This window comes from Amycolatopsis sp. FU40, from assembly GCF_021903635.1.
GTDB classification, from domain to species: Bacteria; Actinomycetota; Actinomycetes; order Mycobacteriales; family Pseudonocardiaceae; genus Amycolatopsis; species Amycolatopsis dendrobii.
Map to the genome: position 1 here is coordinate 9880782 of NZ_CP091381.1, position 57671 is coordinate 9938452.

The window sequence follows — 57671 nt, forward strand, 5'->3', positions numbered from 1 at the left end:
TCGACGCGATCGGCGTGCCGCTGCAGATCAGCTCCGGCCTGTACTTCTCGGCCGCGATCTACCTCGTGTTCGCCGCGCTGGTGATCCACGGCTGGGTCACCTGGAACCGGTCGGCGCGCACCGCGGTCGCCGGCGAGAAGACCGTCGCCGCGGCGCGCTGACCTCACGCGCCGAGCGCGAGCTGCCCGTCCGGGGTCAGTTCGGCCCGCGTCCACTGGCCGACCGCGCCGCCCAGCGCGGACACCGGGCGGACCAGGCCTTCCCGGACCAGGTCGTGCGCGGTCGTCTGGTCACAGCAGGGCAGGCCGTCGACCCTCAGGTCCGGTTCGCAGCTGCGGGTGAGTTCGGCTCGGCCTGCGGCGATCGCGCGCAGCATCGCCAGCGCGCGGCGGTTCAGCGTGACGGACATGGTCTTCTCCCTCGGATGATCCGAAGGCAGGAGACGTGATGTCGGTCACTGGATACCGGATTACGCCGACTGCGCCGAACTTGGCACTGAATGTCCGTGCAGGGCCCCTTGAGGGAATCTCTCAAGGGGCCCTGCACGGTTGAGGCTCAGCGGAGCGTCGCGTGGGTGGGGCGGAGGTCGTCGACCCGCCGGACCCCGAGCAGCTGCATCGTGCGGATCATCTCGGTGCGCAGGATGTCCACGCAGCGCTGCACGCCGCGTTCGCCGCCCGCCATCAGGCCGTACAGGAACGCGCGGCCGATCAGCACCGCGTTCGCGCCGCGGGCGAGCGCGGCCACGATGTCGCCGCCGGACAGGATGCCGGTGTCGACCCAGACCTCGGCGCTGTCCTGGATCTCGTCCAGCGTCGCGGGCAACAGCTCGATCGGCGTCGGCGCGCGGTCGAGCTGACGGCCGCCGTGGTTGGAGAGCAGGACCGCGTCGGCGCCGTGTTTCACCACGTCACGGGCGTCGTCGACGTTCTGCACGCCCTTGATCACGAGTTTCCCCGGCCAGGTCTGGCGCACCCAGTCGAGGTCGTCGAAGTTCAGCGTCGGGTCGAAGAGCTTGTCCAGCAGTTCCGCGACGGTGCCGCCGAAGTGGTTGAGCGACGCGAAGTTCAGCGGCTCGGTGGTCAGCATGTTGAACCACCACGCCGGGTGCATCGCGCCGTCCACGAACGTCTTCAGCGTGATCGCGGGCGGGATGGTGAGGCCGTTGCGGACGTCGCGCAGCCGCTGGCCCGCGACCGGGGTGTCGACGGTCAGCAGGAGCGTGTCGTAGCCGCTCTCCCACGCGCGATTCATCAGATCTTCGCCCGCGCCGTGGTCGCGCCACACGTACAGCTGGAACCACTTGCGCGCGTCCGGCGCGGCCGCCGCGAGGTCCTCGATCGACGTGGTGCCCATCGTCGAAAGCGCCATCGGCATGTTGTTGCGCTGGGCCACCCTGGCCACCGCGCGCTCGCCCTCGGTCTGCATCATCCGCGTGAACCCGGTGGGCGCGAACGCGAACGGCAGCGCCGAGCGCTTGCCCAGAATCTCCCTGGTGGTGTCCACATCGGACACGCCGCGCAGCACGTTGGGCTGGAATTCCACGCGGCGGTAGGCCTGCCGGGCGCGGCGGAGGCTGTCCTCGAGTTCGGCCGCGCCGTCGGTGTAGTCGAACGCCGCCCGCGGGGTGCGTTTGCGCGCGAGCATCCGCAGATCGGCGATCGTGTGCGCGCCGGCGAGGCGCCGATCGGTCGGGTTCAGCACGATCGGCTTCGGCCGCAGGATCTCTTTGAGCTCGCTGGGCCGGGGCAGGCGACGCTGGGTCACGCTCGACCACCTTTCGTCAGGCATCCGGATACATCCGATGTCTACCTTAAAGCAGGGACCCCTCCAGGACACTGTCCCGGAGGGGTCCCCGAATCAAGCAGCGGTCACGCGTTGCCGGAGTCGGACGTCTGCGGCCCGGCGGCCGCCACGTCGTCGAGCCGGTAGCGGCGCGCCGCCTCGGCGACCTTCGCCTGGTCGAACTCGCCGCGCTTGGCGAGCGCGGACAGCGCGCCGACGGTGATCGACTCGGCGTCCACCAGGAACTTGCGCCGCGCGGCCGGGCGGGTGTCGGAGAAGCCGAACCCGTCGGTGCCGAGCGTGAGCATGTCGGTGGGCACCCACGGGCGGATCATGTCCGGCACCGCGCGCATCCAGTCCGACACCGCCACGACCGGGCCGGAAACCTCCGACAGCTTCTGCGTGACGTACGGAACCCGCGGCGTCTGGTCCGGGTGCAGCAGGTTCTCGTGGTCGATCTCGACCGCTTCGCGGCGCAGTTCGCCCCACGACGTCGCCGACCACACCGCGGCCCGCACGCCCCACTCCTCGGCCAGCATCTTCTGCGCCTTGAGCGCGTCCGGCATCGTGACGCCGGAAACCAGCACCTGGACCTCCGGGCCGTCGCCCGCGGGCGCGTCGGCGTACCGGTAGAGGCCCTTCAGGACGCCGTCGACGTCCAGGTTCTCCGGTTCGGCCGGCTGCTGGTACGGCTCGTTGTAGATGGTGATGTAGTAGAAGATGTTCTCGCCGTTGCCGTCCGGGCCGGTCTCGCCGTACATCCGGCGCAGGCCGTCCTTGACGATGTGGGCGATCTCGAACGAGTACGCCGGGTCGTACGCCACGACGGCCGGGTTGGTCGCCGCCAGCAGCAGCGAGTGCCCGTCCGCGTGCTGCAGGCCCTCACCGGTCAGCGTGGTGCGGCCGGCGGTGGCACCGAGCACGAAGCCGCGGGCCATCTGGTCCGCCGCCGCGTACAGGCCGTCGCCGGTGCGCTGGAACCCGAACATCGAATAGAAGATGTAGATCGGGATCATCGGCTCGCCGTGTGTCGCGTACGACGTGCCGACGGCGGTGAACGACGCGGTGGAACCCGCCTCGTTGATGCCCTCGTGCAGCAGCTGGCCCTTCTCGGACTCCTTGTACGCCAGCATCAGGCTCGCGTCGACCGAGGTGTAGGTCTGGCCGTGCGGGTTGTAGATCTTGGCGGTCGGGAACATCGAGTCGAGGCCGAACGTGCGCGCCTCGTCCGGGATGATCGGGACGATCCGCTTGCCGATCTCCGAGTCCTTCGCCAGCTCGCGGATGAGCCGGACGATCGCCATCGTGGTGGCGACCTCCTGCTTGCCCGAGCCCTTGCGGACGCCCTCGTAGACCTTGTCGCCGGGCAGCACGAGCGCCTTGGCGGTCTTCGGGCGGCGCTCCGGCAGGTACCCGCCCAGCGCCTTGCGGCGGCCGCGCATGTACTCGATCTCCGGCGAATCCGGACCGGGGTGGAAGTACGGCGGCAGCTTCGGGTTCTTCTCGAGCTCCTCGTCGCTGATCGGGATCCGCTGCGCGTCCCGGAACAGCTTCAGGTCGTCGAGGGTGAGCTTCTTCATCTGGTGCGTGGCGTTGCGGCCCTCGAACGACGGGCCGAGACCGTAGCCCTTGATCGTGTGGGCCAGGATCACCGTCGGCTGGCCGTGGTGCTCCATGGCCGCCTTGTACGCCGCGTACACCTTGCGGTAGTCGTGGCCGCCGCGCTTGAGGTTCCAGACGTCGGCGTCGGACAGGTCCTTGACCAGTTCCTTCGTCCGCGGGTCGCGGCCGAAGAAGTGCTCGCGGACGAAGGCCCCGTCGTTGGCCTTGTACGTCTGGTAGTCGCCGTCCGGCGTGACGTTCATCAGGTTGACCAGCGCGCCGTCGCGGTCGGCCGAGAGCAGCGCGTCCCATTCGCGGCCCCAGATGACCTTGATCACGTTCCAGCCCGCGCCGCGGAAGTAGGACTCCAGCTCCTGGATGATCTTGCCGTTGCCGCGCACCGGGCCGTCGAGCCGCTGCAGGTTGCAGTTGATCACGAAGGTCAGGTTGTCCAGGCCCTCGCCCGCGGCCACGTGGATCAGGCCGCGCGATTCGGCCTCGTCCATCTCGCCGTCGCCGAGGAACGCCCAGACGTGCTGGTCGGAGGTGTCCTTGATGCCGCGGTCGTGCAGGTAGCGGTTGAACCGCGCCTGGTAGATCGCGTTCATCGGGCCGAGGCCCATCGACACCGTCGGGTTCTCCCAGAACTCCGGCATCAGCCGCGGGTGCGGATACGACGGCAGGCCGCCGCCCTCGCCCGCGTGGCTGTACTCCTGGCGGAACCCGTCGAGCTGCTGCTCGGTGAGGCGGCCCTCGAGGAACGCGCGGGCGTACATGCCGGGGGAGGCGTGGCCCTGGAAGAAGACCTGGTCGCCGCCGCCGGAGTGGTCCTTGCCGCGGAAGAAGTGGTTGAAGCCGACCTCGTACAGCGCCGCCGAAGAGGCGTAGGTGGAGATGTGGCCGCCGACGCCGACGCCCGGCCGCTGCGCGCGGTGCACCATGATCGCCGCGTTCCAGCGGATGTAGCGGCGGTAGCGGCGCTCGATCTCCTCGTCGCCCGGGAACCACGGCTCGTTCTCGGTGGGGATCGTGTTCACGTAGTCGGTCGACGTGAGCGCCGGGACGCCGACGTTGCGCTCCCGGGCGCGCTCGAGGATGCGCAGCATCAGGTACCTGGCCCGCTGCTGGCCCCCTCGCGCCAGCGCCTCGTCGAAGGAGTCCAGCCATTCGCTGGTCTCTTCCGGGTCGATGTCGGGAAGGTGCGCCGCGAGTCCGTCACGGATGACGCGTACGCGAGCCGGGGTCTCCTTGCCGGAGGCGCCGTCGTTCTGCGGGGCCAAGGGGTCTCCTTGTAGCTGGTTGTAGCCGTTGTAGCTGGTGGGCGGGAGTGCTCGCCGACGTCCATGGTCGTCCCGGTTGGGGTTCCCGTCACCTGTACTGCCCGGTAACATCGGCCGCCCGAGTGTCGCCACTCCCCGCGCACGGTGTATCGCGCGCGCGTTTTCTCTCCTCCACCCTAAAGGAGGCTCCCGGGGAGACCTTCGCAGTGGTGGGGTACTGAGTGCCACCCGGAGTCAGGCAAGGGGGCGGCGGGCCCCTACTCTGCAGACACGACTTGCCAAAGATCCGGTGTGGACGGTTGCGCGCAGCGCCGCGTCAGTGTTCGCTGTTCGACAACCGTGTATCCGAGTGCGGCGGACCGACCGCCGCGCTCCGTCGTAGTTGGAGGAGTGGAAGCAGTGGTCGCCGCGGGAGACGCAGGCAACGCCGGCGTCGCCGAGAGCCTTGGCATCAAGCCGGACATGGTGGTCCAGGAGATCGGCTGGGACGAGGACGTCGACGACGACGTCCGCGCGGCGATCGAGGAAACCATCGGCGGTGAGCTCCTCGACGAAGACGCGCAGGAGGTCATCGACGTTGTGCTGCTGTGGTGGCGCGACAACGACGGAGACCTCGGGGACGCGCTGGTCGACGCGCGAGGTCCGCTGGACGAGAACGGCGTGATCTGGGTGCTGACCCCGAAGACCGGGCAGCCCGGGCACGTCGAGCCCAGCGACATCGCCGAGGCGGTGCCCCAGGTCGGGCTCGCCCAGACTGCCAACATCAGCGTGGGCCCCGGCTGGCTGGGCACCCGCCTGGTGTCGCCGAAGTCCTCGAAGGCCAAGCAGCGCTGAGGCCGCGATAGGGTGGGCGGCACGCTCGTGTTCGCTCTGGAGAGGAATCGCCGGTATGGCCGTCGAGGTCGGTTCGCAGGCCCCTGACTTCACGCTCAACGACTACAACAAGCAGCCGGTCACGCTGTCGCAGTTCAAGGGCGACAAGCCGGTACTGCTGGTGTTCTACCCGTTCGCCTTCAGCGGGATCTGCACCGGCGAACTGTGCCAGCTGCGCGACGAGTTCGGCGACTACGACGGCAAGGGCGTCCAGGTGCTGGGCGTCTCGGTCGACACGCCGTTCTCGCTCAAGGCGTGGGCCGAGGTCGAGGGCTACCAGTTCCCGCTGCTGTCGGACTTCTGGCCGCACGGCGAGGTGGCCCAGAAGTACGGCGTCTTCAACGACCAGGCAGGGCTCGCCGTCCGCGGCACCTTCCTGATCGACACCGAAGGCGTGGTCCGCTTCGCCGAGGTCAACGCGCCGGGCGAGGCGCGCGACCAGGCTGGGTGGAAGAAGGCGGTCGAGGAACTGACCGCCTGATCGGTTTCGTTTCGCCGGGGCGGGGTTTCCCGCTCCGGCGTGCGGGCGCATAGCTCAGCGGGAGAGCACTCGGTTTACACCCGAGCGGTCGCAGGTTCGATCCCTGCTGCGCCCACCGTTGTCCGGCCGACCCCATCCGGTGAAAGCTTCACCGGATGGGGTCGGCTTGTTTTCGCCGCACGGTCGGAACCTGGCTCCGCCTGAGCGTTTTAAACAATCCGCCGAGACTGCTCAGGAATTGCTGCCGATATCCGAAAACCGTGGACCGGGCAGTTGTAACAAGCCGTTTCGCCGTGCCGACTCTGGACGTGCTGATGTCGATTCGCGCGTCAGTGAAACCGTCACGCGATGCTGGAGGTTCTCATGCCTTACACCCCGCCGCCGGACTACGGCCACCATCGGCAGGCCGATGCCGAAGCGGCGAAGCGGGTCCAGCGGCAGCAGAAGGAGTTCGCGGACAAGCAGAAGCGCGAAGAGGCTGAACGGAAGCGCCGCCGCCAGGAGGAGCTGGCCGCCGAGAGCCGCCGTCGTGCGGGGGAGACGCGGCAGGGGCGGTGAGCCGGGCGCGTCACGGTTCGGTCTCTGTCGGCGAATTCGGGTACCAGCTATTCGGTTCATGCCGACTTGTGCGTCGCGGGTTCCGCAATTCACCGGAAATTGTCGACCAGAACGGGTTGAGAGATGCCAAGTGACGTCATTCAGGCGAGATCGTCTTTGTCCGCGGGAGAGATCGCGCGGGTTTTCCAGAACGCACTGGGCGGCAGGCGCGTCGTCTTCGGCAAGATCGACCAGGACGACGATCCGTTCGCGGACGTGCTGCGCCAGCCGGTCTTCAGCGCGGTCGCCTCGCACGACAAGAACATCGGCAGCTGGGCGGTGCAGATCTACGTCTACGACGAGGACGACAGCCGCCTGGTCGAAGTGCACGCCGTGTACCACTCGGGCTTCAGCCGGGCGATGAGCGGGACGAAGAACACCTATTCGAAGGCGGCGAGCGTCAAGAACGCCCGTGCGGTGGTCGAGGCGCTGCGCGACTCCGATCCGTCGGCGGCGCTGGTCTAGGCACAAGAGAAGGCCCCCTGGGCCGGGTTCCCCCATCAATCCCGGCCCAGGAGGCCTTCCCTTTCCTCCCCCTGCCCCGTCGGGCCTGCCCCCTCGACAGGCCCGGCCGCAGCGCACTCCGCGGGTGTACGCGAGACAAGAGGCGGCTTCGGCGGTGCTGGATACTGCGTCAAACGGGTGATCTCCAGCTACCGTGTGAGTGCGGCGACCTCCCCGGTCAACCGGTCGATTTCCTCCTCCGTGTTGTAGTAGTGCACCGACGCGCGGACCAGGTCCGGCAGGTCGCGGGCGGTGAAGTCGTACTGCGCCGACGACGGATGCGCGACGCTCGTGTTGATCTTCGCCGCGTTCAGGCGGTCCTTGATCTCGTCCGCGGGCAGTCCGTCGACGCTGAAGGTCACGAGGCCGCATTTGCGCGCGCCGGCGTCGTGCACGGTGACTCGGTCCAGCTCGGCCAGGCGGGAGCGCAGGGTCGCGGCCAGGGCGGTGACGCGTTCTTCGATCGCGGGCAGGCCCCATTCGAGCGCGTAGTCCACAGCCGCGCCGAGGCCGAGTACGGCGGCGTAATCGCGTTCCCACACCTCGAATCGCTTTGCGGTCGGATCGACGACGTACTCGGCGGGGGAGGTCCACTTGGCCGAGTGCAGGTCGAGCATCGCCGGTTCGAGGCGGTCGCGCAGGCGCGGGCGCACGTACAGAAAGCCGGTGCCGCGCGGGCCGCGCAGGTACTTCCGGCCGGTGGTGGTCAGGGCGTCGCAGCCGATGCGTTCGACGTCGAGGTCCAGCTGGCCGGCCGACTGGCACGCGTCGAGCAGGAACGGGACGCCTGCCTCGCGGGCGACGGCTCCGATTTCCTCCGCGGGGTTCACCAGGCCGCCCTGCGTGGGGACGTGGGTCACCGCGATGAGCTTGACGTCGGAGTCGATGCGGCGGCGCAGGTCGTCGACGTCGAGCTGGCCGGTTTCGTCGTTGTCCACGACCTCGACGGTCGCTCCGGTCCGCCGCGCGATCTGGAGGTAGGCGATGGCGTTGCTGGCGTATTCGGCGCTCGCGGTGAGGATCCGGTCGCCCGGTCCGAAGGGCAGCGCGTAGAAGATCGCCTGCCACGAGCGCGTCGCGTTGTCGCTGAGCGCGATGTCGTCCGGGGCGGCGTTGAGCAGCCGCGCGATCGAGGTGTACACGCCGTCGAGGCGGTCCTTGGCCTGCTCGGCCGCTTCGTAGCCGCCGAGCAGGGATTCGGTGCGCAAATAGTCGATCACGGTGTCGGTGACGCGCGCGGGAGGAAGGGCGGAGCCGGCGTTGTTGAAGTGCGTGACTCCGACGCACCCCGGCGTTTCGTACCGTGCGCGGTCGACATCGAAAGAGCTGGCCATATGAACTGAATACAGTACGAGCAAACTGTGTGCAATACTCATCACATGGTCAAGAGACTCCTGCGCGGTGAACTTATCGAGGAGATCACCGCGCGTGTCCTCGACGGACGGTTTCCCGCCGACACCCGGATCAACGAGGTGCACCTGGCGAACGAGCTGGGTGTCTCCCGGACGCCGTTGCGCGAGGCGTTGATCGGACTGGCCGACCGCGGGCTGCTCATCGCCGCGCCGGGCCGCGGGTTCCTGGTCGCGCCGTTCGACCCGCAGGAAGCACGTCGGCTCTACCCGCTGGTCGCCGAACTGGAAGCGCTCGCGTTGCGCTGGACCTCGCCGCTCGAACTCGCCTCGCTCCCGGACGCGCTCGACCGGATTTCCGACGAGATAGCCGATTCCTGCGATCTCCCCGCGGCGGACGACCGCTGGCACGCGCTGCTCACGTCCCGCTGCGACAACCCGCATCTGCTGCGCTTGATCGAGCAGACAAAACCGTTGCTCAAACGCTACGAGACGGCATACTTCGGCGGGCGGGACCGAGTGGCGGAGAGCGTGGCCGAACACCGCGAGATCGCGGCGGCCCTGCGGGCGGACGACCTGCCCGGCGCGTCCGCGCTGCTCGTCCGGAACTGGGTGAAAGCGTTGACGTACTTGAAAGGGAGCTGATCCGGTGCGGGTTTTCGCGCATCTCTCCGACATCCACCTCGACGGCAGCGAGCGCGCCGACGCACGGGCCGCCGCGGTGGCGCGGTACCTGCGAAACCTCGAAAAGCCGGTCGACGCCGTGTTCGCCACCGGCGACATCGCCGATCACGGCCTGCCCAAGGAGTACCGTCGCGCGGCCGAACTGCTGGACCTCCCGGCGCCGGTGGTGGTCTGCCCCGGAAACCACGATGTCCGCGCGCAGTTTCGTGAGGTGCTGCTCGGCGAACTCGCCAGCGACGCACCGGTGAACTCCGCGACCAAGGTGGCCGATGTGCTGCTCGTGTCGTGCGATTCGACGATCCCGGGCAAGGGCGCCGGCTACCTCGCCGACGAGACGCTCGCCTGGCTGGACGACACGCTCGCCGGTCACGACGGTCCGTCGCTGGTCGCGTTCCACCACCCGCCGCTCGACGTCGGGGTGCCGCTGGTGGACGCGATCCGCCAGACCGGCGAAGAGCGCCTCGCCGCCGTGCTGAAGCGGCATCCCGGCGTCGCGGCGCTGCTGTGCGGGCACGTCCACACCGGCGCGGCGACGGAGTTCGCGGGCGTGCCGGTGCGGATCGCGCCGGGCGTGGTGTCCGGATCACTGCTGCCGGTGGAACCCGGCTCGGGCCGCGGCTGGGACGAGGGCGGGCCGCTGGACTTCGACAGCCCGCCGTCGCTCCTGCTGCATGTGCTGCACGACGACGGCAGGCTGACGACGCATCAGCGCGCGGTCATTCAGTAATGGTCACCGAGTAAAGACCGGCAGCGTGACCCGCGACGGCCGGGTGGCGTCGTGGAACACCTCGAACCGGTTCGGCGTGCCGCGCACCGCGGACGAAACCCGTTCTCCCGTACCGTGATTGCGCGCGAACCGGGGGAACGCGCCGCCCGCGACCTGAACGCGCAACCGGTGCCCGCGGCGGAAGCGGTACGCGGTCGGGTCGAGTTCCACCTCGGCCCGCACCACGCCGTCGGCGTCGGCTTCCGGAGCACCGGGACGCAGCCGCAGGATTCTGTCGGTGACGTTGCGCGAGATGCCTCCTGGGTCGACGTCGCACAGCCGCACGTACACGTCCGCGTCGGCCAATTCGGTCCGCACGAACACGGTGGCGGACACATCGCCGATCACGTCGACGTCGTGCACCAGCGGTTCGCCGGTGAACACCAGCACGTCGTCGCGCGCCTCGACCTCGGAATTGTCGCGTTGCTTGGTCTTTCCCATCAGCAACGGCCCGCCGACGGCCGGGGTCGGATCCGCCGGGTCGTAGGTGAAGGGCGTGGGCAGCGCCTCGCCCGGCACCGTTTCGCCGAGGCCGCCGACCGGGCGCAGATGCGCGTGCGTGGGCTCGGAAGCGGGCGGCCACTGGTCGAAATCGAGCCAGGCCGACGCCTGCTGAAGGAAGATCCGCACGGGGGAGCGCTGCAACTGGGTGCGGTCGTCGGCGAGGTGCGCGCGCAGGAAGCCGAGCTGGTCCTGGATCAGCACGCGGAAGCTCGCCGGTTCGCCGTGCGACCACGGGCCGACGGTGATCCGCGGCGACCGCCCGGCGTCCTGCAGCGTGCGGAAGTCCCGCATCTGCGCGCGGATGAACAGGTCGTACCAGCCGGTGACCATGCTGACCGGCACGTCGAGCTTCGCGACTTCGGCGCTGTGGTCCGACATCTGCCAGAAGTCGTCGTCCGGGTCCGCGTGCTCGGTGACGTCCTGGAGGAACCGCACCGGCTTGCCGATCGCCGCCACGTCCGCGCCCGCGATCGGCAGATACGCCATCGCGTTGCGCGTGCGCCGCGTCTGCAGCGGGTTCGGCAGCGCGGCGAACCGCTCCTCCTGCTTCCCGATCATGGCCGACCAGGACACCATGTTGTCCGCCGCGAGCACCCCGCCCGGATAGAACGTGCTGACGAATTCCGACGCGGTGATCCCGAGGCACATGGCTTCGAGCGGCGGATCGAGGTACGGGCCGACTGCCCACTGGGTGTGGCCGAGGTAGCTCGCGCCCGCCATGGCGATCCGCCCGTCGCACCAGGGCTGGGCGCGCAGCCATTCGGCGGTGGCGATCCCGTCCTCGCGTTCGGTGTGGAACGGGCGGAACTCGCCTTCGGAGCCGAAGGTGCCGCGGGTGCTTTGCAGGACTGTCTGCAGACCGTGGCGCGCGAAGGTTTCGCCGAAGAGTTTGGCGAGGGGGCCGGTGCGGCCGTAGGGGGTGCGGATCAGGACGACTGGGCCGGTCGTCAGGCCGGACGGGGCGTAGCGGTCGGCTAGGAGGTGCGCGCCGTCGTGCATCGGGACGCGGAGGCCCTTGACGGCGGTGGGGGCCGGGTCCTCGGCGGCGGGGAGACCGAGCAGCCGGTCGACGATTCGGTTCAGCACGTAATCGAACGTACGCGAGTCGCTACTGTTCCGCTCCTGCTGAGAAGCGGCTCGCGTGGGCTGGGTGCCTCGACAGCCGGGTGCGTCGGCTGAGGTTTGCGAGTGGTGGGTCCGGTGGACGGCCGTGAGGGGAACCTGAAGAAAAATCAGAGTCAATGAGGATTCCCCTCACGGACCTAGGCGGCGAGTGCGTCCGTCACCCGCAGGGCGGGGTCGCTGAATGGGGCGAGTAGTTCTGGGTCGACGTCTGCTCGCGCCAACGCCGCGGCGAGTACCGCGGGCCGCGCCCGGTCGCCGCCGTCCGCGATCTTCAGCGCCACGGCGGTTCCGTTCGGCAATGCGGCGAGCTGGACCGCCTCGAAACCGTCCTTCGCGATCAGCCCTGGCACAGCCTGCATGAGCCGGGTGACGTCGCGCCGGGTTCCTGCCACCAGGTCTGGACGCTGCCGGATTCCGTTGGCCACCAGCGATTCCGGCGAACCATCCGGCGCGGTCGCGATCCGCGACGCGGCCCTCGCCAAGCCCCGAAGGGAGAGTGCGAACAGGGGCGCGCCGCAACCGTCCGTGGCTACGCGCGGCACGGTTTGCCCGGTCAGCTCCTCGACGGTTTCCCGGATCGCGCGCTGCAACGGATGTGCCGGATCGAGGTAGCCGCCGACGTCCCATCGCTGCTCTTGGCAGACCGCCAGCATCGCGGCGTGCTTGCCGGAGCAGTTGTGGGCGAGCCGCGACGGTTGCCGTCCGCCGGCGATCCAGGCGTCTCGCTCGACCGGGTCGTACGGCAGGTCGGCGGGGTTGCCCAGATCGGTTTCGGTGAAGCCGCGGCTTTCCAGCACGGCAGCCGCCGCTTCGAGGTGCCGCGGTTCGCCGGAGTGGCTGGCCGCGGCGATCGCGAAACCGGACGGGCCGAGGCGCAGTCCGAGACGGGCCATCGCGGCGGCCTGCAAGGGTTTCGCGGTCGAGCGCGGGTATATCGCGACGTCCGGGTCGCCTGCCTCGAACAGCGTCGAACCGTCCGGAGCGAGCACGACGACCGAACCGTGGTGGACGCCTTCGACCATGCCGTCGCGCAGAAGGTGGACCAGCGGGACGTGCCGCGGTTCGCGTTCCTGCGGGATCACGACGCTTCTGCCTTGTCGAACGCGCTCATGTCGATCCGCTTGCGCACGACGAACCAGCCCACCACCAGCGCGACGACGATCACCGGCAACGCCATCAGGGTGATCCGGCCGGTCTTGTCGAAGCCCATCAGGACGACGACGGCGGCGAGGAACGCGAGCGTCGCGATTTCGGTGTAGGGCGAGAACGGCAGCCGGAAGTGCGGCCGGGTCACCTCGCCGCGCTTGGCCTTCCGCACGAACAGCAGGTGGCTGAGCACGATGATCGCCCAGGTGCCGAGGATGCCGACGGCGGCGAAGTTCAGCACGATCTCGAACGCGTCCTTCGGCACCACGTAGTTCAGCCCGACGCCGACCACGCACACCGACGACGTCAGCAGGATCCCGCCGTAGGGCACCTGGTTGCGGTTCATCACGCCGGTGAACTTCGGCGCGGACCCGGCCAGCGACATCGAGCGCAGGATCCGCCCGGTCGAGTAGAGCCCGGAGTTGAGGCTCGACAGCGCGGCGGTCAGCACGACCAGGTTCATGATGCTGTCCGCGCCGGGCACGCCCAGTTTCGCGAGCACCGTCACGAACGGGCTCTGGCCGGCCGAGTAGGCGTCCCACGGCAGCAGCATCGCCAGCAGCACGACCGAGCCGACGTAGAACAGCGCGATCCGCCACATGATCGAGTTGATCGCCTTGGGCACGATCTTCTTCGGGTTCTCCGTTTCGCCCGCCGCGACGCCGACGAGTTCGCACGAGGCGTAGGCGAACACGACGCCCTGCACGATCAGGATCATCGGCAGGATGCCCGCGGGGAACACGCCGCCGTGGTCGGAGATCAGCTGCGGACCGGGCACGTGGCCGTCGATCGGATGCTGCGTCACCAGCAGGACGACGCCGACGATCAGGAACAGCACCAGCGCGGCGACCTTGACGATCGAGAACCAGAATTCCATCTCGCCGAACAGCTTCACCGACACGAGGTTCAGCGACAGCACGACCGCCAGCGCGATCAGCGCCAGCACCCACTGCGGGATCGGCGTGAAGAACGACCAGAAGTGCGCGTACAGCGCGATGGCGGTGATGTCCGCGATGCCGGTCGTCGACCAGTTGAGGAAGTGCATCCAGCCCGCGATGTACGCGCCCTTCTCGCCCATGAACTCGCGCGCGTAGGACACGAACGCGCCGGACGACGGCCGGTGCAGGATCAGTTCGCCGAGCGAGCGCACCACGAAGAACGCGAAGAGCCCGCACACCGCATACACGATCGCGAGCGCCGGGCCGGCCTGCGCGAGCCGTCCGCCCGCTCCGAGGAACAGACCGGTGCCGATCGCGCCGCCGATGGCGATCATGTTGATGTGCCGGGATTTCAGCGCCTTGCGGTATCCGGCGTCGCCCGCGTCGGCGGTGTCCGCCGCGGCAGTCGCGGGCAGGGTTTCTTCAGTCACGCGGTGGTACCTGTTTCTGCTTCGCCGGCGCGCGCCGGTCGGACGATCGTGGTCAGGGTCTTCTCGACGTGATCGAGATGCTCGGTCATCGCGGCCGCCGCCGCGTCTTCCTCGCCTTCGGCGATCGCCGTGACGATGCGCCGGTGCTCGACGTTCGACTGGGCGCGCCGTCCGCCGAGCTGGTTCAGGAACGCCGACTGGCGGGCCAGTGCGTCGCGGATCTCCTCGATCACCTTCGCGAACACCGGATTGCCTGATGCCCGTGCGATCGTGACGTGAAACTGCGAATCGAGCGCGACCCACGCGGCGTCGGCGGTCTCGGCGTCCATCCGGTCGACGAGATCGGCGAGGCGGGCGAGCTGGTCGGCGTCGCGGCGGCGCGCGGCGTAGGCGGCCACCGGAACCTCGACGTGCCTGCGCACTTCGACCAGGTCGCGGGCCGAGTAATCGCCGAACGTAGGGTTCTCCGGCGGGCCGCTCGCGGTGACGAACGTGCCGCGGCCGGTGCGCGACACGGTCAGCCCGAGTGCCTGCAGTCCGCGCAGCGCCTCGCGCACGACCGAGCGGCTGACCTCGAACTCCCTGCTCAGCGCGGCCTCCGACGGCAGTTGGTCGCCGACCGCGTACTCGCCGTGCTCGATCGCCTGCCGCAGATGGCCGAGGACGGCTTCCATCGCGCTGACGCGCCGGGGGAGCGGTCCGGCTGCCCGGCTGTCAGACAGGTTCACGCGACGGATCGTCGGTTCCGGCCCGTCCGCTGTCAAGCGGTGCCATGGCCCCTTGCTCGGCGGTTGTGGGCTGGTTCACGCTCCCGGGTGACTCTGGGCGGCCGGGCTCTCGACGGCCCCGGTTTTGTCGGTGCCGGGTGCGACCGTGTCCGGGTACTCGAGGGGCGCACCGGCGATCACCACGCCGAACGCGTCCCGGCGCGTCGCGGGCGCGCTCGGCCCACGGAAGAGAGAGGATCCAGACGGAACGGCCGGACCGCGGCGGACTAGGGTGGGCAGCCCGGGCCCGCCGCGTCGACCGGAGCCGGGAAGCCGTCTGCCTAGGGGAGGTTTTCGCTGGTGTCGAACGATTCTTTCGTCCACCTGCACGTCCACACTGAGTACTCGATGCTGGACGGTGCGGCGAAGATCGGTCCTCTTTTCGCGGAGGCGGCCCGGTTGGGGATGCCTGCGGTGGGGATGACCGATCACGGGAACATGTACGGCGGGGACGAGTTTTATCAGACGTCGAAGAAGCACGGGATCAAGCCGATCATCGGGATCGAGGCGTATGTCGCGCCGGAAAGCCGGTTTCACAAGAAGCCGGTGTTCTGGGGGCAGGCGTCGCAGCGGGGGTCGGACGAGTTCGGCGAGGGCGGCGATGTGTCGGGCGGCGGTGCGTATACGCACATGACGATGGTGGCGGGGAACGCGACGGGGTTGCGGAATCTGTTCAAGCTGTCGTCGCTGGCGTCGATTCAGGGGTATTACCGCAAGCCGCGGATGGATCGTGAGCTGATCGCGGAGAACGCGGAGGGGATCATCGCGACGACGGGGTGTCCGTCGGGCGAGGTGCAGACCCGGTTGCGGCTGGGGCAGCGGGAGGCGGCGATCCAGGCGGCTTCGGATTACAAGGACATTTTCGGGGCGGGGAATTTTTTCCTGGAGTTGATGGATCACGGTTTGCCGATCGAGCGGTCGGTGCGGGAGGGGCTGCTGGAGATCGGGAAGCTGCTGGACCTGCCGCCGCTGGCGACGAATGATTCGCATTATGTGACGAAGGACCAGGCGGACACGCATTCGGCGTTGTTGTGCGTGCAGGCCGGGAAGACGTTGAACGATCCGACGCGGTTCAAGTTCGACGGGGACGGCTATTTCCTGAAGTCGGCGGAGGAGATGCGGGAGTACTGGGACAAGGAGGTCCCGGGGGCGGCGGACAACACGCTGCTGATCGCGGAGCGGGTCGAGTCGTACGAGGACGTGTACACGCACAAGGACCGGATGCCGGTCTTCGACGTCCCCGAAGGCCACACCGACGCTTCGTGGCTGCGCCATCAGGTAGCCGAGGGTCTCAAGTGGCGGTTCCCCGAAGGCGTCCCGGACGGCTACGAGGAACGCTGCGATTACGAACTCGGCGTCATCGAGGGCAAGGGCTTCCCGTCCTACTTCCTCATCACCGCCGACCTCATCCAGCACGCGCGGGAGGTCGGCATCCTGGTCGGCCCCGGCCGTGGTTCCGCCGCGGGCGCGCTCGTCGCGTACGCGCTCGGCATCACCAACCTCGACCCGATCCCGCAGAAGCTGCTGTTCGAGCGGTTCCTGAACCCGGAGCGCATGTCGATGCCCGATATCGACATCGACTTCGACGACCGCCGCCGCGGCGAGATGATCCGGTACGCCACCGACAAGTACGGCTCGGACCGGGTCGCGCAGGTGATCACCTTCGGCACGATTAAGACCAAGGCGGCGATCAAGGACTCCGCCCGCGTGCACTTCGGCCAGCCGGGCTACTCGATCGCGGACCGGATTTCGAAGGCGCTGCCGCCGCCGATCATGGCGAAGGACATCCCGCTGTCGGGCATCGTCGACTCGAAGCACGAGCGCTACGCCGAGGCCGCCGAGGTCCGCACCCTGGTCGAGACCGACGAAGAGTGCAAGACGATCTTCGAGACCGCTCGCGGCCTCGAAGGCCTGATCCGCAACGCAGGCGTGCACGCCTGCGCGGTGATCATGTCGAGCGAGCCGCTCACCGACGCGATCCCGGTGTGGCAGCGCGACGACGGCTCGATCATCACCGGCTGGGACTATCCCTCCTGCGAGGCCATCGGCCTGCTGAAGATGGACTTCCTCGGCCTGCGCAACCTGACCGTCATCGGCGACGCGCTGGAGAACATCAAGGCCAACCGCGGCGAGGAGATCGACCTCGACCGGCTCGGCTTCGACGACCCCGAGGCGTACAAGCTTCTCGGCCGGGGAGACACGCTCGGCGTGTTCCAGCTCGACGGCGGCGCGATGCGCGACCTGCTGCGGCGCATGCTGCCGACCGGGTTCGAGGACATCATCGCGGTGCTCGCGCTGTACCGGCCCGGTCCGATGGGCATGAACGCGCACAACGACTACGCCGACCGCAAGAACAACCGGCAGCAGATCAAGCCCATCCACCCGCAGCTGGAGGAACCGCTGCGGGAGATCCTGTCCGAGACCTACGGCCTGATCGTCTACCAAGAGCAGATCATGCAGATCGCCCAGAAGGTCGCGGGCTACACGATGGGCCGAGCGGACACGCTCCGCCGCGCGATGGGCAAGAAGAAGAAGGAAGTCCTCGAGAAGGAGTACGAGGGCTTCGAAGAGGGCATGAAGTCCAGCCCGCTCGTCGAGGGCGGCTTCTCGCCGGAAGCGGTCAAGGCGCTGTGGGACACGATTCTCCCGTTCGCCGGGTACGCGTTCAACAAGTCGCACGCCGCCGCGTACGGCCTGATCGCGTACTGGACCGCCTACCTCAAGGCGAACTACACCGCGGAGTACATGGCCGCGCTGCTCACGTCGGTGGGTGACAACAAGGACAAGTCCGCGATTTATCTGTCGGAGTGCCGCCGGCTGGGGATCAAGGTGCTGCCGCCGGACGTGAACGAGTCGGCTTTGCGGTTCGCGGCCGTCGGGAACGACATCCGCTTCGGTCTGGGCGCGGTGCGCAACGTGGGCGCGAACGTGGTGGAGTCGATCATCAAGACGCGCGAGGAGAAGGGCAAGTACTCCTCGTTCACCGAGTTCCTGGACAAATCGGAGCTGGTGGCCTGCAACAAGCGAGTGATCGAATCGCTGATCAAGGCGGGTGCCTTCGACTCGATGGGGCACACCCGGCTGTCGATGATCCAGGTGCACGAGGACGCGGTGGAAGCCGTCGTCCCGCTCAAGCGCCAGGAAGCGATGGGCCAGTTCGACCTGTTCGGCTCGTTCGGAGCCGACGACGGAGACGCGGCCGAGGCGGCGCCGTCCTCCTCGCCGCTCGCGCACCTCAAGTTCGGCGAGGAGGAGTACCCGCGCAAGCAGCTCCTCGCCTACGAACGAGAAATGCTGGGCCTGTACGTGTCGGCGCACCCGCTCGACGGAGCCGAGCGCATCCTGCGCAAACACGCGCCGAAGCCGATCGCCGCACTGCTCGCCGACCCACCGAAGGAGGGTGAGGTCGTCATCTCCGGCCTGCTCACCTCGCTCGAACGCCGGGTCAACAAGAAGGGCGAGCCCTGGGCGATCTGCACCGTCGAGGACATGGACGCCGCGCTCGAGGTGCTGTTCTTCGCCAAGGCGTACTCGATGTTCGCCGCGGACCTGGTCGAGGACAACGCGGTGCTGGTGAAGGGCCGGGTCAACTGGCGCGAGGACAAGATGTCGGTGTTCGGCGGTGGGCTCGTGCCTCTGGACCTCTCCGAGATCGGCAACGGCGACGAGGAACCGCCGCTGGTGCTGCTGGCCGCCGCCGAGAAGATCGACCAGGCCGTGGTCAGCGAACTGAAGTCGACGTTGCTGGCGCACAAGGGCGATACGCCGGTGCACCTCAAGCTCGTCGGCAAGAACCAGACGGTCTTCGCGCTTTACGATTACCCGGTGAAGGTCAGTTCGATGCTCATCGGTGAGCTCAAGGGCATCCCTGGGATCACCGCCAACACCTGATGACCGGGGCGGAGCCGGATCCCCGTCGCTGGCGGGCGCTCGCGGTCACTCTCACCGCCGGGTTCATGACGCTGCTGGACGTCAGCATCGTCAACACGGCTCTGCCCTCGATCCAGCGCGACCTCAACACCGGCGCGGGCGCCATCCAGTGGGTGGTCTCGGGCTACGCGCTCGCCTTCGGCCTGGTCCTGGTCACCGGCGGCAGGCTCGGCGACGCGCTGGGCCGCCGCCGGATGTTCCTGATCGCACTGGCCGCGTTCGTCGCGACGAGCGCGCTCGCCGGCGCGGCCCCCGATCCGGCGACGCTCGTCGCCGCCCGGCTGGCCCAGGGCTGCGCCGCGGGCATGCTGACGCCGCAGAACAGCGGCCTGATCCAGGATCTGTTCCGCGGTGCCGAGCGCGGGCGGGCGTTCGGCATGTTCGGCGCGGTCGTCGGCATCTCCACCGCGGTCGGGCCGGTGCTCGGCGGCGTGATCCTCGCGCTGTTCGGCGACCCGGACGGCTGGCGGTGGGTGTTCTACGTGAACGTGCCGATCGGTGCGATCGCGTTCGGGCTCGCGATGAAGCTGCTGCCGCGGACAGACCGGCGGAAACTCCGGCTGCGCACGGAAATCGACTATGCCGGGATCGTGCTGCTGGCCGTCGCGGTGCTCGGCGTGCTGCTGCCGCTCGTGCAATCCGAACGGGGCGGGCTCGGCCGGTTCTGGTGGCTGTTCGGGGTGGCGATCGTCTTCGGCGCCGTCTTCGTGTGGTGGGAACGGCGGGTCGTGCGGAAGAACCGGCCGCCGCTGCTGGACATCCGGCTCTTCACCGGCACCCCGGGCTACGCGAGCGGCGCTGCGGTCGGGGCGCTGTACTTCTGCGGTTTCGCCGGGATCTGGCTGGTGTTCGCGCTCTTCTTCCAGCAGGGGCTCGGGTACACGCCGCTGCAGTCGGGGCTGGCGGTCACGCCGTTCGCACTGAGTTCGGCTGTGACGGCGGCTGTCGCCGGACGGCTCGTGGCCCGGTTCGGCCGGAAGCTGACTGTCCTGGGCCTGAGCATCGTCGCGCTCTCGCTGCTGGCAGTGGGATTGGTCGTGCAACTCGTGCCGCCGTCGGCCGCGGGATTCGCGGTAGCCGGTCCGCTGCTGGTCGGCGGGATCGGCGGCGGGATGGTGATCTCGCCGAATACGACGCTCACGCTCGAATGCGTGCCGAACCGGCTGGCCGGCGTCGCCGGGGGAGCGCTGCAGACCGGCCAGCGGATCGGCACCGCGATCGGCACGGCCGTGCTGGCGTCGGTGTTCGAATCCGTGGTCGCGACCGCCGGGCACCAGACCGCGCTCACCGCGGCGATGTGCTGCGCGGCCGGGCTCACGCTGGTCGCGCTGGCTTTCGCGACCCTGGAACTCCGCGCCCGCCGGCGGCGTGCCATCCTGACGGAGGACCAGCAAGCGGCGCAGTCCGCGGTGAATATTCACCGAACGTGACCACGCAACGCTGATCTTCCCTATTCAGTGAGCTACTTACCGCCACCAGGTGATACTCCATCCGGGTGACAGGTGACCTTCGGCCCTAGTGCTACTCAGAGCAACCGAGTAGACCTTATGGAGCCTTCAAAACGGCGCTTTGGCTACCTACAGTGGCAATCCGTTCGATCGACCGGGGATGGGTCGATCGGCCGAGCGGCCCGGGAGTCCGAAGTTCCGGGGAATGGACACCCGGAGTCGCATCCCGGTACGAAATTCGTCGGCGTCCGCGGGGGACCGTACGGCGAATCGCCGGGGCACTGCCCGGAGTGGCCGGTCGAGTGCGTGCGAAGGCAACGGGGCGGGCCCGGGCGAGGGGGAACCGGGCCCGCCCGTCTTTCTCCCTTCCCCGCCCTCGCCGCCCGCCTTCCCCTCGGTTCCGCGAGGGACCGGAACGCCGGGGCCGCCGCGCTTGACCTTCCCCTCGGGACCGGCCCCACGCTCAGGGTGTTCCGAACGAGGGAGAACCCATGACGGACCTGCTGACCATCGGCGCGTTCGCGCGCCTGGCCCGCCTTTCGCCCAAAGCGCTGCGGCTGTACGACGAGATGAACCTGCTGCCGCCTGCCCGCGTCGACCCGGACACCGGCTACCGCTGGTACTCGCCGGACCAGCTCGACCGGGCCCGGCAAGTCGTCCAGTTGCGCCGGATCGAAATGCCGCTGCCGCGGATCCGGACCGTCCTCGACCTGCCGCCGGAAGCCGCGGCGGCCGAGGTCCGCGCGTACTGGGAGGAGCAGGAGCGCGAGTGGCGCGCCAAGCAGGAACTCGCCGGGTTCTTCCTCGACCGACTGGCCGGGAAGGAAACCCCGATGTACGACGTGTCCGTCCGCGAAATGCCCGCCCGCACGCTGCTCGTCGCCTCCGAGCACCTGACCGCCGACCGGATCGGCGCGTTCGCCGCCCCGCTGTTCGCGTTCTTCGGCGGCCCGGCGGTCCCGCGCCCGGAAGGCAGCGCCGGGCGGCCGTTCCTGCGCTACCACGGGGAAATCGGCAATGACAGCGACGGCCTGGTCGAATTCTGCTGTCCGATCGACCCTGACGGCGGTGAGATCGCCTTCCCGGAGATGACGCTCAGCACCGACGACGCGGGCCGCGAGGCGTACGTCACCGTGCCGAAGGCGAACATGATGACCGCGCTCGGCGCCGAGTCGCTGCACCGCTGGCTGACCGACCGCGACGTGCAGGCCGACTGGAAGCCGCGCCAGATCTTCCTGTGCGATCCCGGTCAAGCAGGCCTCGACGATCCGGTCTTCGAACTGGCGGTCCGGCTGCGCTGAGACGTCCGGTTTCACCCGGTTCCGGCTGCTCGGGGATGTCGCGCTCGCGTCGCGCCGTCGATCATGTTGGGATGGCCGCGTTCTGCGGAAAGGGGAGCGCACATGGCCCACGAGTCATTGCCGGGCAACCGGATCCGGGTGTGGTACCGGCCGATGCGGCCACGCGACACCAGCGAAGGACACCGCGCGTCGACGCCGCTGGAGCTGCTGTTCGACCTGTGTTTCGTGGTCGCGGTCGGCCAGGCCGCCGCGCAGTTGCACCACGCGCTGTCCGAGGGGCACGTCGGGCACGGGGTGCTCAGCTTCGGGATGGTGTTCTTCGCGATCTGGTGGGGCTGGCTGAACTTCAGCTGGTTCGCGTCGGCGTTCGACACCGACGACGTGCCCTATCGGCTGGCTACCCTCGTCCAGATCGCCGGCGGCCTGACCGTCGCGGCCGGCGTGGACAAAGCCTTCGGGGGCGACTTCACGATCGTGGTCATCGGGTACGTCCTGATGCGCCTGGCCGCGGTCGCGCAGTGGCTCCGCGCGGCGCGGCAAGCACCGGAAATCCGCACGACCGCGTACTTCTACGCGGCGGGCATCACGCTCTGCCAGATCCTGTGGATCGCCCGGCTGGCGCTGCCCGGCACCGCGGGGTTCGTCAGCTTCTTCGTCATCCTGCTTCTGGAACTCGCGGTGCCCGCGGTCGCCGAGGCCCGGACGACCACGCCGTGGCACTCGCATCACATCGCCGAGCGGTACGGGCTTTTCACGCTGATCGTGCTCGGCGAAACCGTGCTCAGCGCGACCAACGCGGTGAAAGAGGGGATCGCGGAGGGCGAGCACACCGGGGAACTGGTGTCGCTGGCTGTCGCCGGCCTGGTCCTGGTGTTCTCGATGTGGTGGCTGTACTTCGACCAGCCCGGGCACGCCCGCCTCGAACGCGGCAACTCGCGGTGGACCGCGTTGAGCTGGGGATACGGCCACTACCTGATCTTCGGTTCGGCCGCGGCCGTCGGCGCCGGGCTGGAACTGGCGGTCGGCTTCGACAGCGGGCAGGCGCACGTCAGCGGCATCGTGACCGCGCTGGCCGTGACGATCCCGGTCGCGGTCTTCCTGGTGAGCGTGTGGCTGCTGCACATCGGCCCGACGAACGAATGCCGTCCGATCGCGATCGGCTTCCCGGCCGCCGCGGTGCTCGTGCTCGCCGCGTCGTTCGGCCCGGCGCCGATCCACGTGACGGCGGTCCTCGCGGCGATCCTCGTCGGGGTCACGGTGATCGCGACGCACGGGGAGCGCGAGCCGGGCTGACCGGGTTCGGGCCGCGGCCGACGGATCGACGCAGGTCAGGGGCTTGGCGCGAAAAAAGGGACCCCCCTGTTCGAGGGCTGTTTCGGGGCGTGTAATGTTCTCTTCGTCGCCAGGGAGACCGGGCGGCCGCCGGGAACACGAACCAAGCTCCCACAGTAGTGGTAGAGTGGGTGGTCCCAAACCTTCGGAGCTGAACCAGCCCCCGACGAAGCCTCGAGCTTCCCAGGGTGTAGAGTTGGACTCCGGAAAAACAAAAGCTTGAAATAACGCATCGAGCTTGGCCTGGTTGATTCCGGGGCTGGTTCGGGGTGTGTTGCTTGAGAACTCAACAGTGTGCTAGTGAACTAAGCCAGTAGAGCTTATATGAAACCCCCTCGTCGGGGTTTCCTTTGAGAATGATTGAGAAGTAGTCTCGATCGAACTGTTCATTGTTGGAGAGTTTGATCCTGGCTCAGGACGAACGCTGGCGGCGTGCTTAACACATGCAAGTCGAACGCTGAACCGGTTTCGGCCGGGGATGAGTGGCGAACGGGTGAGTAACACGTGGGTAATCTGCCCTGTACTCTGGGATAAGCCTGGGAAACTGGGTCTAATACCGGATATGACCTTTCACCGCATGGTGGGGGGTGGAAAGTTCCGGCGGTATGGGATGAACCCGCGGCCTATCAGCTTGTTGGTGGGGTAATGGCCTACCAAGGCGACGACGGGTAGCCGGCCTGAGAGGGTGACCGGCCACACTGGGACTGAGACACGGCCCAGACTCCTACGGGAGGCAGCAGTGGGGAATATTGCACAATGGGCGCAAGCCTGATGCAGCGACGCCGCGTGAGGGATGACGGCCTTCGGGTTGTAAACCTCTTTCGCCAGGGACGAAGCGCAAGTGACGGTACCTGGATAAGAAGCACCGGCTAACTACGTGCCAGCAGCCGCGGTAATACGTAGGGTGCGAGCGTTGTCCGGAATTATTGGGCGTAAAGAGCTCGTAGGCGGTTTGTCGCGTCGGCTGTGAAATCTGGAGGCTTAACCTTCAGCGTGCAGTCGATACGGGCAGACTTGAGTTCGGCAGGGGAGACTGGAATTCCTGGTGTAGCGGTGAAATGCGCAGATATCAGGAGGAACACCGGTGGCGAAGGCGGGTCTCTGGGCCGATACTGACGCTGAGGAGCGAAAGCGTGGGGAGCGAACAGGATTAGATACCCTGGTAGTCCACGCTGTAAACGTTGGGCGCTAGGTGTGGGCGACATTCCACGTTGTCCGTGCCGTAGCTAACGCATTAAGCGCCCCGCCTGGGGAGTACGGCCGCAAGGCTAAAACTCAAAGGAATTGACGGGGGCCCGCACAAGCGGCGGAGCATGTGGATTAATTCGATGCAACGCGAAGAACCTTACCTGGGCTTGACATGCGCCAGACATCCCCAGAGATGGGGCTTCCCTTGTGGTTGGTGTACAGGTGGTGCATGGCTGTCGTCAGCTCGTGTCGTGAGATGTTGGGTTAAGTCCCGCAACGAGCGCAACCCTTATCCTACGTTGCCAGCGCGTCATGGCGGGGACTCGTGGGAGACTGCCGGGGTCAACTCGGAGGAAGGTGGGGATGACGTCAAGTCATCATGCCCCTTATGTCCAGGGCTTCACACATGCTACAATGGCTGGTACAGAGGGCTGCGATACCGCGAGGTGGAGCGAATCCCTTAAAGCCGGTCTCAGTTCGGATCGCAGTCTGCAACTCGACTGCGTGAAGTCGGAGTCGCTAGTAATCGCAGATCAGCAACGCTGCGGTGAATACGTTCCCGGGCCTTGTACACACCGCCCGTCACGTCATGAAAGTCGGTAACACCCGAAGCCCATGGCCCAACCCGCAAGGGAGGGAGTGGTCGAAGGTGGGACTGGCGATTGGGACGAAGTCGTAACAAGGTAGCCGTACCGGAAGGTGCGGCTGGATCACCTCCTTTCTAAGGAGCACAACACATCCCGGCCACGGTCGGGAGTGGCTGGAACTCAAGTGCCGAGTGTGTGCTTGTTCCGGTTGCTCAAGGAATTGTGGAACTACTGGTTATGGTCGCTTCTGGTAGGCAATGCCTCTTCTAGTACAGGTCCTTCGGGGCCGCGGAACGGGGAGCCGGCGTCTGGGGGAGCGGTTGTTCGCTGGCGCGCTGTTGGGTCCTGAGGCAACACACGTTGTTTCTGGTGTGGTGTTTGAGAACTGTAGAGTGGATGCGAGCATCTTTGTGGTCAAGTTGTTAAGGGCACATGGTGGATGTCTTGGCTTCAGGAGCCGATGAAGGACGTGGGAGGCTGCGATATGCCTCGGGGAGCTGTCAACCGAGCTGTGATCCGAGGATTTCCGAATGGGGAAACCCAGCACCAGTGATGTGGTGTTACCCGCCGGTGAATATATAGCCGGTGCGGAGGGAACGCGGGGAAGTGAAACATCTCAGTACCCGCAGGAAGAGAAAACAAAAGTGATTCCGTGAGTAGTGGCGAGCGAAAGCGGAAGAGGCTAAACCGTTTGCATGTCAAGCTGTCAGGCGTTGTGCAGGCGGTGTTGTGGGACCCACCTTGGAGAGACTGACATTTCTCCGGATGTACGCGATGGTTAGCGGAACGCCTTGGGACGGGCGGCCGGAGCGGGTGAGAGCCCCGTACGCGAAAGCTGTTGTCGTAGGTCTTGGTGGTGTTCCCGAGTAGCAGCGAGCTCGTGGAATTTGCTGTGAATCTGCCGGGACCACCCGGTAAGCCTAAATACTTCCTGGAGACCGATAGCGGACGAGTACCGTGAGGGAAAGATGAAAAGTACCCCGGGAGGGGAGTGAAAGAGTACCTGAAACCGTGTGCCTACAAGCCGTCAGAGCTCACTTGTTGGGTGATGGCGTGCCTTTTGAAGAATGAGCCTGCGAGTTAGTGCTGCGTGGCGAGGTTAACCCGGGTGGGGTAGCCGTAGCGAAAGCGAGTCTGAATAGGGCGATTGAGTCGCGTGGTCTAGACCCGAAGCGGAGTGATCTACCCATGGCCAGGGTGAAGCGACGGTAAGACGTCGTGGAGGCCCGAACCCACTTAGGTTGAAAACTGAGGGGATGAGCTGTGGGTAGGGGTGAAAGGCCAATCAAACTCCGTGATAGCTGGTTCTCCCCGAAATGCATTTAGGTGCAGCGTCGCGTGTTTCTTGCCGGGGGTAGAGCTACTGGATGGTCTAGGGGCCTTACCGGGTTACCGAAATCAACCAAACTCCGAATACCGGTTAGTGAGAGCGCGGCAGTGAGACGGCGGGGGATAAGCTTCGTCGTCGAGAGGGAAACAGCCCAGAACACCAGCTAAGGCCCCTAAGTGTGTGCTCAGTGGGAAAGGATGTGGGATTGCCCAGACAACCAGGAGGTTGGCTTAGAAGCAGCCACCCTTGAAAGAGTGCGTAATAGCTCACTGGTCAAGTGGTCCTGCGCCGACAATGTAGCGGGGCTTAAGCACACCGCCGAAGCTGTGTCATTCGCACAATAGATCGGTGATTCCTTCGGGGGTCATCCAGTCGTGTGGATGGGTAGGGGAGCGTCCTGCATCCAGGGAAGCGGCCGCGGAAGCGAGTCGTGGAGGGTGCGGGAGTGAGAATGCAGGCATGAGTAGCGAATGCAGAGTGAGAAACTCTGCCGCCGGATGACCAAGGGTTCCTGGGCCAGGCTAATCCGCCCAGGGTAAGTCGGGACCTAAGGCGAGGCCGACAGGCGTAGTCGATGGACAACGGGTTGATATTCCCGTACCCGAGCATGTGCGCCCATGGCGAGGCGGTTGACACTAACCACCCGAAGCCGCGGTTGAAGTCTTCGGACGGATTCCGTGTGTGGAGCGTGGGACCTGATTCCGTAGTAGTCAAGCGATGGGGTGACGCAGGAAGGTAGCTCCGCCAGGCGATGGTTGTCCTGGTGTAAGCGTGTAGGCCGTCATGTAGGCAAATCCGCATGGCACATAGGCTGAGACGTGATGCGTAGCCGTTTGAGGCGAAGTGGGTGATCCTATGCTGTCGAGAAAAGCCTCTAGTGAGTGCATGCACGGCCCGTACCCCAAACCAACACAGGTGGTCAGGTAGAGAATACCAAGGCGATCGGGTGAACTGTGGTTAAGGAACTCGGCAAAATGCCCCCGTAACTTCGGGAGAAGGGGGGCCAAGCATCTTGAAGTCCCGTGCGGACGGAGGGGTGGTTGGCCGCAGAGACCAGCGGAAAGCGACTGTTTACTAAAAACACAGGTCCATGCGAAGTCGCAAGACGATGTATATGGACTGACGCCTGCCCGGTGCTGGAACGTTAAGAGGACCGGTTAACTCACTTTGTGGGTGAAGCTGAGAATTTAAGCGCCAGTAAACGGCGGTGGTAACTATAACCATCCTAAGGTAGCGAAATTCCTTGTCGGGTAAGTTCCGACCTGCACGAATGGCGTAACGACTTTCCGGCTGTCTCGACCACAGGCCCGGCGAAATTGCATTACGAGTAAAGATGCTCGTTACGCGCGGCAGGACGGAAAGACCCCGGGACCTTTACTATAGTTTGGTATTGGTTTTCGGTTCGGCTTGTGTAGGATAGGTGGGAGACTGTGAAGCGCTCACGCTAGTGGGTGTGGAGTCGTTGTTGAAATACCACTCTGGTCGGATTGGGAATCTGAACCTCGGACCATGATCTGGTTCAGGGACAGTGCCTGATGGGTAGTTTAACTGGGGCGGTTGCCTCCTAAAGGGTAACGGAGGCGCCCAAAGGTTCCCTCAGCCTGGTTGGCAATCAGGTGTCGAGTGCAAGTGCACAAGGGAGCTTGACTGTGAGACAGACATGTCGAGCAGGGACGAAAGTCGGGACTAGTGATCCGGCACCTCCTGGTGGAAGGGGTGTCGCTCAACGGATAAAAGGTACCCCGGGGATAACAGGCTGATCTTGCCCAAGAGTCCATATCGACGGCATGGTTTGGCACCTCGATGTCGGCTCGTCGCATCCTGGGGCCGGAGTAGGTCCCAAGGGTTGGGCTGTTCGCCCATTAAAGCGGCACGCGAGCTGGGTTTAGAACGTCGTGAGACAGTTCGGTCCCTATCCGCCGCGCGCGCAGGATACTTGAGGAAGGCTGTCCCTAGTACGAGAGGACCGGGACGGACGGACCTCTGGTGTGCCAGTTGTCACGCCAGTGGCATGGCTGGTTGGCTATGTTCGGAAGGGATAACCGCTGAAGGCATCTAAGCGGGAAGCCTGTTCCAAGATGAGGTATCCCACCCCATGTGGGTTAAGGCCCCCAAGAGACGATTGGGTTGATAGGCCAGAAATGGAAGCACAGTAATGTGTTGTCGAGTTGACTGGTACTAATAGGCCGAGGACTTGCCCACAAAGATCGCTCGCATCCACTCTACGGTTCTGAAACACCACGCCGGCTGTCACTCATGTGGCGGGTGTGTGTTGTTTCGGAGTGTTTCGGTGGTTTTAGCGTCAGGGAAACGCCCGGTCCCATTCCGAACCCGGAAGCTAAGCCTGACTGCGCCGATGGTACTGCAACCGAAGGGTTGTGGGAGAGTAGGACACCGCCGAACTCAACCTGACAGTCTGGGCCCCGGTCGAGAACCCCCGTGGTTCTCCCGGGGCCCAGACTCATATCCGGACCCAAAACAAGGCCCGAACCCGTTACCGGGGTTCGGGCCTTCATCATGTCCAAGCTATTTCTGCGAGCCTTCCGGAGGCTGCCGCGGTGATGAGCTCACTGCCGCGCCGGTTGCTCGATGCGCCACAGCCGGAGCGAGCGGAACCTAGCCTGCAACGCCGGCGGCTGGGAAGGCGATGCGAGGAGAACGCATCCCGCAGCGGGCAAAAGTTGGGCGCGGAGATGGGACTCAGCCAGCAACGGGCGGGCACGTGGCGGTGGGCCGGAACCGAGTGGGGCGATCTCGCAGTCGGAGTTCCGGCAGTGGATCTATCGGGTGGCCCGGAGCAGCGGACCGTCGATCGGCGGCTGACAGAGCGAAGGGCTGTCCATCGCGGGGGTGGGACCTCGGCCTCGGCCCGCGCCTGGGTTCGAGCCAGGGGTCAGCTGGAGCGGCGTGGACTGGTTCATCCCCGGCCCTCAGCCGTTGGTGGGACAGTCCCCATGGACCACTCAGGTGCGAGCGGGGCGGCTGGAGGCCCCGTCAGCAGCGGGAATCAGCCGGCCGAGGGCGGGGTTCGTCTTTGCGGCAACGAGGCTTGGTCTTGGACCCGCATCGAACCTGGCTCTGGGCAGAGAAACCAGAATCAAGCGTCCGGCGCGAGCTCGTCTCCGCGGCAGCGAGGTTTGCACCTCTGCCCGCGTCGAGTGCGGCCTCGAGCGAGAAGAACAGAACCAGCCGTCTGGTACGAGCGCCGTGCCGCGGCAGCGAAGCCTTGGTCGTGGCCTTGTGCCGAGTCCGGGGTGGGGGTTGGCGCGAGCGGCCGATCCCGCGATAACCGGCGCAGTCCTGAGAACCGCGCCGAGGCAACCCGTCGCTCGCCGGAGGATCGGGCAAGGCGTCGCACCCGCTGCCGAGCCGGCGGTGAACCCGGGCATGCAAGAAGGGTGCCGGAGCACGAAGCTCCAGCACCCTTCTCTGTCGAACCGTTCAGCCGAATCCGGCCTCAACCCGCTCCAGCGAGCCGCTGGGTTACTTCAGGGCCGAGCCCTTCTGCCAGTCGGTCCAGGACTTGGACCAGTCGCCGTACAGGTCCCACACCGGCAGCTGCGGGCCGCCCGAGTTGGTGACTTCTACGACGTCTCCCAGGCCGAAGTTGTTGAAGAACCACTCCGCGTTGGCGGCGTTCAGGTTGATGCAGCCGTGCGAGACGTTGGAGCTGCCCTGTTGCCCGACGCTGTTCGGGTTCTCGTGGACGAACTCGCCGTCGTTCGAGATGCGTTCCGAGAACTTCTCGTTCGAGCGGTACGCCTTCGGGTCCGGCGGGCACACGCCGTACGTGCAGGAGTCCATCGTGTAGTTCGCCTGCTTGTCCGAGATGACGTGCGGGCCGAGATGGGTGGGGGTCGCGTCCTTGCCCATCGAGATCGGCATCGACTTCACCATCGAACCGTTGTGGAAGATCTGCATCTGTTCGCTGTTGCCGTCGGCTTTCGCGATCCACGAATCGTGCACCTTGTACGTTTCGGTGCGATCGTCCGCTCCGAACACGCCATTTCCGAAATCGACGCCGTAAATCTTCGCGTTGACCGTCAGCGTGGTGCCCGGCTTCCAGTATTCCTTCGGCCGGTAGTGGACGTTCTTGTCGTCCATCCAGTACCAGCTGCCGTCCTGCTTCGGCGAGGACTCGACCGTCAGCGCCTTCTCCACGGCGGCCTTGTTCTTCACCGCGACGCCGAAGCTGAACACGATCGGCTGGCCCACGCCGACGCCTGAGCTCTTCACCGCGTTCGGGGCCGGGATCAGGTTCGCGTTCGCCTGCTTCTTCGGCGACAGCGTGGTCACCTGGCCCTGCTGTTCGACGGATTTCCCGTCCGCGCCTTGGGCATGCGCCTTCACCTGGTACGTGCCGCCGTAGCCGAGGACCTCGGTGGTCGTCCAGCTGAGCTTGTCCGGAGAGAACTCGCCCGCGACGGTTTTGCCTTTGGCGCTCGTGACCGTGACGTCCGTGAGCTTCCCGTTCGCCGCCTTGACGACGATCGGCGTGCTCGGGCTGATCCCGGACGCGTTGGCCGGTTCGATCGACACCGACGCCGGTGTCGCGGTCTGGCTCGACCCGCCCGGCGCACCGGGCGTGCCAGCGTCGCTTCCGCCGTCCCCGGAGGAACAGGCGGAAAGCAGCACGGTCGCCGCGAGAATTCCGGCGAGCGGAAAAAATGTCTTCTTCGGGAACATTATGTCTCTTTTGTGAGGGTCCAGGACCGGCAGGTTCAACTGCAAAACTACGCGATCGGAAAGACGCCCCGACCAACGGATCGGTGCATTGGGGTGACGCGGATCACGATCGCGAATTCAGGGGCGCAGCAATCCGGGCGCTCCGTACAAGCCGGGGCCGTCGACGGTCAGTTCTTTCAGGTGCTCCCGGGCGGAGTGGTAGGCCTGCGACGCCAGATCGTCCGTACGCGAGAAGTCCAGCGGGCTCACCTGAACCGGAGCCGGACCCGGCAGGTAGACGACCGGCGCCGTCCGGGCGGCGACCGGTGCTTCCAGCACGGCCTGGTTGCGCATGCTGATCATCGCGGTGAACATCATCACCTCGGCGAACGTCCGCGGCGCGCCGGGCATTTTGCCGGGGAACGCGCAGTCCAGGACGACCAGCGACTTCGCGCCCATGCGCAACGCCTGCCGCATCGGGACGTTGGCGACCAGGCCGCCGTCGTAGAGAAGGCGGTCCTCGTACGGCACCGGCGGATAGATGCCGGGGATCGCGCAACTCGCCAGGAGCGGCGCTTGCAGCGGGCCGGAGGTGAGCAGGACCGGCTCGGCGGTGTCGACGTCGGTGGTGACGACGCCCAGTGGCATCGCCAGGTCCTCGAACCGGCGGCCGGCGCCGAGGTGGTCGTCGATGATCTTGGCGAGGCCGGTGTTCGGGAACAGATGGGTCTTGCTGTGCCGGAGCGTCCGGACCTGGCTGAGCACGCCGCCGGGGAAGGCCTCGGCTTTCGTCATGTGCGCCCAGATGTCGCGGAGCCGCCGGAGCCGGTCGTCGCCCGCCAAGGCGAGCACCGCGGCGTTCAGCGAGCCGACGGACGTGCCGACCGCCAGGTCGGGTGTGATGCCCGCTTCGTCGAGGGCTTGTAGCATGCCCACCTGCAGCGCGCCGAGGCTGCCGCCTCCGCCGAGGACGAACGCGACCGGCTTCGGGAGGTCTAGTGCCTGCATACGGTCGAATCTAATCAGCCGGACGGCTCCCGGGCGGGTGACTTCTGGTGAGCTCGGTCAATTGCCAGTGCGGACGGGCTCCTCCGGTTGCTCGTCCGGCGAAGCGGCGGAACCGGCGATGCCCAGCGCCTTGCGTTTCTTCATGCGCAGCAAAAAGAACACCAGCACCCCGATCACCAGCGCGGCCACCACGAGGAATCCGGTGTTCATGGCGCTCTCGACCTGTTTGGCCGCTTCGCCGAGCGCGGCGCCGAGGCTGATGTGCACGAGCGACCAGCAGAACGCGCCGGCGGCGGTCGCGGGGAGGAACTTGCGGAACGGCAGGTTCGACGCTCCCGCGGCGGCCGGCGTCAAGGTGCGCAGCACCGGCAGGAACCGCGCGAAGAACACCGCCCACGCGCCCCGGCGTTCGAGGACGCCGGTGGCCTTGTCCCAGGCGTCCAGTCCGTATTTGCGGATGAGCTTCGTCTCCCGCAGCCGCGGCCCGAACTTCCGGCCGAGGGCGTAGCCGATCGAATCGCCCAGCGCCGCGCAGACGGTGACGACCGCCCACAGCGTCAGGAAGCGGGGCACGGACGTCGCCGTGGTCGCCGCGATCAGCAGGCCCGATTCGCCCGGGGCGATGAAGCCGAGGCCGATCGTGCACTCGGCCAGTACGAGCCCGCCTGCCGCCGCGACGAGACCCGGCTGGGGGAGCGCTTGCAACCAGTCGAGGATGTCCGTTACTAAAGCCACACCATCACTTTACTGATTCTTGGGAATTGCGTGCCACGTCCGGGTGACCTGGAGACGAATAAGGGGCCCCGGTGCGTAACCGGGGCCCCTCGTCGGTACGGGTTCAGCGGGTCAGCAGGCTGCTGGCTTCTTGGGCTGCCGGTCCTTCGGCGGTGAGGTGGGCGAGGTTTTCCGGCAGTTCCTCGCCGCGGTGGGCCTTGGTCTGGGCGTACAACCGGCCCGCGCGATACGACGACCGCACCAGCGGCCCCGCCATCACACCCGGGAACCCGATCGCCTCAGCGGTTTTCGCGTGCTCCACGAACTCTTCCGGCTTGACCCACCGGTCGACCGGGTGATGCCTCGGCGAGGGCCGCAGGTACTGGGTGATCGTGATGATCTCGCAGCCCGCGTCGAACAGATCCTGCAACGCGACGCCGACCTCGTCCGGAGTCTCCCCCATCCCGAGGATCAGGTTCGACTTCGTCACCAACCCCGCCGCACGCGCCTGCGTGATCACATCCAGCGAACGCGCGTACCGGAACCCGGGCCGGATCCGCTTGAAAATCCGCGGCACCGTCTCCACATTGTGCGCCAGCACCTCCGGCCGCGACCCGAACACCTCGGCCAACTGCTCCGGCTCCGCGTTGAAGTCCGGGATCAGCAACTCCACACCCGTGCCCGGGTTCAACGCGTGAATCTGCCGCACCGTCTCCGCGTACAGCCACGCACCGCCATCGGCCAGATCGTCCCGGGCCACACCGGTGATCGTCGAATACCGCAGGCCCATCGCCTGCACGCTCTCAGCGACCTTCCGCGGCTCCGTCCGATCCAGCTCGGCGGGCTTGCCCGTGTCGATCTGGCAGAAATCACACCGCCGCGTGCACTGATCACCACCGATCAAGAACGTCGCCTCACGGTCCTCCCAGCACTCGTAAATGTTGGGACAACCCGCCTCTTCACACACCGTGTGCAGACCCTCGCGCTTCACCAAACCCTTCAGCTCAGTGAACTCCGGCCCCATCCGCACCCGCGTCTTAATCCACGACGGCTTCTTCTCAATCGGCGTCTCACTGTTGCGCACCTCAAGCCGCAACAACTTCCGCCCCTCCGGTGCAGCACTCACGATCTCCACCCTACGCCGAGGTTTTCCTGTGAACGGGACCCAATCCACCCCGTGGACGGCCGGAACGCACAGGGTTCTCCCAGAAGCTCAGCGGATTCGCCCGGAAGGGCCCGGCACGCTCGCCGGCATGACAGCGATCGAAGTACGCGGGCTCACGAAACGGTACGGGCCCGACACCGTGGTGGACGATCTGTCGTTCACCGTCGAGCCCGGGCAGGTCACCGGGTTCCTCGGGCCGAACGGGGCGGGCAAGTCCACGACGCTGAAGATGATCACCGGACTCGCCGCCCCGACCCGCGGATCGGTGACGATCGGCGGACGGCGCTACCGGGACCTCGAAGTGCCGCTCACGGAGGTCGGCGCGCTGCTCGACGCGGGCGCCGTGCACGGGGCCCGCAAGGCACGAGACCACCTTCTCGCGCTCGCGGCCAGCAACCGGCTGCCCCTGAGCAGGGTCGGCGACGTGCTCGCCCGCACCGGTCTGGAGAGCGTGGCCGGGCGGAGGGCAGGCGGGTTTTCGCTCGGGATGCGGCAGCGGCTCGGCATCGCGGCCGCGCTGCTCGGCGACCCCCGGGTGCTGATCTTCGACGAACCGGTGAACGGCCTCGACCCCGAGGGCATCCGCTGGATCAGGGACTTCATGCGCTCGCTCGCCCGTGACGGCCGCGCGGTGCTGGTGTCCAGCCATCTCATGAGCGAGATGGCGCAGACCGCCGACCGGCTGGTCGTCATCGGCAGGGGAAAGCTGCTCGCCGATACCGCGACTGCCGAACTGGCTGGTCAGACGGGCACGGTGCTCGTCCGCGCCGCTGATCCGGACGGGTTCGCCCGCCATCTGCTCGCCGCCGGAGCCACCGTGCGGGACGGCGCCGGGCGCGCGCTGGTCGTTTCCGGCCTGACCAGCGACGAGATCGGAAAACTGGCTGCGTACCACGGGGTCGCTCTTGGGGAGCTCACGCCGCAGCGGGTTTCGCTCGAGGACGCGTTCCTCGCGCTCACCGAGGACAGCATCGAGTACCAAGGGGTCGCCGCATGATGGTCTCCGGCACGCTCCGGTCGGAGTGGATCAAGCTCCGCAGCCTGCGTTCCACCTGGTACACCGTGGCGAGCCTGTTCGCCGCCGGGCTCGGTATCACCGCGCTCGCGACCGCTTCGGCGGGCGCCGAGTACGCCAAGGCGACGGCCGCGGAACGCGCGGCTTGGGATCCGACCAGCCTCAGCTTGAAGTCCTTTATCGTCGCGCAGCTGATCATCGGGGTGCTGGGCGTCCTCATCGTCACGTCCGAATACGCGACCGGGTTGATCCAGATGTCGCTCACGGCGACTCCTCGGCGGTCTCGGTTGCTGGCGGCGAAGGTGGCGCTCGCCGCAGCGGTCGCTGTCGTGGCCGGGCAGATGTTGATGTTCGCTGCTTTCCTGATCGGGCAAGGGTTTCTCGCCGGGCAGCAGTTGCCGCACGTGAGCCTCGGCGACCCTGGCGTGTTCGGCGCGGTGGTGGGCGGCGGGCTGTATCTCGCCGCGATCGCGTTGCTCGCGGTCGGCCTCGGCACGCTGATCCGGGCGACCGCGGGTGCGCTGGCCGCGCTGGTCGGGATCGTGCTGCTGGTGCCCGCGGTAGCCGACCTTTTCCCGGCCTGGATGCAGTGGCTGTTCACCTTCTGGCCGTCCAAGGGCGCGGCGGCGATCTTCTCCGTCAAGCTCGATCCGGCGTACCCGAATCCGTGGCTCAACCTCGCCGGTCTCTACGTCGGCGTGGCCGTGGTGCTGGCTGTCGCGTTCGCGGCATTCCGCAGGCGGGACGTGTGACCGTGGTCTCCGTACGCTGGCGTTCATGGCAGGGATGACGCCCGCTCGGCTGCTGGTGGTCGACGACGAGGCCACCGTGCGGCAGCTGTTGTCCGCGGCGCTGCGGTTCGCCGGGTTCGAGGTGAGTTCCGCGGCGACTGCGGGCGAGGCAGTCACTTCCGCTGCTGAGGAGCCGCCTGACCTGGTGCTTCTCGATGTGATGCTGCCGGACGCGGACGGTTTCGAGGTTGCCCGGCGCTTGCGCGAACGGCATCGGCCCGGCCACAGCGGGCCGGTGCCGGTGCTCTTCCTCACCGCCCGCGACCGGCAGGCGGACAAGGTCGCCGGACTGTCCCTGGGCGCCGACGACTACGTGACCAAGCCGTTCGATCTGGAGGAGCTGATCGCGCGGATCCACGCGATCCTCCGGCGCACGCAAGGACATCAGGTGGTGGTGACGGTGGGCGAACTGGTGCTCGACGCGGAAGGCCACCAGGTGACGCGGGCCGGGCAGCCGGTCCGCGTCTCGGCCACCGAGTTCCGGCTGTTGCGGTACCTGATGGAGAACGCCGGGCGCGTGGTGTCGAAAGCGCAGATCCTCGACCGGGTGTGGCAGTACGACTTCGGCGGCGACGCCAGCATCGTCGACACTTACATCTCCTACTTGCGGCGCAAGGTCGACACTGGCGAGCCCAAGCTGATCCACACCGTGCACGGCGTCGGGTACGTGATTCGGGAACCGCGGCGGTGAGGCATCCGCTGCGCCGGATGTCGTTGCGCACCCGGCTTCTGCTGATCACGGCGGGTCTGCTGCTGGCGGGGCTCACGCTGATCAGCGCGGTCGTCTCGGACAGCCTGGAGCGCTATCAGCTCGACCGGATCGACACGCAGCTGCGCGGTTTCACCGAGCTGATCGCGCGCGTGCCGTCCGGCGGGCTGCCCGCGGGCGACCCCCGGACGTCGGTGCTGGACCCGGCGCTGGACCTGATCGGCGCCCCGTATGTGGTTTATCTGGGCGCGAACGGCGCGGTGACCGGCGGGATCCATTCCTCGCGGCTGGCGGCGGAAACCCTGCCCCCGCCCGAGGATCTGCGGTCGATCCCGGTGCACGGCCCGCCCGTCGACCTGCGGGCCGCGAACGGTTCGGAACGCTGGCGTGCGGTCGCGGCTCCGGCTCCGGGCGGGACGGTGATCGCGGCGGCTCCGCTCGCCGAGGCGGACGCCCTGATCTCCCGGCTGCGGATCAGCAGCGTCGTCACCGGCTCCGTGCTGCTCGTGCTGCTGACCGGGGCCGGCTGGTTCGCGCTCCGCGGCGGGCTGCGTCCGTTGCGCCGGATCGAGCACACCGCGGCGGCGATCGCGGGCGGCGACCTCAGCCGCCGAGTGCCCGGGATCGCCGCGCCGGGAACGGAAATCGGCCGTTTGGCGGGGTCGCTCAACACCATGCTCGGACAGCTGGAGCGCGCCTTCGCCGACCGGACGGCCTCCGAGACGCGGATGCGGACCTTCGTCGCGGACGTGAGCCACGAACTGCGCACACCGCTTTTCGGGATCAAGGGCACCGCCGAGCTGTACCGGATGGGCGCGCTGCCGGAACAGTCCGATGTGGACGAAGCCATGCACCGGATCGACCGGGAAGCGGTCCGGCTGGCCGCGCTCACCGAGGACCTGCTTTTGCTTGCCCAGCTTGACGAAGCGCCGGAAGCGCAGCTCGATCGCGCGCCGATGGACCTGCGCACGCTCGCCGGGGACGCCCGGCACTCGTTGCGTGCGCTCGATCCGTCGCGTCCGGTCGAGTTGACCGGCCCCGGCGGCGAGGGCGGGCCTGGACCGGCACCGGTGAACGCCGACGAGGCGCGGTTGCGGCAGGTCGTCACGAACCTCGTCGGCAATGCTGCCGCGCACACTCCGCCGGGGACGGCGGTTCGCGTCGGGGTCGGGACGGTGGGCGGCCGGGCGGTGCTGGAGGTGGCCGACGAAGGCCCGGGAATGACCGCGGCGCAAGCGAAACGCGTGTTCGACCGGTTCTATCGCGCGGACCGTTCGCGGGCGAGGACGCCGGGTGCGGACGCGGGTCTCGGGCTTGCGATCGCCCGGTCGCTGACGCGGGCGCACGATGGCGAGCTCGAACTGGAGACCGCGGCGGGGGAGGGCGCGTGTTTCCGGATGGTGTTGCCGCTGCTGGAGTTCAGCGCGGATCGGGAGTGATGCCGGTCAGCTCGGCGGTCAGTTCCCACAGCGCGGTCCCGGCTTCCGGATTCCGGGCCGGAGCAAGGGTGCGCACCTTCGCCGGACGGCCGCGGACGGCGAAGAGCGGTCCGAGGTAGTCGCCGCCTTCGACGTCCGGGGCGGTCGCGGCGTACAGCTGCGGCAGCGCGCCGCGTTCGACGCGTTGGGCCAGCAGCATTCCGCCGAGCTTGCCGATTTCCCGGAGGGCGGTGCGGAGCACGGGATTCCGGTACGAGCTGGCCATGTTCGTGGTCAGGCCGGTCGCGCTGTAGCCGGGATGCGCGAGCACGCTCAGCACCGTGGAGTCCGCCGCGCGGAGGCGTCGGTCCAGTTCGATGCCGAAGGTTTGGTTCGACAGTTTCGCCTGGCCGTACGCGGCTGCCGCGCGGTACGGGCGGCGTTCGGCGTTCGGGTCGTCCAAGTGCAGGTGCGCGCCGACGGCGGCGACGCTGGACAGCGTGACGACGCGGCCCGCCGGTGCGCCGCGCAGGGCGGGCATCAGCAGCCAAGTAAGCGCGGCGTGTCCGAGGTGGTTCGTGCCGAATTGCAGTTCGAAGCCGTCCGCGGTGCGGCCTTGTGCGGTGGCCATGACACCGGCGTTGTTCATCAGCACGTCCAGCGCGTCGCCGGTGAGTTCGCGCACCTTGGCGGCAGCCTCGCGGACGGACGCCAGATCGGCGAGGTCCAGCTGGACGAGTTCGGGTTTGGCGCCCGAAGCCGCGGCGCGGACCCGGGCGAGCGCGGTTTCGCCGCGTTCCGGCGAACGGCAGCCGAGCAGCACGCGGGCGCCGTGCGCGGACAGGACTTCCGCCGAACGCAGGCCGAGGCCGGAATTCGCTCCGGTGATCAGGACGGTCCGGCCGCTCTGGTCGGGGATCCGGGCCTCGGTCCAGCGTTCGTTCATCGGGCCAGCTAACTACACGTCACGCGCTCGGCGCGAGCAGGCGCATCAGATGCCCGACCGGGCCGCGCCTGCGGACCGGGCCGGTGTCGCCGGCGCGCATGAGCGCGTCGAGCGTCCGCCCGACCTTGACGATCTCGTCGGCGGGCTCGTCCGGTTCGGCGAGGCCCGCGGTGAGCGCCAGCATGTGCAGTTCGGTGCGGTGCAGCGGTTCCAGCGCGGGGCAGCGCTCCAGGGCGCCGTCCAGTGCCGCACGAAGGTCTTCGTGGTCGTGCTGCGCCTGCCGCCACGCGCGGGTGACGGCGTCGACCTGGTCGCCGGGAAGGTCCGCCTCGTCGGGATCGGCGAACTCGGCGCGCAGGTAGCCGCTGAGCAGCTGCGTCCACTTGTACTGCAGTGCCAGCAACAGGTTTTCTTCGGTGCCGAACTCTTCGGCGGCACCCGGGATTTCGGCCAGCGACAGCGGTGCTCGCGGTGCACGCCGCGCCTGGCGGACAGCGGCATCGAGGATCTCTCGCCGCCGGTAGAAGTCGGTCCAGCTCATGGTGTGGCTCCCCTTCCGTGACCCGGGTCATACTGCCGGTCTGCGGCATACTCCCGGTACGGACCTGACGCAGCCAACATACCACGGGTATGGTCCGTCGGGTCCCGGCGTAAGGTTGTGAGCGTGCCGACAATGAGGTCCCGACGACTCGACTACTCCGAGTCGACCCGATCCGCCCTGGTCGACAGCGCGGTCGAACTGTTCACGAAACGCGGATACGCGGGCACCTCGCTCGACGAGGTGGCCAAACGCGCCCGCGTCACGAAAGGCGCGCTGTACCACCATTTCAGCGGGAAGCAGGCGCTCTTCGAGGCCGCGTTCGAACAGGTCGAAAGCCTGGTCTACGACCGGCTGCAGAAGATCATGACCGGCGACGGCGAGCCGTGGGAGCGCGCGATGGGCGGGCTGCAGGCGTTCATCCGCAGCTGCCTCGACCCCTCGTATCAGCGGATCGCCATCCACGAGGGACCGGTCGTGATGGGCTGGGAACGCTGGCGCGAGGCCGAGGAGCAGTCCAGCTTCGGGCTCGTGCGGTCCGGGCTGCAGTTGCTCGTCGACGCGGGCGAGGTGGAGCCGGTGCCGGTCGACCTCACCGCGCGGCTGCTGTTCGGCGCGCTGTCGAGCGCGGCCACCGAGATCGCCGGCGCGGCCGATCCGAAGAAGGTCGGCGCCGAGATCGAGGACGTCATCACGCGGATGCTGTCGCGGTTGCGCCGTCCCGCGGGCGACCAGGAGCGGCCCGCCGCGGGCTGATCGATCCGCCGTTAGGCTGGCGGACATGGACTTGAGGATCTTCACCGAACCCCAGCAGGGGGCGAGCTACGACGACCTGCTGCGGGTCGCGCGGACCACCGAAGCCGCGGGTTACGACGCCTTCTTCCGCAGCGACCACTACCTCAAGATGGGCAGCGCGGACGGTCTTCCCGGGCCGACCGACGCGTGGATCACCCTCGCCGGCCTCGCCCGCGAGACCGAGCGGGTCCGGCTCGGCACGCTCGTCACCGCGGCCACCTTCCGCCACCCCGGCCCGCTCGCGATCTCGGTCGCGCAGGTGGACCAGATGTCCGGCGGGCGCGTGGAATTCGGCATCGGCACCGGCTGGTACGACGACGAGCACACCGCCTACGGCCTCACCCTGCCGCCGCTCAAGGAGCGTTTCGACCGCTACGCCGAGCAGCTCGCGGTGATCACCGGCCTGTGGAAGACCCCGGCGGGCGAGACGTTCTCCTACTCCGGCGACTACTACACGCTCGCCGACTCGCCCGCGCTGCCGAAGCCCGCGCAGTCGCCCGCGCCGCCGGTGATCATCGGCGGCGGCGGCAAGAAGCGCACCCCGGCGCTGGCCGCGCAATACGCCGACGAGTTCAACCTGCCGTTCGTGGACGCCGAAACCGCGCTCGCGCAGTTCGAGCGCGTCGACGCGGCGGCGAAGGCGATCGGCCGCGACCCCAAGGAGATCCTGCGTTCGGTCGCGCTCGTGCTCGCGGCGGGCCGGGACGAGGCCGAGGTCGCGCGCCGGGCGGCCGCGATCGGCCGGGAGACCGACGAACTGCGGGCCAACGGCCTGGCCGGGACCGCGGCGGAGATCGTGGACCGGATCGGGCAGTGGCGGGAGAAGACCGGGATCACCCGGCTGTACTTGCAGGTGCTCGACCTGTCCGACCTCGACCACATCGAGTTCGTGGCCTCCGAGGTCGCCCCGCAGCTGGACTGAAAAGCCGTGAAGGACTCCTTGCGGGAATCAGATTCCCGCAAGGAGTCCTTCACCGACAGCTGGGTCAGTTCTGCAGGGCGAAGGTGACGCCGGGGGCCTTTGGAGCCTCGGGGCGCGGCAGCCAGCGGTCGTCGCTCACCGGCAGTTCGCCTTCGAGCGCGGCCAGCACCAGCTCCTTCGCCAGCGGCAGCACCTCGGCGACCGGGACGTCGCGCTGCAGTTCGTAAGACAGCGAGGTGACGCCCGCGTCGCGGATGCCGCACGGCACGATGTTGTCGAACGCGGCGAGGTCGGCGTTGCAGTTCAGCTCGAACCCGTGCATCGTCACGCCGCGCTGGACGCGGATGCCGATCGCGGCGATCTTGCGCTCGATGCCGCGTTCGTCGGCCGGGATCCACACGCCGCTGCGGCCTTCGACGCGGCCGGTGCGCACGCCGAACCGGTCGCACACCGCGATCAGCGCCTCCTCCAGCCTGCGCACGTAGTGCATGACGTCGATCGGGTCGGCGAGCTTCAGGATCGGGTAGCCGACCAGCTGGCCGGGGCCGTGCCAGGTGATCTTGCCGCCGCGGTCGACGTCGATCACCGGGGTGCCGTCGGCGGGCCGGTCCTCGGGTTCGGTGCGCTTGCCCGCGGTGTAGACCGACGGGTGCTCCAGCAGCAGCATGGTGTCCGGCCCGGCGTCGTCCGCGCGTGCGGCGAGGATCTCCCGCTGCAGGTCCCAGGCCTCGGTGTAGTCGATCGTCCCGACCTCGCGCACGACGAGGGGTTCGGTGGCGATGCGGCAGCTTGCGCTCGAAGAACTCACCCGTCGAGGCTACGCCTTTCGCGCGCCGGAAAGGGGATCAGCCGGAGTGCGGTCGCTGACACCAGTCCCACGCCGAGCACCGCGAGCACGGCCCCGATCGTGTCGGTGACCCAGTGCACGCCGAGCACGATCCGGCAGGCCGCGGCCAGCACGGTCGCGGCGGCGGAAATCCAGATCGCCCACCGCACAAACCGCGGCCGCAGCCAGGCGCAGAGCAGGACCACGACCAGACTGGTCGCCGCCACCGAGACGACGTGGCCGCTGGGATAGCTCAGATCCGGGTACACGCGCGGACGTTGCCGCTGGAACACCGGCTTGAACGCCAGGCTGGTCAGGCGGCACAGCACAAGCACCGCGGCGAGCCGCACGCACAGCGAGAGCTGCGAGCGGTCCCGCAGCACGATCGCCGCCAGCACCACGCCGAGCACGTACGGCAGCACCGGGCCGAGGACGTTCGTCACCACGCCCGCGACCTGCCCGGCCGGGCGAGTGTCCTGTCCCTGCAAGGAGGTGGCGACCTCGACGTCGAGTTGCAGCGGCTGCCGGTCCACCAGCGACCCGAGCCAGAGAAACGCGGCGAACAGCACCACTCCAGTGACGATCCACCGGACGCGCGGCATCGTCACGTCGCCGCGGCGAGCGCGCTGTCGACGGTGCGGTGCCGGAATGCGTAACCGCTCGCCTCCAGCTTCCGCGGCACTGCGCGCTGCCCGAACAACGCCATCTCCTCGGCGGCCTGGCCGAGGGCGATCTTCATCGCGATTTCCGGCACCCACCACGGCGCGGGCCGGTGCACCGCGTGGCCGAGGGCCTTGGTGAACTCGGCGTTGGCGATCGGGATCGGGCCGGTGAGGTTGACCGGGCCGGACAGCGTGTCGTGCTCCAGGATGTGCACGAGGGCCCCGATTTCGTCGTCCAGCGCGATCCACGGCATGTACTGGCTGCCGTCGCCGAGCCGCCCGCCGAGCGCGAACCGGAACAGCGGGCGCAGCACGTCGAGCAGGCCGCCGCTGCGGGCCAGGACGAGACCGGTGCGGACCGAGACCACGCGGGCATTGGCCGCCGCCGCGGTCGCGGCCTCCCATTCGATGCACATCTCGGCGAGAAAGCCGTTGCCCGCCTTGGTGTTCTCATCGACCACAGTGGACCCGGTGTTGCCGTAGTAGCCCACGGCGGAAGCGTTCACCAGCACCCCGATGCCGTGCTCCGCCACCGCTTCGGCGAGCACTTCGGTCGGCTCCACCCGGCTGTCGAGCAGCTGCTGTTTGCGCATTCCGCTCCAGCGGCCGGGCAGCAGCGGGGCGCCGCACAGGTTCACCACCGCGTCGACGCCGTCGAACGCGCCGTCGTCGATCCGCCCCGACGGCGGGTCCCAGCCGCGTTCGTCTTCCGCCCGCGCGGTGCGCCGCACCAGCCGGCGCACGTCGTGCCCGGATTCGCGCAGCCGTCCGGTCAATGCGGTGCCGATAAGGCCGCCGGAGCCCGCGATGAGTACCCGCATGCCTCTGATCGTGTCCTATCGGCCCGCTTCGCGCACACCCGGGCGGAGCTGACCGGCGACGTCGGCGGCAGCGGTCAGCAGCACCAGCGCGGGAATCGCGGCGGTCGGCTTGAGCCGGTAGCTGCCGCGGCGGTCCTGCTCGACGAGCCCGGCCGCGGTGAGCGCCTTCAGGTGGTGGTACAGCCGCCCCGGCGAGCTGAGTTCGGCCGCTTCCTGCAGCGCGGCCCCGGTTTGCGCGCCGTCGCGGGCGAGCAGCCGGACGAGCGCGATCCGGTCGGTGTTCGCCAGCGCGGCGAGCACCTCGGCGCGCGGCCCGTCCGGCAGCGACAGGACCGCCGGGGTCGTGAGCCGGATTTCCCAGCGCAGCTCGGGGTCGGTCAATTCACCCTGATAGCCCACGATTCCCGGCGGCCCGTCCTGGACGGGTTCGGCGGGCCGCCCCTCCAATGCGGCCATCCGGCGTTCGAGCGCCGCGACACGCTCGGCGAGGTCTTCGGTCATGCCGGTCAGTGTCCCAGCGCACGCTCCAGAGCCGCGAAGGTGCCCGGAACGAACAGCGCGTCAATGCACATCCGCTGCAGCACCGGCACGTGCGCGAAATCCTCCGGAGCGCAGTTCTTCAGGAAGATCGTGCTGGTGCCGGGACGGCGGTCGGGCCACAGCACGTCGAACCCGAGCACGAGACAGCCGGGCAGGTTGCCGCCCTTGTACAGCAAGGCTTTCGAACCTGGCGGCTTGTCGCCCGAGAGCGGCACGCCGAGGATCTCCTGCGCGAGGACGGCCGCGCGATCGCGGCTGACGGAGATCTCCTGGTGCATCCGGAACAATTGCGCGGCGCTGCCGCGTCCGCTCAACTCCGTCCACGCCATGATCGCTTCGACCGAGGGCGGTTTCTCGGCGGCGCGGGGGAGCACCTTGGCGCGGAACGACGGATCGCACGCGAACCGGTTGGACAGCGCGTCTCCCGCCGCGCGGCGGACCGCGACCGGGCTGCCCGGCGGCGGGCAGTATTCCGGGAAGTACAGCAGCAGCACCTCGCCGCCGAACATCCGGACGTCCGGCATCCGCCAGCCGCCGCGGGCCGCGGCGGCCCGCAACGCCCGGTCGCCGAGCCGGGCCCGCAGATAGTCGGCGGCGGAATTGTCGCTGATGAAGATCATCATTTCCGCGATGTTCCGCAGCGGCACGCGCTGGTCCGGATTCTTCGCGACGCCGTACTCGTCACACGGGACGCCCAGATAGGTCAACGCGGTGTGGTGGTTGCCCTTGCCGACCGCGCCGTCGCCGATATACGGATGCCGGGCGTCCCAGTCGCCGACTCGCACCTGTTCGTCCGGGTCGAGCCGTCCTTCGGCGACCGCCGTGGTGTAGGCGAGCAGATGCACCACCTTGATCGCGGACGCGACGACGAGCGACCGGTCCGCGAGATGGCCGAACCGGCGGCCGGCACCGTCGGAGAAGACCGCTGCCACGTCGTCGCGATGCGCCGCGAGCCGGGCGAGCCAGCCTTCGGGAGTGGATTGGTCCGGGGGATCGGCCAGCGCGAGCGAGGGCAGAACGAAAGTGGCGGCCCCCGCTGCTGCGACCGACGTGAGCAAGCTTCGTCGAGTGAGCATGCGAAGCAGTCTACTCTGATATTCCGGAATTCCGGATAAGCCGAAAGTCGTAAACGCGCAGGCCCCCGCACCCGGGTGGGTGCGGGGGCCTGCGGCCGAGGAACTACCGGATCAGAGACCCAGCTCGTCCTCGAAGTTGCCCTCTTCCAGCCGCTGCTTGATCGTGGTCAGGAAGCGGCCGGCGTCCGCGCCGTCGACCAGGCGGTGGTCGTAGGTCAGCGGCAGGTACGCCATCGAGCGGACCGCGATGGTGTCGTTGCCCTCGGCGTCGCTCACCACGACCGGGCGCTTCACCACAGCGCCGGTGCCGAGCATGCCGGACTGCGGCTGCACGATGATCGGCGTGTCGAACAGGGCGCCGTTGGAGCCGATGTTCGTGACGGTGAAAGTGCCGCCGATCAGCTCGTCCGGCTTGATCTTGTTGGCCCGGGCCCGCGCCGCCAGGTCGGCGATGCGGTGCGCGAGACCGGCGAGGCTCAGCTCGCCCGCGTCGTGGATCACGACCGAGAGCAGGCCGCGCTCGGTGTCCACCGCGATGCCCAGGTGCACGGCGCCGTGGTAGGTGATCTCCTTCGTGTCCTCGTTGTAGGACGCGTTGACGTTCGGGTGCTGCTTGAGCGCCTCGACGGTCGCCTTGGCGAAGAACGGCAGGAACGTGAGGTTGACGCCCTCGCGCTCCTTGAACGCCGCCTTCGCGCGCTGGCGCAGCTTGGCGATCTTGGTGACGTCCACCTCGTGCACCTGCGTGAGCTGCGCGGAAACCTGCAGCGATTCGCGGGTCTTGGTGGCGGTGATCTGCCGGATCCGGCTCGCCTTCTGCACGGTGCCGCGCAGGGCGGCGACCTCCGGCGAGACCGCGGCGGCGCGCGGCGCGGACGGAGCGGCGGCGGCCGGAGCGGCGGCAGTGCTGGTCTCGGGGGCCGGAGCCGCCTTCTGCTTGGCCTCGGCCGCGGCGAGCACGTCCTGCTTGCGGATGCGGCCGCCGACTCCGCTGCCGGTCAGCGACGCGAGGTCGATGCCGTGCTCGGAGGCGAGCTTGCGCACCAGCGGCGTGACGTACGGGCCGTCCGCCGACTCCGCCGGGGCCTGGGCGGCCGGAGCGGGCTTGCTCTCCTGCGCCGGGGCCGGGGCCGGGGCCGGAGCCGGAGCGGCGGGCGCGGGGGCCGGAGCCGCCGGGGCCGGGGCGGGCTTGCTTTCCTGGACCGGAGCCGGGGCGGGCTCGGGTTCCGGAGCGGGCGCGGGCTTGCTTTCCTGCGCCGGAGCGGCGGCCGGGGCGGCACCGGCGTCGCCGATGACCGCGAGCACTCCGCCGACCTCGACGGTCTCGTCCTCGCCCGCGCGGATCTCCAGCACAGTGCCGGCGACCGGCGACGGAACCTCGGTGTCGACCTTGTCGGTGGAGATCTCGAGCAGCGGCTCGTCGACCTCGACCGACTCGCCGACCTGCTTCAGCCAGCGGGTGACGGTGCCCTCGGTGACGCTCTCGCCCAGTTCGGGCAGCTTCACCTCGGTGCCCGAACCGCCCGCGGCCGGAGCGGTGTCCGGCTGCGCCGGAGCGGACTCGGCGGGGGCGGCGGATTCGGCCTGGGCAGGGGCTTCCTGCTGCTGCGGGGTGGGCTCGGGCTCCGGCTCGGCCTGCTGGGCAGGGGCGGAGGACTCGGGCACGCCGCCGGTGCCGTCGTCGATCACCGCCAGCTCGCCGCCGACCTCGACGGTGTCGTCTTCCTTGGCGCTGATCTTCACGACCGTGCCTGCCACCGGCGACGGTACTTCGGTGTCGACCTTGTCGGTCGAGATCTCGAGCAACGGCTCGTCGACCTCGACAGTGTCGCCCTCCTGCTTCAACCACCGGGTGACGGTTCCCTCGGTGACGCTCTCGCCGAGCTCCGGCAGCGTGACGGAGTAGGCCATTGTTCGCTGGCTCCCTTGATCGCTAAGACGTGGTCTGGATTGTGCTGGTTGCGCGTCAGCTGTGCACGTGCAGCGGCTTGCCCGCGAGGGCGAGGAACGCTTCGCCGAGTGCCTCGGTCTGCGTGGGGTGCGCGTGGATCAGCGGGGCGACGTCCTCCGGGAACGCCTCCCAGCTGTAGATCAGCTGCGCTTCGCCGATCAGCTCGCCGACCCGGTCGCCCACCATGTGCACGCCGACGACGGGGCCGTCCGGGGCCTTGACCAGCTTCACGCCGCCGGAGGTCTTGAGGATCTGGCTCTTGCCGTTGCCGCCGAGGTCGTAGGTGAACGTGGTGACGTCCGAACCGTACTTCTCCTTGGCCTGCGCCTCGGTGAGCCCGACGGACGCGACCTCGGGGTGCGAGTAGGTGACGCGGGGGATGCCGCGCTCGTCGATGGCGCGCGGGTTGAGGCCGGCGATCTCCTCGGCCACGAAGATCCCCTGCTGGAAGCCGCGGTGCGCGAGCTGGAGGCCCGGCACGATGTCGCCGACCGCGTAGACGTTGGGCAGGTTGGTGCGCAGCCGGTCGTCGGTGAGCACGAAGCCGCGGTCGATCTGGACGCCCGCCTCCTCGTAGCCGTGCCCGGCCGAGTTCGGGCCGCGGCCGACGGCGACCAGCAGCAGGTCGGCTTCCAGCGTCTCGCCGGACTCCAGCGACACGCTGACGCCGTTGTCGTCCTGCTTCGCGCCGGTGAACCGGACGCCGGTCTTGAAGGCGATCTTGCGGCGGCGGAACGCGCGCTCGAGCTGCTTGGAGGCGTACTCGTCCTCGTTCGGGACCAGTCGCGGGAGCGCCTCGACCACGGTGACGTCGACCCCGAAGGAGGCCCACACGCTGGCGAACTCCACGCCGATCACGCCGCCGCCGAGCACGACGACCTTCTTCGGCACGTAGTCCAGCGTCAGCGCCTGCTCGCTCGCGATGATGCGGCCGCCGAGCTCCAGGCCGGGAAGCGTGCGCGAGTACGAACCGGTGGCGAGGATGACGTTCTTGCCGGTGTAGCGCGTGCCGTCGACCTCGACGGTGGTGCCGCCGACGAACCGGCCGGTGCCCTCGACGAGGTTCACCTTGTGCGCCTTGGCCAGGCCCTGGAGGCCCTTGTACAGCCGGGAGACGATGCCGTCCTTGTACTTGTTCACCCCCGCGATGTCGATGCCCTCGAACACGGCCTTGACGCCGAAGGTCTCGGCGTCGCGGGCCTCGTCGGCGACCTCGGCGGCGTGCAGCAGGGCCTTGGTCGGGATGCAGCCCCGGTGGAGGCAGGTCCCGCCCAGCTTGTCCTTCTCGATCAGCGTGACGGAAAGGCCCAGCTCGGCCGCGCGGAAGGCCGCGGCGTAGCCGCCCGATCCGCCTCCCAGGATCACGAGGTCGGCGGAGGTGTCGCTCACTTCAATAACTCCTCGGCAGCGATAGGGGTGGAGCTTCGGTCGCCGCGGCACCCGGTATAACCGCGCGCGCGACAACAGCCATCTTGTCACTAGGCCGATCGGCGTTGCGACCTAGCCGGGCCAAGGCGGTGCTGCGACACCGGCCACACACGAACCCGGGAATAATGAAGTCCGGACTCTCGCCGGAAGAAAGGTGGTCGAAGTGGGGATCTTCGACTCGTTGCGCCGCCGCGGCAGACGCGGCCCGGGCGCTGGAGCAGGCCGCTCCGGAGGCTCGGCCGACACCCGCTACCTGGAAGAATGGGCCGCCGCGCGGCGCGGGGTGGAGGCGTACGTCGAGCCGCCCACCACGGTGACTGACACCACTGTGGTGCTTGTCGCGCACGACGGCGAATGGACCCGCCGGCGGATCGGGAGCTTCGACGCGGCGCAGCGGTTCGGGCACAAGCACACGATTCCGGTGTACGAGGCCGCGCGGGTCGGGTATCCGAAGCGTATGCGGGAGTACACCGAACGGCAGAAGCGTCGTCCTGGCAGCTGAGCCGAGGGTTGCTCGCCGTAGCCGGTGGTGTTGCCGGGGTGCTGGATCCTTGTGGATCTTTGGGGGTGGCTCGTCGCCTGGCGGCGACATTGCACCCGGGTGGTGCGTGGGGCACCCCGTTAGCCCATTGTGCTGACGGTTCGGGGGTGCTTGTCAAGGCGGGAAAGATGCCTTGACAAGCACCCCCGAACCGCAGGGCGGCTTCGTATCGGGGTGCGGGGGAGGGGCTGGGTGCCTCGATGGTTGGGTGCGTCGGCTGCGGTGTCGTAGGTGGTGGGGGCTAGCGCCCCAATGTGGCATTGGGTGCGTCAGATGCACCCAATGTGGCGTTCGGTGCGTGCGACGCAACCAATGCCGCATTGGGTGAGCCGGGGGTGGCTGGCGGGTGGGGCGTGAGGGGAACCGTGAGGGAAGCTGGGTACGTGAGGGGTTCCTCGCGTACTTCAGCGTTCGGCCGGGTCAGGCGCTTGCCTCCAGCAGGCGGTGGTGGTGTTCCAGCAGCGCGCGAAACGAGTCGTGTGCGGTGCTGCCGTACGTGAGGTCCACTTCGACTGCTCGCCAGCTGTCGCCGGTGTGGGTGAGCAGGACGGTCGCGGGGTCGGAGACGATCAGGACGGCTCCGTCGGCGCGCAGTTCGCGGGCGGGGAGCAGGCGTGGGAACACGACGTCGGCGGGCAATCCGTCCGCGAGGGTCAGGAACTCGCGGTAGTCGTCGGGCAGGCGGAAGCCCAGGCGTTGTTCGGTGGCGGCGAGATCGGCGGGAGAGGCCGGGGCGGGGGCGCGTTGCCCGCGCAGCCGGAGGATCGCCGCGACCAGGTCCGGGAGGCTGGCCGGGCCGGTCGGATGGCGTTCGCGCAGTGCGGCGATCAGTGCGCCCGCGCATTGGTCCGGCCATTCCTTGCCGAGGTCGAGAGGGTCCGCTCCCTCGACCAGCCGGGCGGCGAGCGGGCGGGTGGCGGCGAGTGTCGCGACGTCCGGGTTGGGATGGTTTTCGGCTAGGGCGGCCCACGCGTCGAGGTCGGCAGCGGCTAGTGCGTCGCGCACCGGATCGGGGCGCTTAGGGGCGATCGCGGAGACTGCGCCCGCGACTGGCGAACCGTCGAAGAGACCGTCCAAATCGGACGCTCGGCGGGCGAGGAAGGCTTGGTGGGCTTGTTCTTCCGCGTCGAGATCGAGCGGGACGAGTGCGTCTGCCCATTGTGGACGGTCGCCGCGCGCCTCGAAGAGCATCGCCCAGGCGCGGGCGCGGACCGCGTCGTCGGCGAGCACGGAGGTCGGGCGGCCGGTCACCGCGTGCCATTGCGTGACAAGGCGGTCCGCGGCGTCGGACGCGCCCGCGGTCGCCAGGAGGAGCGCGGCGTGGCCGATCCTGCGGTCAGCGGCGGCCTCGTCGGCGGTGAGCACGTCGCGGACGGCGGTTTCGAGGTAGACGTCGCGCTGCATGAACGCGAGCGTGCCACAAAGGCCCGGACACGACGGAGGCCCCGCACCGGGCGTGGTGCGGGGCCTCCGGCACAACGTCAGCCCTGCTCGGCGATGTCCGCCAGCACCGCGGCGATGGTGCGGACCGGGACGCCGGTGCCGCCCTTGCCGGTGTAGCCCCACGGGCCGCCCGAGTTGAAGGCCGGACCCGCGACGTCGAGGTGCGCCCACGGCAGGTCCGCGGGCACGAACTCGCGCAGGAACACCCCCGCGACGAGCATGCCCGCCCAGCGCTGGCCGGTGACGTTCGCGATGTCCGCGAGGCGCGAGTCGAGGTCGCCGCGCAGTTCGTCGGGAAGCGGCATCGCCCAGCCGCCCTCGCCGGTGGCCTGCATGATGCCCGCGACGCGGTCGCGGAACTCGTCCGAGCCCATCACGCCGGAGATCCGGTTGCCCAGCGCCACCACCTGCGCGCCGGTCAGCGTGGCGGTCTCGATCAGGTAGTCCGGGTTCTCCTCGGCCGCGCGCACGATCGCGTCGGCCAGCACGAGCCGTCCCTCGGCGTCGGTGTTGAGCACCTCGACGGTCTTGCCGCCGTACATGGTCAGCACGTCGCCGGGACGGTAGGAGGTGGCCGAAGGCAGGTTCTCCGCCAGCGGGATGTGCGCGGTGACCTCGAGCGGGTACTTCAGCTTCGCGGCCAGCACGACCGACGCGAGCACGGCGGCCGCGCCCGACATGTCGGAGGTCATGTGGTCCATGTTCGCGGCGGGCTTGAGCGAGATGCCGCCCGAGTCGAAGGTGATGCCCTTGCCGACCAGCGCGACCTTCTTGCGCGCCTTCGCCGGCTTCCAGCTGACCCGCAGCAGGCGCGGCGGCCGCGACGAACCGCCGCCGACGCCGAGGATGCCGCCGAAGCCCTTGCGCTTGAGGACCTTCTCGTCGAGCACCTCGAACTCGAGGCCGTTCGCGTCGGCGAGCTTCTTCGCGCGGTCGGCGAAGGACGCTGGGAACAGGTCGTTCGGCGGGGTGTTGATCAGGTCGCGGGCGATGATCACCGACTCGGCGATGAACCCGGCCGCCTTCAGCGTGGCCTTGTGCTCGCGCGCGGTGCCCTCGGCCGGGCTGACCAGGTCGGCCTTCGCCAGCGGGCCGTCGCCCTTCTCCGAGCGGTACTCGGTGAAGACGTACGCGCCCAGCGCGATGCCTTCGGTGGCGGCGTGCAGGTCGACGGCCGACAGCGTGACGAACGCCCGCTCGGTGCCGTTCAGCGCACGGGCCGCGGCGCCGGCCGCGCGGCGCACCTGCTCGGCGGTGATCTCCCCGTCCTTCGGCTTGCCGAGGCCGACCGCCAGCACGACGCCCGCGGGCAGCTTGCCCAGCGTCGGCAGCTTCACGATCTCCTCGGCCTTGCCGGTCGCGCCGAGCGTGCCCAGCACCTCGGCGAGCTTGCCGTCGAACGCCGCGTCGGCGACCTCCGCTCCCGCGGCGAGCTCGAGGCCGTCCTCGCCCTGGACGGTGCCGATCACGACGACGTCGGCGCGGGTCTTGCCCAATGCCGCACCCGTGTTCTCGGAGAGGGCAAGCTTCGGCACGGTCACTTCTGGCTCCTCGCGACGTCGCGGTGGTGCCGGGCGATCTGCCCGGTCGATCGTGAGCCATGCTAATGACAAAGCCATCCGGACGGGGGAAGGGGGATCGCGGTGCGGCTCGCGGGAGCACTCCTGGTGACGCTGGCGGCCGGTGCCGCCGGAGCCGGATATTGGGTGCTCGGCGGGGTTGTGCTCGCCGCGCTGGCCGCGATCGGAGGCTCCCGGCTGCCCGCGCTCGGCGGCGATCCGGCTGCCCGGATCGCCGGCGGATTATCCCGGCTGGCGCAGATCGTCGTGCTCGCGCAGGCCTTCGGCGCGTACGTGTTCCCGGTGCAGCCCGGATACGCCGCCGCCGCGCTGGTGGTGTTCGTCGCCGCGGCGGACTTCGCTGGGCTCCGGTTGCCGGATCTGCTGGTCAAGTGGCTGCTGGGCGTGCTGCTGGCCGCCGCGGCGGTGCTGGTGGCGATGTGTCTCGCAGTCGCTCCGGTGCCGCAAACGGGCGGAATCGGGACTCCGGACGCGGCCGGGATCGTCGTCGCGGCGTTGTTCCTGCTGCCGTTCCTGATTCCGGAACCGGGGGAGCGGAGCACCGGACGTGCGATCGTTCTGAGCCTCGCCGCGGTCGCGGTCACCGCGGTGACGCTGCTGCAGCTGGGTCCGGTCCGGCTCGGATTGTCCGGGACCGCGATGCGGGACCTGCTGTCCGCCGCGGACGCCGGACAGCTCCAGCCGTTGCTGACGGTGATCGCAGTGCTGGCGACTCTTCCCTCGGCATTCACGACTTTCGTCGGTGCGCGACAGCGGTTTGCGCCGTCCGGCGGGGCTCCGGTCGCGGCGGCCGCGGTGCTGGCAGCGGCCGCCGCGGCGTTCGTTCCGCTGTCGGCGGCGCTGCTCGTGGCCGGGCTCGCCGCGGTCGCGGAACTGCTGCTGCGGGTGCGGATCCGCCGCTACCGTGGCGTCCATGACTGAGCACCGCTGGGCGCCGGGACAGACAGTCGTCGAACGTTTCGTCCGCCCGGACGGCAGCATCGGCCAGCATCATCCGCTGCGCGTGCTCTCCGACGACGGCGAGACGCTGCTCGGCTGGCTCCCGCTCGGCACGCCGATCGTCGGCAGCAGGCTCGCGGACGGCCGGTCGCTGCGGGAAGCGCCACTGGAACAACGGTTTCGCGAGCCGCGCGTCCGCGTGCCGGACATCTGGCACGGCACCTCGACGCTGCGGCTGATCCCCGACCGGGCCTGGTCGTCGGTGTGGTGGTTTTTCGAGGCGGACGGCCGGTTCCGCGACTGGTACGTGAACCTCGAGGTCCCGCGCGGCCGCACCGAAACCGGGCCGGACCGGATCGACGGCATCCTCGACCTGGTCGTGACGCCGGGCGCGGGCTGGCAGTGGAAGGACGAGGACGAAGCGGAGGCAGCCGTCGAGGCCGGGCGGCTTACCGCCGCCGAACTCGACAAGCTGCGCGCGGAAGGCGAACGGATGGGCGCGCTGGCCGAGCGGGGCGCGTATCCGTTCGACGGCACGCACACCGATTTCCGCCCGGACCCGGGCTGGCCCGCCCCCGCGCTGCCCGCCGGGCTGTGCTGACCTACTGGGCCAGCAGGACCAGTGCGATGAACAGCACGATGTTGACGACGAGCAGGATCACCACGGATTTGGTCGGCAGGTTCTTCGTGATCACCTTGCCGTGCAGGTTCTTCCACCAGTAGATGCCGAATCCGGCGACGACCAGGCCGAGGAAGAAGCCGAACCCGCTCGAAAGCAGGCCCCAGCCGACCATCCCGAGCAGTCCCGCGCCGAAGGTCAGCAGGGCGGCGGTGCCGAAGGTCTTGACGTCCGGCCCGGCCCCGGGCCCGGCTTGGCGTGCTGGTTGAGTGCTCACGGCGTCCATCGTAGTGGGGTGACGCTGCGAGCGGGGGCCGGTGCAGCGAGTAAAACCACAGGACTTCCGACTAACGTGCTTCCGACCAAGCGTTATTGTCTAAGCATGACAACAGCGACGCAGTTCACTCACGTTCCGAACCCGAGCCCCGCGAGTGCTGAACGCGTCGCCGAGGTACTTGCCAAGCCGGGGTTCGGCACGCACTTCACCGACCACATGGTCACCGTGCGCTACAGCACCGAGAAGGGCTGGCACGACGCCAAGGTCGGGCCGTACGAACCGTTCTCCCTCGACCCGGCCACGTCCGTGCTGCACTACGGGCAGGCGATCTTCGAGGGCCTCAAGGCCTACCGCCAGCCCGACGGCACGATCGCCGCGTTCCGGCCGGACGCCAACGCGCAGCGGTTCCGCGAATCCGCCGAGCGGCTCGCGATGCCGCAGCTGCCGGTGGAGACCTTCGTCGACTCGCTGCGCGAGCTGATCGCCGTCGACGAGCGCTGGGTGCCGACCCGCCAGGGCGATTCCCTGTACCTGCGCCCGTTCATGATCTCCACCTCGGCGGGCCTCGGCGTGAACAGCCCGGCCGACGAGTACGTCTTCGCCGTGATCGCCTCGCCCGCCGGTTCGTACTTCAGCGGCGGCGTGAAGCCGGTCAGCGTGTGGCTGTCCACCGAGTACGTGCGCGCGGCCCCCGGCGGCACCGGCGCGGCGAAGTGCGCCGGCAACTACGCGGCGTCCTTCGTGGCGCAGGCGCAGGCCGTGGAAAAGGGCTGCGACCAGGTGGTGTGGCTGGACGCGGTCGAGCGCCGCTGGGTCGAGGAAATGGGCGGGATGAACCTGTTCTTCGTCTTCGGCTCGGGCGACGACGTCCGCGTGGTCACCCCGGAGCTGACCGGTTCGCTGCTGCCGGGCGTCACCCGGAAGTCGTTGCTGCAGCTGGCGAAGGACGCCGGGCACAAGGTCGAGGAGCGCCGGATCTCCACCGACGAATGGGAGAAGGCGGCCGCCTCGGGCGAGCTGACCGAGGTGTTCGCGTGCGGCACGGCGGCGGTCATCACGCCGGTCGGCCACGTGAAGCACGGCGGCGGCGAGTTCTCGATCTCCGGCGGGCAGCCGGGCTCGGTCACGATGAGCCTGCGCGAGCAGCTCGTCGGAATCCAGGAGGGCACCCGTCCGGCCCCCGCGGGCTGGATGATCCCGCTCAGCTGAAGCCGGCTGTCCGGGAAGGGCTCCTTGCGGGAATCTGATTCCCGCAAGGAGCCCTTCCCGGCTTTCAGGACGTGAGCGGGCCGGAGACGCCGGATTGCTCGTGGGTGGTCATCTCGGCGAGCACGCGGCTGGCCATCATCAGCAGCGGCAACGCGGTGACCGCGCCGGTGCCTTCGCCGAGCCGGACGTCGAGGTCGAGCAGCGCGCCCAGGTCCAGTTGCTCCAACGCGAGCGCGTGCGCGGGTTCGCCGGTCAGCTGCCCGGACATCCACCAGCGGCGCGCGCCGGGCGCGAGTTCTTCGGCGACGAGCGCGGCGGAGCAGACCACGAGCCCGTCGAGCACCACCGGCGTGCGGCGGACCGCTGCCTGCGCGAGAAAGCCTGTCATCGCGGCGATATCGGCCCCCGAGGACGTCCGCAGCAGCGCGAGCGGGTCGGCCAGCACCGCGCGAGCCCGGCGCAGCGCGTCGCGGACCGCGGCGGCCTTGCGCATCCAGGTGTTGTCGTCGATGCCCGAACCCCGGCCGACCACGGCGACCGGTTCGCTGCCGGTCAGCGCCGCGACCAGCACCGACGCCGGAGTGCTGTTGCCGATTCCCAGGTCTCCCGCGATCAGCAGGTCCGCGCCGCCGTCGACCTCCGCGTCGGCGATCTTGCGGCCGGCGTTCACCGCGGCGCGCACCTCGGCGTCGGTGAGCGCGTCCTCGACGTCGATCGAACCGGAACCGCGGCGCACCTTGAACTCGCCGATCGACCGCATCGCGGATTCCTCGGTGTCCACGGCCATGTCGACCACGCGCACGCCCGCGCCCGCCGCGGCGGCGAGCACGTTGATCGCCGCGCCGCCGGTCAGCATGGTGCCGACGAGCTGCGACGTGACCTCCCGCGGATACGCCGAGACGCCCTTCTTCGCGATGCCGTGATCGCCGGCGAACACGACGACGCGCGGACGGGTGAACGGCCGCGGCGGGGCCTGGCCCTGGCACGAAGCGATCCAGACGCCCAGCTCTTCCAGCCTGCCGAGCGAGCCTGCCGGTTTGACGAGCTTGTCGTGCAGCGCGATCGCGCCCGACCGGGCCTGGTCGCTCGGCGGTTCGATCTCGCCGAACTCGATGCCCGTTTCGCCGGTGTCCACAGCCAGGTTTCCTTTCGCCGCTGGGCGTCCCGGCGCCCAACCTACCGCCGCGAGGGCAGGGCCCTTAGGGTCGGTCGGCGTGCGGGAATCGACGGCGGCCGGGGTCGTGCTGGCAAGTGGTGCGGGGACTCGGGTCGGGGCCGCGCTGAACAAGGTTTACCTGCCGGTCGCGGGCAGGCGGGTGGTGGCGTGGTCGCTGGATGCGTTCGCCGCGGCGGCCGGGATCGGCGTGCTGGTGCTGGTGATCCGGCCCGAGGACGCGTCGCTGGCCGAAGAAGTGCTGGCCGAGCTGTCGGTCCCGGTGGAGATCGTGCCCGGCGGCCCGACGCGGCAGGCCTCCGAGCTGAACGCGCTGCGTCATCTCGCGCCGCGGATCGCCGACGGGACAGTGGATTCCGTGCTGCTGCACGACGGGGCCCGGCCGTTGGTGACGCCGGAGCTGATCTCCGCGGTGCTGGAGCGGACCCGGGAAGACGGGGGAGCGGTGCCGGGACTGGCCGCGGACGACGTGGTTTCGATGGCCGGACCGGACAAGGTGGCGGGCCCGCTGCCGGGCGCGATCCGGGTGCAGACCCCGCAGGGCTTCCGGGCGCAACCGCTGCTGGCCGCTTACGAACAGGCTGCCGCGGAAGGGTTTCTGGGCACCGACACGGCTTCGTGCATGGAGCGGTTCTCCGCGCTGCCGGTGCGGTGGGTGCCCGGCAGCGCGGAGAACGTGAAGATCACCTATCCGCACGACCTCGCGGTGGCGGAGCGGTTCCTGCTGCGGTGATCAGGGGGAAACGGTGAGCGCCGGGTCGGTGACCACGACGTCGCCGAGCGCCTCGTCGATCGCGGTGAGCAGCTCCGGCTCCAGCTTGACGCCCGCCGCCTTGACGTTGTCGTGCACCTGCTCCGGCCGCGAGGCCCCGATGATCGCCGACGCGACGTTCGGGTTCTGCAGCACCCACGCGACGGCGAGCTGCGCCATCGACAGCCCGGCGTCGGCCGCCAGCGGCTCCAGCTTCGCGACCGCGGTGAGGGTCTTCTCGTCGAGGAAGCGCTTGACCATGTTCGCGCCGCCGTTCTCGTCGGTCGCGCGCGAACCGGCGGGCAGCGGCTGGCCCACCTTGTACTTGCCGGTCAGCACGCCTTGGGCCACCGGCGACCAGACGATCTGGCTCAGTCCCTCGCGCTCGGAAGCGGGCACGACCTGCGATTCGATGACCCGCCACAGCATCGAGTACTGCGGCTGGTTCGACACGAACGGGATCTTCAGCTCGCGGGCGAGCGCCGCGCCGCGGGAGATCTGCTCGGCATTCCACTCCGAGACGCCGATGTAGAGCGCCTTGCCCTGGCGGACCAGGTCGGCGAACGCCTGCATCGTCTCTTCCAGCGGCACCGTGCGGTCGAACCGGTGCGCCTGGTAGAGGTCGACGTAGTCGGTGCCGAGCCGCTTGAGCGACGCGTTGGCCGACTCCATGATGTGCTTGCGCGAGAGGCCCTTGTCGTTCGGGCCCTTCGGACCGGTCGGCCAGAAGACCTTGGTGAAGATCTCCAGGCTCTCCCGGCGCTGCCCCTTGAGCCCGCGCCCGAGCACCGACTCCGCCGCGGTGTTGGCGTAGACGTCAGCCGTGTCGAAGGTCGTGATGCCCGCGTCGAGCGCGGCCTTGATGCAGGCCTGCGCCTGGTCCTCCTCGACCTGGGACCCGTGGGTCAGCCAGTTGCCGTAGGAGATCTCACTGATGTTGAGGCCGCTGCGGCCGAGACGTCGAAACTCCATGCCGACAGCGTAAACGTTTCGTTCGCGAGGCTAACGACCTGTGTGCCGCACGGCTCAGTTCGGGATCGGGTCCCCGGCCTTCAGCCGCGGCTTCGGGACCCGCAGCTTGCGGATCTGGCTCGCCCGGACGAACGCGTACCAGCCGACGCCGCGGGTGGCCGTCGCCGGTTCCTTCGGGAAGCGCTCGCGGACCAGCTTCGAGATCTTGCGGCCGTTCACGAAGCCCTC

At 68.6% G+C, this 57671-nt stretch carries 49 protein-coding genes, 1 tRNA gene and 3 rRNA genes (2 of these 53 cut by a window edge); 26 read left to right on the forward strand and 27 right to left on the reverse strand.

The features are described from left to right. Positions 1-161, forward strand: partial view of a nicotinamide mononucleotide transporter family protein gene (locus L3Q65_RS46995; protein WP_182896681.1) — the end only. It extends 478 nt beyond the left edge of the window; only the last 161 of its 639 coding nucleotides appear in the window; the start codon falls outside the window, past its left edge; the stop codon is at positions 159-161. Between the two features lie 2 nt (positions 162-163). On the opposite strand, the gene L3Q65_RS47000 is transcribed toward L3Q65_RS46995, so the two are convergent. The 3 genes from L3Q65_RS47000 to aceE form a co-directional block, all read right to left on the reverse strand. Next, positions 164-409, reverse strand: a complete 246-nt coding sequence (locus tag L3Q65_RS47000; RefSeq protein WP_182896682.1) for a hypothetical protein — start codon at positions 407-409, stop codon at positions 164-166. A 146-nt stretch (positions 410-555) separates the two neighbouring features. Continuing rightward, positions 556-1767, reverse strand: coding sequence for an alpha-hydroxy acid oxidase (locus L3Q65_RS47005; protein WP_237598582.1), 1212 nt, complete (start codon positions 1765-1767; stop codon positions 556-558). A 104-nt stretch (positions 1768-1871) separates the two neighbouring features. Continuing rightward, positions 1872-4667 carry a pyruvate dehydrogenase (acetyl-transferring), homodimeric type gene (aceE, locus tag L3Q65_RS47010; protein ID WP_182896684.1) on the reverse strand — a complete coding sequence of 932 codons (2796 nt, stop codon included), beginning with the start codon at positions 4665-4667 and terminating at the stop codon, positions 1872-1874. A 399-nt stretch (positions 4668-5066) separates the two neighbouring features. On the opposite strand from aceE, the gene L3Q65_RS47015 reads away from it, so the two are divergent. The 5 genes from L3Q65_RS47015 (at position 5067) to L3Q65_RS47035 (ending at position 7083) form a co-directional block, all read left to right on the forward strand. Then, on the forward strand, positions 5067-5501 hold the full coding sequence (locus L3Q65_RS47015) for a DUF3052 domain-containing protein (protein WP_009074710.1): 435 nt from the start codon (positions 5067-5069) through the stop codon (positions 5499-5501). A 55-nt stretch (positions 5502-5556) separates the two neighbouring features. After that, entirely contained in the window at positions 5557-6021 is a 465-nt protein-coding gene (locus L3Q65_RS47020; protein ID WP_020657595.1) for a peroxiredoxin, read from the forward strand. Positions 6022-6064: 43 nt separating this feature from the next. Continuing rightward, positions 6065-6136 (forward strand) — tRNA-Val (locus tag L3Q65_RS47025). A 233-nt stretch (positions 6137-6369) separates the two neighbouring features. Next, positions 6370-6579 carry a hypothetical protein gene (locus L3Q65_RS47030; RefSeq protein ID WP_182896685.1) on the forward strand — a complete coding sequence of 70 codons (210 nt, stop codon included), beginning with the start codon at positions 6370-6372 and terminating at the stop codon, positions 6577-6579. Positions 6580-6702: 123 nt separating this feature from the next. Further along, positions 6703-7083: a hypothetical protein gene (locus tag L3Q65_RS47035; RefSeq protein ID WP_182896686.1), complete on the forward strand. Its 381-nt coding sequence runs from the start codon at positions 6703-6705 to the stop codon at positions 7081-7083. A 188-nt stretch (positions 7084-7271) separates the two neighbouring features. Here the strand turns inward: L3Q65_RS47035 and L3Q65_RS47040 are convergent, their stop codons facing one another. Beyond that, on the reverse strand, positions 7272-8456 hold the full coding sequence (locus L3Q65_RS47040; protein WP_237598583.1) for an aminotransferase class V-fold PLP-dependent enzyme: 1185 nt from the start codon (positions 8454-8456) through the stop codon (positions 7272-7274). 45 nt (positions 8457-8501) lie between these two features. On the opposite strand from L3Q65_RS47040, the gene L3Q65_RS47045 reads away from it, so the two are divergent. Next, on the forward strand, positions 8502-9116 hold the full coding sequence (locus tag L3Q65_RS47045) for a GntR family transcriptional regulator (protein ID WP_182896688.1): 615 nt from the start codon (positions 8502-8504) through the stop codon (positions 9114-9116). A gap of 4 nt (positions 9117-9120) precedes the next feature. Continuing rightward, positions 9121-9882: a metallophosphoesterase gene (locus L3Q65_RS47050; RefSeq protein WP_237598584.1), complete on the forward strand. Its 762-nt coding sequence runs from the start codon at positions 9121-9123 to the stop codon at positions 9880-9882. A gap of 3 nt (positions 9883-9885) precedes the next feature. On the opposite strand, the gene L3Q65_RS47055 is transcribed toward L3Q65_RS47050, so the two are convergent. The 4 genes from L3Q65_RS47055 to L3Q65_RS47070 form a co-directional block, all read right to left on the reverse strand. Next, positions 9886-11511 (reverse strand): CocE/NonD family hydrolase, encoded by a 1626-nt coding sequence (locus L3Q65_RS47055; protein ID WP_237598585.1) that lies wholly within the window; start codon positions 11509-11511, stop codon positions 9886-9888. Positions 11512-11687: 176 nt separating this feature from the next. Then, on the reverse strand, positions 11688-12632 hold the full coding sequence (locus L3Q65_RS47060) for an asparaginase (RefSeq protein WP_237598586.1): 945 nt from the start codon (positions 12630-12632) through the stop codon (positions 11688-11690). Next, the gene (locus L3Q65_RS47065) at positions 12629-14065 is read right to left on the reverse strand and encodes an amino acid permease (RefSeq protein ID WP_237598587.1); all 1437 of its coding nucleotides are present in this window, start codon (positions 14063-14065) and stop codon (positions 12629-12631) included. Before L3Q65_RS47065 ends, L3Q65_RS47060 begins: the two co-directional genes overlap by 4 nt. Next, a complete protein-coding gene (locus tag L3Q65_RS47070) occupies positions 14062-14739 on the reverse strand; it encodes a FadR/GntR family transcriptional regulator (protein WP_237601020.1) in 678 nt (225 codons plus the stop codon). Before L3Q65_RS47070 ends, L3Q65_RS47065 begins: the two co-directional genes overlap by 4 nt. A gap of 393 nt (positions 14740-15132) precedes the next feature. Here L3Q65_RS47070 and dnaE point away from each other — a divergent pair, with 393 nt between their 5' ends. The 7 genes from dnaE to rrf all read left to right on the forward strand — a co-directional run bounded on the left by dnaE (position 15133) and on the right by rrf (position 28351). Next, positions 15133-18723, forward strand: a complete 3591-nt coding sequence (gene dnaE / locus L3Q65_RS47075) for a DNA polymerase III subunit alpha (protein ID WP_237598588.1) — start codon at positions 15133-15135, stop codon at positions 18721-18723. Then, the gene (locus L3Q65_RS47080; RefSeq protein WP_182896944.1) at positions 18723-20192 is read left to right on the forward strand and encodes an MFS transporter; all 1470 of its coding nucleotides are present in this window, start codon (positions 18723-18725) and stop codon (positions 20190-20192) included. The genes dnaE and L3Q65_RS47080 overlap by 1 nt, the downstream gene beginning before the upstream one ends. A 509-nt stretch (positions 20193-20701) precedes the next feature. Further along, entirely contained in the window at positions 20702-21511 is an 810-nt protein-coding gene (locus L3Q65_RS47085; RefSeq protein WP_237598589.1) for a MerR family transcriptional regulator, read from the forward strand. Positions 21512-21613: 102 nt separating this feature from the next. Then, entirely contained in the window at positions 21614-22804 is a 1191-nt protein-coding gene (locus L3Q65_RS47090) for a low temperature requirement protein A (protein ID WP_237598590.1), read from the forward strand. Between the two features lie 428 nt (positions 22805-23232). After that, positions 23233-24752 (forward strand): 16S ribosomal RNA (locus tag L3Q65_RS47095). A 278-nt stretch (positions 24753-25030) separates the two neighbouring features. After that, a 23S ribosomal RNA gene (locus L3Q65_RS47100) occupies positions 25031-28150 on the forward strand. A gap of 84 nt (positions 28151-28234) precedes the next feature. Then, positions 28235-28351 (forward strand): 5S ribosomal RNA (gene rrf, locus L3Q65_RS47105). The 16S, 23S and 5S rRNA genes sit together here, the layout of an rRNA operon. 1080 nt (positions 28352-29431) lie before the next feature. On the opposite strand, the gene L3Q65_RS47110 is transcribed toward rrf, so the two are convergent. From L3Q65_RS47110 to lipA, 4 genes are all read right to left on the reverse strand, one after another. Continuing rightward, positions 29432-30634 (reverse strand): Ig-like domain-containing protein, encoded by a 1203-nt coding sequence (locus L3Q65_RS47110; protein WP_182896953.1) that lies wholly within the window; start codon positions 30632-30634, stop codon positions 29432-29434. Positions 30635-30751: 117 nt separating this feature from the next. Further along, positions 30752-31621 (reverse strand): patatin-like phospholipase family protein, encoded by an 870-nt coding sequence (locus L3Q65_RS47115; protein ID WP_182896952.1) that lies wholly within the window; start codon positions 31619-31621, stop codon positions 30752-30754. Positions 31622-31678: 57 nt separating this feature from the next. Further along, on the reverse strand, positions 31679-32356 hold the full coding sequence (locus L3Q65_RS47120; protein ID WP_182896951.1) for a DedA family protein: 678 nt from the start codon (positions 32354-32356) through the stop codon (positions 31679-31681). Between the two features lie 103 nt (positions 32357-32459). Next, positions 32460-33461, reverse strand: a complete 1002-nt coding sequence (lipA, locus tag L3Q65_RS47125; RefSeq protein WP_237598591.1) for a lipoyl synthase — start codon at positions 33459-33461, stop codon at positions 32460-32462. A gap of 127 nt (positions 33462-33588) precedes the next feature. On the opposite strand from lipA, the gene L3Q65_RS47130 reads away from it, so the two are divergent. Genes L3Q65_RS47130 through L3Q65_RS47145 form a run of 4 tightly spaced genes read left to right on the forward strand, consistent with a single transcriptional unit; the run spans position 33589 to position 37454 of the window. Next, positions 33589-34497, forward strand: coding sequence for an ABC transporter ATP-binding protein (locus L3Q65_RS47130; protein ID WP_237598592.1), 909 nt, complete (start codon positions 33589-33591; stop codon positions 34495-34497). After that, on the forward strand, positions 34494-35267 hold the full coding sequence (locus L3Q65_RS47135) for an ABC transporter permease (protein ID WP_237598593.1): 774 nt from the start codon (positions 34494-34496) through the stop codon (positions 35265-35267). Before L3Q65_RS47130 ends, L3Q65_RS47135 begins: the two co-directional genes overlap by 4 nt. Before the next feature lie 34 nt (positions 35268-35301). Further along, positions 35302-35997 (forward strand): response regulator transcription factor, encoded by a 696-nt coding sequence (locus L3Q65_RS47140; RefSeq protein WP_237601021.1) that lies wholly within the window; start codon positions 35302-35304, stop codon positions 35995-35997. Positions 35998-36014: 17 nt separating this feature from the next. Next, entirely contained in the window at positions 36015-37454 is a 1440-nt protein-coding gene (locus tag L3Q65_RS47145) for a cell wall metabolism sensor histidine kinase WalK (protein WP_237598594.1), read from the forward strand. On the opposite strand, the gene L3Q65_RS47150 is transcribed toward L3Q65_RS47145, so the two are convergent. Next, a complete protein-coding gene (locus L3Q65_RS47150) occupies positions 37435-38379 on the reverse strand; it encodes an oxidoreductase (protein ID WP_182896812.1) in 945 nt (314 codons plus the stop codon). The two genes, L3Q65_RS47145 and L3Q65_RS47150, sit on opposite strands and share 20 nt — an antisense overlap. A 19-nt stretch (positions 38380-38398) precedes the next feature. Further along, positions 38399-38920 (reverse strand): hypothetical protein, encoded by a 522-nt coding sequence (locus tag L3Q65_RS47155; protein ID WP_237598595.1) that lies wholly within the window; start codon positions 38918-38920, stop codon positions 38399-38401. A gap of 132 nt (positions 38921-39052) precedes the next feature. On the opposite strand from L3Q65_RS47155, the gene L3Q65_RS47160 reads away from it, so the two are divergent. Together L3Q65_RS47160 and L3Q65_RS47165 are read left to right on the forward strand one after the other, a co-directional pair. Next, entirely contained in the window at positions 39053-39673 is a 621-nt protein-coding gene (locus L3Q65_RS47160) for a TetR/AcrR family transcriptional regulator (protein WP_182896814.1), read from the forward strand. A gap of 25 nt (positions 39674-39698) precedes the next feature. Continuing rightward, a complete protein-coding gene (locus L3Q65_RS47165) occupies positions 39699-40634 on the forward strand; it encodes an LLM class F420-dependent oxidoreductase (protein ID WP_182896815.1) in 936 nt (311 codons plus the stop codon). Positions 40635-40698: 64 nt separating this feature from the next. On the opposite strand, the gene lipB is transcribed toward L3Q65_RS47165, so the two are convergent. The 7 genes from lipB to lpdA all read right to left on the reverse strand — a co-directional run bounded on the left by lipB (position 40699) and on the right by lpdA (position 47899). Beyond that, the gene (lipB, locus tag L3Q65_RS47170) at positions 40699-41442 is read right to left on the reverse strand and encodes a lipoyl(octanoyl) transferase LipB (protein WP_237598596.1); all 744 of its coding nucleotides are present in this window, start codon (positions 41440-41442) and stop codon (positions 40699-40701) included. Beyond that, entirely contained in the window at positions 41439-42068 is a 630-nt protein-coding gene (locus L3Q65_RS47175; RefSeq protein WP_237598597.1) for a phosphatase PAP2 family protein, read from the reverse strand. Before L3Q65_RS47175 ends, lipB begins: the two co-directional genes overlap by 4 nt. Beyond that, positions 42065-42943 carry a TIGR01777 family oxidoreductase gene (locus L3Q65_RS47180; protein ID WP_237598598.1) on the reverse strand — a complete coding sequence of 293 codons (879 nt, stop codon included), beginning with the start codon at positions 42941-42943 and terminating at the stop codon, positions 42065-42067. The genes L3Q65_RS47175 and L3Q65_RS47180 overlap by 4 nt, the downstream gene beginning before the upstream one ends. A gap of 15 nt (positions 42944-42958) precedes the next feature. Continuing rightward, positions 42959-43444 carry a helix-turn-helix transcriptional regulator gene (locus L3Q65_RS47185; RefSeq protein ID WP_182896819.1) on the reverse strand — a complete coding sequence of 162 codons (486 nt, stop codon included), beginning with the start codon at positions 43442-43444 and terminating at the stop codon, positions 42959-42961. A 5-nt stretch (positions 43445-43449) separates the two neighbouring features. Continuing rightward, positions 43450-44559: a serine hydrolase gene (locus L3Q65_RS47190; RefSeq protein ID WP_237598599.1), complete on the reverse strand. Its 1110-nt coding sequence runs from the start codon at positions 44557-44559 to the stop codon at positions 43450-43452. Between the two features lie 111 nt (positions 44560-44670). After that, positions 44671-46470: a 2-oxoglutarate dehydrogenase, E2 component, dihydrolipoamide succinyltransferase gene (sucB, locus tag L3Q65_RS47195; protein ID WP_237598600.1), complete on the reverse strand. Its 1800-nt coding sequence runs from the start codon at positions 46468-46470 to the stop codon at positions 44671-44673. A 55-nt stretch (positions 46471-46525) separates the two neighbouring features. Beyond that, complete coding sequence (lpdA, locus tag L3Q65_RS47200) at positions 46526-47899, reverse strand: dihydrolipoyl dehydrogenase (RefSeq protein ID WP_037809512.1); 1374 nt, start codon at positions 47897-47899, stop codon at positions 46526-46528. A gap of 193 nt (positions 47900-48092) precedes the next feature. On the opposite strand from lpdA, the gene L3Q65_RS47205 reads away from it, so the two are divergent. Beyond that, entirely contained in the window at positions 48093-48440 is a 348-nt protein-coding gene (locus L3Q65_RS47205) for an oxidoreductase (RefSeq protein WP_182896822.1), read from the forward strand. 459 nt (positions 48441-48899) lie between these two features. On the opposite strand, the gene L3Q65_RS47210 is transcribed toward L3Q65_RS47205, so the two are convergent. After that, entirely contained in the window at positions 48900-49883 is a 984-nt protein-coding gene (locus tag L3Q65_RS47210) for an SMI1/KNR4 family protein (protein WP_237598601.1), read from the reverse strand. 77 nt (positions 49884-49960) lie between these two features. Further along, positions 49961-51463, reverse strand: coding sequence for a leucyl aminopeptidase (locus L3Q65_RS47215; RefSeq protein WP_237598602.1), 1503 nt, complete (start codon positions 51461-51463; stop codon positions 49961-49963). 102 nt (positions 51464-51565) lie between these two features. On the opposite strand from L3Q65_RS47215, the gene L3Q65_RS47220 reads away from it, so the two are divergent. Then, a complete protein-coding gene (locus L3Q65_RS47220) occupies positions 51566-52423 on the forward strand; it encodes a sulfatase (RefSeq protein ID WP_237598603.1) in 858 nt (285 codons plus the stop codon). Further along, complete coding sequence (locus L3Q65_RS47225; RefSeq protein ID WP_182896826.1) at positions 52416-53042, forward strand: DUF402 domain-containing protein; 627 nt, start codon at positions 52416-52418, stop codon at positions 53040-53042. Before L3Q65_RS47220 ends, L3Q65_RS47225 begins: the two co-directional genes overlap by 8 nt. Position 53043: 1 nt before the next feature. Here L3Q65_RS47225 and L3Q65_RS47230 read toward each other — a convergent pair whose 3' ends face one another. Next, positions 53044-53346 (reverse strand): hypothetical protein, encoded by a 303-nt coding sequence (locus L3Q65_RS47230; RefSeq protein ID WP_043827642.1) that lies wholly within the window; start codon positions 53344-53346, stop codon positions 53044-53046. Between the two features lie 96 nt (positions 53347-53442). Between L3Q65_RS47230 and L3Q65_RS47235 the strand changes: the two genes are divergently transcribed. Beyond that, positions 53443-54546, forward strand: coding sequence for a branched-chain amino acid aminotransferase (locus L3Q65_RS47235; protein ID WP_182896827.1), 1104 nt, complete (start codon positions 53443-53445; stop codon positions 54544-54546). 64 nt (positions 54547-54610) lie between these two features. On the opposite strand, the gene cobT is transcribed toward L3Q65_RS47235, so the two are convergent. Next, positions 54611-55681 (reverse strand): nicotinate-nucleotide--dimethylbenzimidazole phosphoribosyltransferase, encoded by a 1071-nt coding sequence (gene cobT / locus L3Q65_RS47240; RefSeq protein WP_182896828.1) that lies wholly within the window; start codon positions 55679-55681, stop codon positions 54611-54613. A 79-nt stretch (positions 55682-55760) separates the two neighbouring features. Between cobT and L3Q65_RS47245 the strand changes: the two genes are divergently transcribed. Beyond that, positions 55761-56453 carry a 2-C-methyl-D-erythritol 4-phosphate cytidylyltransferase gene (locus L3Q65_RS47245; protein WP_237598604.1) on the forward strand — a complete coding sequence of 231 codons (693 nt, stop codon included), beginning with the start codon at positions 55761-55763 and terminating at the stop codon, positions 56451-56453. Here the strand turns inward: L3Q65_RS47245 and L3Q65_RS47250 are convergent, their stop codons facing one another. Further along, positions 56454-57443, reverse strand: a complete 990-nt coding sequence (locus tag L3Q65_RS47250) for an aldo/keto reductase family protein (RefSeq protein WP_182896830.1) — start codon at positions 57441-57443, stop codon at positions 56454-56456. Between the two features lie 54 nt (positions 57444-57497). Beyond that, positions 57498-57671 carry the final stretch of a DUF3043 domain-containing protein gene (locus L3Q65_RS47255; protein ID WP_182896831.1) on the reverse strand. It continues 486 nt past the right edge of the window, so only the last 174 of its 660 coding nucleotides appear in the window; its start codon lies off the right edge, out of view; its stop codon occupies positions 57498-57500.

Coding starts and splice junctions, on each gene's coding strand:
- L3Q65_RS47115 (WP_182896952.1), bottom strand. CDS start 31,621: ATGCAGGCACTAGACCTCCCGAAGCCGGTCGCGTTCGTCCTCGGCGGA.
- L3Q65_RS47160 (WP_182896814.1), top strand. CDS start 39,053: ATGAGGTCCCGACGACTCGACTACTCCGAGTCGACCCGATCCGCCCTG.
- L3Q65_RS47155 (WP_237598595.1), bottom strand. CDS start 38,920: ATGAGCTGGACCGACTTCTACCGGCGGCGAGAGATCCTCGATGCCGCT.
- L3Q65_RS47230 (WP_043827642.1), bottom strand. CDS start 53,346: ATGGACGCCGTGAGCACTCAACCAGCACGCCAAGCCGGGCCCGGGGCC.
- L3Q65_RS47165 (WP_182896815.1), top strand. CDS start 39,699: ATGGACTTGAGGATCTTCACCGAACCCCAGCAGGGGGCGAGCTACGAC.
- L3Q65_RS47190 (WP_237598599.1), bottom strand. CDS start 44,559: ATGCTCACTCGACGAAGCTTGCTCACGTCGGTCGCAGCAGCGGGGGCC.
- L3Q65_RS47070 (WP_237601020.1), bottom strand. CDS start 14,739: ATGGAAGCCGTCCTCGGCCATCTGCGGCAGGCGATCGAGCACGGCGAG.
- L3Q65_RS47180 (WP_237598598.1), bottom strand. CDS start 42,943: ATGCGGGTACTCATCGCGGGCTCCGGCGGCCTTATCGGCACCGCATTG.
- L3Q65_RS47250 (WP_182896830.1), bottom strand. CDS start 57,443: ATGGAGTTTCGACGTCTCGGCCGCAGCGGCCTCAACATCAGTGAGATC.
- L3Q65_RS47110 (WP_182896953.1), bottom strand. CDS start 30,634: ATGTTCCCGAAGAAGACATTTTTTCCGCTCGCCGGAATTCTCGCGGCG.
- L3Q65_RS47185 (WP_182896819.1), bottom strand. CDS start 43,444: ATGACCGAAGACCTCGCCGAGCGTGTCGCGGCGCTCGAACGCCGGATG.
- sucB (WP_237598600.1), bottom strand. CDS start 46,470: ATGGCCTACTCCGTCACGCTGCCGGAGCTCGGCGAGAGCGTCACCGAG.
- L3Q65_RS47020 (WP_020657595.1), top strand. CDS start 5,557: ATGGCCGTCGAGGTCGGTTCGCAGGCCCCTGACTTCACGCTCAACGAC.
- L3Q65_RS47135 (WP_237598593.1), top strand. CDS start 34,494: ATGATGGTCTCCGGCACGCTCCGGTCGGAGTGGATCAAGCTCCGCAGC.
- L3Q65_RS47035 (WP_182896686.1), top strand. CDS start 6,703: ATGCCAAGTGACGTCATTCAGGCGAGATCGTCTTTGTCCGCGGGAGAG.
- L3Q65_RS47085 (WP_237598589.1), top strand. CDS start 20,702: ATGACGGACCTGCTGACCATCGGCGCGTTCGCGCGCCTGGCCCGCCTT.
- L3Q65_RS47145 (WP_237598594.1), top strand. CDS start 36,015: ATGTCGTTGCGCACCCGGCTTCTGCTGATCACGGCGGGTCTGCTGCTG.
- L3Q65_RS47130 (WP_237598592.1), top strand. CDS start 33,589: ATGACAGCGATCGAAGTACGCGGGCTCACGAAACGGTACGGGCCCGAC.
- L3Q65_RS47140 (WP_237601021.1), top strand. CDS start 35,302: ATGACGCCCGCTCGGCTGCTGGTGGTCGACGACGAGGCCACCGTGCGG.
- L3Q65_RS47040 (WP_237598583.1), bottom strand. CDS start 8,456: ATGGCCAGCTCTTTCGATGTCGACCGCGCACGGTACGAAACGCCGGGG.
- L3Q65_RS47235 (WP_182896827.1), top strand. CDS start 53,443: ATGACAACAGCGACGCAGTTCACTCACGTTCCGAACCCGAGCCCCGCG.
- L3Q65_RS47210 (WP_237598601.1), bottom strand. CDS start 49,883: ATGCAGCGCGACGTCTACCTCGAAACCGCCGTCCGCGACGTGCTCACC.
- L3Q65_RS47090 (WP_237598590.1), top strand. CDS start 21,614: ATGGCCCACGAGTCATTGCCGGGCAACCGGATCCGGGTGTGGTACCGG.
- L3Q65_RS47150 (WP_182896812.1), bottom strand. CDS start 38,379: ATGAACGAACGCTGGACCGAGGCCCGGATCCCCGACCAGAGCGGCCGG.
- L3Q65_RS47225 (WP_182896826.1), top strand. CDS start 52,416: ATGACTGAGCACCGCTGGGCGCCGGGACAGACAGTCGTCGAACGTTTC.
- L3Q65_RS47080 (WP_182896944.1), top strand. CDS start 18,723: ATGACCGGGGCGGAGCCGGATCCCCGTCGCTGGCGGGCGCTCGCGGTC.
- L3Q65_RS47045 (WP_182896688.1), top strand. CDS start 8,502: ATGGTCAAGAGACTCCTGCGCGGTGAACTTATCGAGGAGATCACCGCG.
- L3Q65_RS47030 (WP_182896685.1), top strand. CDS start 6,370: ATGCTGGAGGTTCTCATGCCTTACACCCCGCCGCCGGACTACGGCCAC.
- L3Q65_RS47000 (WP_182896682.1), bottom strand. CDS start 409: ATGTCCGTCACGCTGAACCGCCGCGCGCTGGCGATGCTGCGCGCGATC.